The organism is Brevibacillus sp. HB1.1 (assembly GCF_013332445.1).
Classification (GTDB): Bacteria; Bacillota; Bacilli; order Brevibacillales; family Brevibacillaceae; genus Brevibacillus; species Brevibacillus porteri.
The window spans coordinates 57,672-115,342 of record NZ_JABMIV010000008.1; the positions used below are offsets into that span (position 1 = coordinate 57,672).

Consider the following 57,671-nt stretch of genomic DNA (forward strand, 5'->3'; position numbering starts at 1 on the left):
ATTGAGCCAATAGGTTTTATTATGTTTGCTCTCGAAGCCCGGTTTTGCAAAATTGCTGATTTCATACTGCGTGTACCCGTGACGCTCCATCTCTTCTATTAATACCATGTACATCTCAAGCTCTGTCTCTTCCGATGGCAACGGCAGCTGATCCTTCTGGTAGAGCGTATGGAACAACGTGTTCTCCTCCACCTTGAGACTGTACGCGGAGAAATGGGTGGTACCTAGCCCAAACGCCTTGTCCAACGTCTGGCGGAAAATGTCTAGTGTCTGATCCGGCAATCCAAACATCAGGTCGATGCTAAAGTTGTCGAAGCCTACTTTTTTCGCATTATCGATACTGCGGTATACGGCTTCCTGGTCATGGATTCGTCCCAATCGTTTTAAGAGCGCGTCGTCAAAGGACTGCACACCAAAACTCAGACGATTGACACCCAGCTCTCGCATGATCCGCAGCTTTTCCATGTCTGTCGTTCCCGGATTCGCTTCCATCGAAAACTCGATATCATCCGCCCAGTACTTGCCCAATTGCTTTTGTACGATTTCCAAAAACGCGCGCATTTGGGCATGATCGAGAAACGTAGGCGTCCCTCCGCCGACAAAAATCGTTTTCACCTGCTCGATCGGTTGCTGGCTAAAGGTAAGCTCCATCTCGCTTTTCAATGCGTCTAAATAATCCCAAATGAGCTGCGGATTGTTCGTCACAAATGAGTTGAAGTCACAGTAGTAGCATTTATTTGTACAAAAGGGAATGTGAATGTAAACCGATTGTGGCATCATGTCCCTTTCCCTCCTTTTATAATTGAGTTGTTCAAAAGACAACTTTTTGACAACCTCTTTAATGGAAAAGACCTGACACAAGGTCAGGCCTACTTCTTATCATCCATGCGTAAAACAGCCATATACGCCTTTGATTGACCTCGTTATTTTATTGTAACACAGTAAATGAGAGAATCGACTGCAAACATTGATACAACAAGCATTTGTAACAGCTTGATTATCATAGTGTATTTTTCAATATCGAGTCAAACATGACTTTTATACTCCTAAAAGTAGTCGTTATTCAGTGGAGAGATTTACGTAAAAAGCCGGTTGTTCAAATTCGTGAATGAAACGTTTCATTTCGAATAGACATGTTAGAGTTGTTACTTGTTTTTGAGGAGGATTATGAAATGACTGATCTCTATTCCCGTATTTCTCAAAATGATGCTGCTGTTCTTCTGATTGATCATCAAACCGGCCTTATTTCTGGACTTGTACGTGATTACGGGGTTGATGAATTCAAGAACAATGTCATGGCTCTAGCTAAGACCGCGAAATTTTTCAATTTGCCTGTCATTCTTACCACAAGCTTCGAGAGTGGTCCAAACGGTCCATTAATCAGGGAACTTGTCGAACTCTTTCCAGAAGCTCCCAAGATTGCTCGTCCAGGACAGATCAATGCGTGGGATAATGAGGATTTTGTAAAAGCAATCCAGGCAACCGGCAAGAAGCAACTTATCATTGCCGGTGTGGTTACCGATGTCTGCGTAAGTTTCCCTGCACTTTCCGCTCTTCATGCGGGGTATGAAGCATTCGTTGTCACCGACGCTTCTGGCACTTTCAGCAAACAGGTAGCGGAGGCCTCGTTAATGCGAATGGCACACGCTGGCGTGCAACTCATGAACTGGTTTAGTGTAGCGTGCGAGTTACAACGGGATTGGCGCAACGACGTCGAAGGTTTTGGTGCTTTACTAGCCGATAACCTTCCCGGCTATCAACATGTAATCGAAAGTTATCGAGCGCAGAACGAACTTGTCAAATAGAACCCACTTGGGGTACCTCCATATTGTTGGCGGTGCCCCTTACTATTACTTGCTTCCCTAATCATTTGAATAATGTCTCCTCCATTACTCGATACTACAAACAAGTAAAGGAGGTAGTTCTGATTGTCACCAACCAATAACGATTCCCAAGCAAAATCTAATTGTCCACCAGATTGTAACTTACCAAATCCCGAATTTCCGCCATCGAGTGAAGTCCCACATCCACCAACTCCTTGGCCACCACACAGCCTCGATCCCCATCCCCCAACTTCTGTACCACTCCCCCCAATCAATCCACACCCACCAGCGATACCACCTGTAACTAATCATCCCCAACCACCACATCCTTGGTGACCACTCGATCCTCCCCAGGGTCGAGTTTTCCTGTCACCAGAACGGAATCTGCCAAAAAGAAAGACGACAGAAGCAGATTTGAAAATTCTGCGTATGTCGTCGCATTCTACATCCCATTTCATGCCGTTAGCCTTCGGGTAAATTATGTATGAAGGTAAATAAATCCCCCACCATTTCGCCAATTTGGTGGCAGTACGGTGGGGGGAGAGTGCTACTTCTTATCATCCATGCGCAATACAGCCATAAACGCCTCTTGTGGTACCTCTACGGAACCGACAGACTTCATGCGCTTCTTTCCTTCTTTTTGCTTTTCGAGCAGTTTGCGCTTACGTGAGATATCCCCACCGTAACATTTGGCAAGAACGTTTTTACGCAACGCACTGATCGTTTCACGAGCTACAACCTTGTGCCCGATCGTCGCTTGAATCGGCACCTCGAATTGCTGGCGAGGAATCAATTCCTTCAGCTTTTCGCAGATGACCTTACCGCGAGCATAGGCTGTATCTTTGTGTACGATAAACGACAGAGCATCCACCACTTCGCTGTTGAGGAGAATATCCATTTTCACCAGCTTGGAAGCTTTGTAGCCACCCAGTTCGTAGTCAAAGGACGCATATCCTTTTGTTCCCGACTTCAGCATGTCAAAGAAATCGTAGACGATCTCGGACAATGGCATGTCGTACTTCAGCTGCACGCGATTCTCACCTAAGTACTGCATGTCAAGAAACTCACCGCGCTTACCTTGGCACAGCTGCATAACATCGCCGACGTATTCTTTTGGCACCATGACCGTCGCAGTAACGTAAGGCTCCTCGACCATTTCGATCTTTTGCGCTTCCGGCATTTTAGACGGGTTGTCGATTTCGAATACTTCGCCGTTCGTTTTGGTAATGCGATAAATAACGCTCGGCGCGGTAGTAATCAAGTTAATGTTGAATTCCCGTTCGATCCGCTCCTGGATGATCTCCATGTGCAGAAGTCCCAAGAAACCACAACGGAAACCAAAGCCAAGTGCTTGGGAAGTCTCCGGTTCAAACTGCAGAGACGCATCGTTGAGCTGGAGCTTTTCCAACGCATCACGCAGATCGTTGTACTCGTTTGTTTCGATTGGGTACAGACCGCAGAATACCATCGGGTTAATCTTGCGGTAGCCAGGTAGCGGTTCAGGTGCAGGGCGATTCGCATCGGTAATGGTATCCCCCACACTGGTGTCTCCCACCGTTTTAATGGAAGCTGCTACGTAACCTACGTCTCCAACCGTTAACTCTTCAACTTGTGTTTGGCGTGGTGTAGAGGTACCGATTTCTGTTACCTCAAACGACTTGCCTGTTGCCATCATCTTGATTTTCATACCCTTTTTCAAGGTCCCGTTGATGACACGGATAGAGGCAATAACGCCACGATACGCATCAAAATAGGAGTCAAAAATCAAAGCTTGCAGAGGTGCATCTGGATCTCCCTCTGGAGCCGGTACTTTTTGCACAACCGCTTCCAGCACTTCTTTAATCCCGATACCTGCTTTGGCAGATGTCAGAACCGCATCACTGGCATCTAGACCAATTACGTCTTCAACCTCTTGCTTCACGCGCTCAGGCTCTGCGCTCGGCAGGTCGATTTTGTTGATAACCGGAATGATCTCCAGGTCGCTGTCCAACGCCAAATAGACGTTTGCCAATGTCTGGGCTTCGATCCCTTGTGCCGCATCCACGACGAGAATAGCCCCTTCACAAGCAGCCAAACTGCGGGATACTTCATACGTAAAGTCGACGTGTCCAGGGGTGTCAATCAGGTGGAGAATGTATTCCTCACCGTCATCTGCTTTATAGTTCAAACGCACGGCATTGAGCTTAATCGTAATCCCGCGCTCTTTTTCCAGCTCCATCGTGTCAAGAAACTGGGCTTCCATCTCACGTGCAGTCAAAGCACCGGTCAGCTCCAAAATACGGTCTGCCAGCGTCGACTTTCCATGGTCAATGTGGGCGATGATGGAAAAATTTCGTATCCTTTTTTGTCTTTCACGACGATCCATGTGTTGTTCGTTCCCTCCCACGCGAATCCATTCAAACGTTCAGATTGCGCCTCACAAAAAATACACTAACAGTAATTATAACAAACCGATGATATAAAGAGCAACCAAAGAGAATCGGGCATTTGCCTCCTTTTTCTCGTATCCAAACTTTTCCTGTGCTAAAGTGGTAAATAGCATGGAGTGATCCGCTGCATGAGCATGGAGCTGCGAAGCGCCTGGCCGCTACACGTACAAAAGTTGCGGAAGCATTTAACGATTCCTTAGGCGATACCGCCGCCGTGAACACAACGAAAGAAACGGAGAATGATCAAAGTGAACAGCGTTGACTCTTGCTTGCATTGCTTGACGATAGCAGATATTCCCGGTCTCATTGCCTTATCTGATTCCGTAGGCTGGGATTACGACGAACCTGAAATTCACACAATTCTGTCTATCGGCACCGTATTCGGTCACAAAGACGCGAGTGGCACCCTACTTTCATGTGCGGCTATCATCCCGTACGATGACAAGCTTGCGAGCATCGGTATGGTGATCGTCCATCCCTCGTCACAAGGCAAAGGATTTGGCCGCCAGCTCATGCAGGCGTGCATGACGTCTGTTTCTACCGATACAACGATCATGCTCATTGCAACTCCAGAAGGAGAGCCATTGTACAAAAATCTCAGGTTCCAGACAGTAGATCGTATTCGAAAGTTCATAGCTGAACGCTTTGTGCCTGAAGCACCTCTGCAAAACGAAGCCAGTGACGAATTCGAAATGGTACCTATGGAGTTGGACGATTTCTCGAGTGTGGTTGAATTGGACAAAGCAGCACTGGGTAGCAGACGCACTCATTTTCTCGAGACACGCATGAGACAAGCCACTACCTGTCTGGTAGTCAAAAATCGCTCCAGCAAAATCATCGGGTATGGCTTCGCCGTCCAAGGCCCAGTCAACCTTATCGCGGGGCCGATCGTCGCAGAAAATGCCATCATGGCTGAACACATCCTGTACAAGCTGACACAAAATCATACCGGACGTGTGCGGATAGACGTACCAGATGAGCAAACAGCATTTCACACTTATTTGGAGCAAAACGGCTTCATACAGGTTTCTCATCCCCCAGTGATGGTTGCGAATACTGATAGTCTGCCACGCCGGGCTGGGACGTATTGGGCGATAGGTGCTCAAATATACGGATAAACATGAACAGCGAAAAACGGACCTTCTTTTAGGCAAAGGTCCGTTTTGTCATTCTTACTTTGTTTTTGATCGATTGTGAACTTGCTCTAGCACTTTAGGTGGAAACAGTTTTTGCAGACTGCCCTGGTAGTTGCTGCCGTCTTCGGGCATTTGGAAGTCAGTCACCCGATAATCATTTCCATTGTATACGATTTGAAAGGCCATCGGTGCACTGAGCGCAGAAGAATTGCTACCCGTTATTTTCACCCAAGCGTATACCGTTCGCTTCGCAGCATCTGGCGCTTCCACACCGAGGAGCTCGACGTTAATCTCGCGATGTTTTCCCAGCCACACCAGCTCATCACTTTCCGTCTCCAAATACTGCTGAATGATAGGTCCAACCAATTGACGGTTCGCAGGTGCTATCCCTTTTTTCACCTCGACAAAAACTTGTCCGAGATGTTTGCCTCCCGATCTTATTTCCAACTTCCATTTTCCCGGTTCAGGTAACACGATCCCTGATGGAAAATGACCATCTGCATCGTATAACGGGTCCATAACCTCGTAGCTACCCAATGACAGACGGGTCCCATCGGTGTTGTAAGCAGCGATCTCTACTTTTTGTGCATAGTCCCCATTCAACAGCCATATCACGCGCTGCGTCTGCCCTTCGTAGAAACCGTCCTGATCTGTCATGATGCGGACAGGATTTTCTCCCAAATAAGAAAAGGACTGATTGTCGTAAGTGGAAGACAAAGAAGGCGACAACTTCCACAAATCCGCTTCGACGATTTGGCCCCCTGGCAACAAGGAGGGTACTTGTGCCTCTTGTTGTGAAGGTCTCTCCTCATGCTGTGCAGATTGTCTCTCCTCCTGAATGGGGTGCCCGAACCACAATAGCAAGCCCATCGTCAGAACAACGCCGGACAAGGCTAGCTTCCTCCAGCCAGTCATCCACCCAGTTCTGTGCCTCACCCTCTGCCGCACTCGCTCTTCCATCGATGCAGTGAACTGTACATCACAAAAAATGGTCTGATCTGCCCGTTCCTTTAAGTCCGTGAGCCATCGGTTTTCGTCCATTCCCAGTCCCTCCCCTCTCCCATACTCTGCCGTAGCTGCTGTCTGGCCCTATGCAACCGAGTTCTGACTGTTCCTTCCGTTACTCCTAGCACCTCAGCCACCTCTCCGATGGATAAATCCGCATAGTAATGAAGGGCAATCACTTGGCGATAGAGCGGAGGAAGCTGCAACACTTCCGCTACGAGCTGGTCCCTCTCGGCTTGATCGAGCACAAGACTTTCTGTAGAAAGCTCCCCATCCTGTCTAATCCACGAGCAGGGAAGGATATGGCGAAACGACCAAGAACGCAAATAACCTTTGCATTCATTAACCGCGATTCGATACAACCACGTGTGCACACTGCTCTCCTGCCGAAAGCAGGGAAGATGCCGATACACCTTAACGAATACATCTTGGGTAATATCCTCTGCCAAACTACGATCTTTGACCAGAAAAGTGACGAGTCGAAGCACGCGGGTCCCATATTCCCTCATGATTTGTTCAAACGCAGCAGCAGTCGTTGGCTGCAATTTTTTCAAGGGCGTGACCTCCTTCACTCGCATTCACTGGTTAGATGCAGCAGCAGACGTTTTGTTACAAAGTGGAGGAAGATATTTTTTTCGCCAAAATCGTCCAGCGAGTAGCTCCACCCGGTGTCCCTACAGATTCAGCGAATGGATACCCTCCATGCTGCCAACGATCCATATCATAACCCTCGTCCGCTTGACTCGGATCGAAGTCTTGCTTGTGGAATACATTCTCTTTGCTATAAGTGACGTGAAAGCCTGATCCTTCCAATAACAGTTCAAGCTCTGTAGGCAAAAGCAGTGCCATCTCGCGCTCTACACGATACCTCGGCTGCTCGATCTGATCAAGAAAAGTCTCATAAGTAAGCGTGTAGCGGAACTTTTGATCCAAGAGTGAGGTTTCCCCCTCCACCTTTTGATACACCATTCGGTCCGGGAAAACGAATTTGCGTTGCATCGTTGTCCATTGATTTTTTACTGGCGGCAAGAGTAAGTCAATTGCCACTGTTCCGTCCTCCGTTATGTAATCGAGGATGACCGAAAGCAATTGACGTTGTTTGTCTCTACAGGTGGCCTGCTGAAAAATCCCTTCTGGAAGAAGCACATGCGTAAATTTCCGTTCAAGCTCCAGCCCCCACATATTTTGTTCGACCAGCTCCAGCAGATCTTCTTTCCCTTTTAACATGCGCCGTTTCTTTTTTGCAGCCATCTCTAGCATATCCGGGCTCCAATCGATCCCGCAGACTGACAAGCCATTCCGTGCCAGTTCAATGGCAATTCTCCCTGTTCCAACCCCCAGCTCCAGTACGGAGACTGGTGATTGCTCCGCTTCCCGCACCAACCAGTTTCGATAAAAAGCGATGCTAGCCTTCCCCGCAAACTGATCGTAATACGTAGCTTCTACGTTCGTGTACTTCGTTTCAGGAAGCGGCAAGTGCCGACCTTCCTCGTCCATCCCACAGTCGGTACACACAGAACCTGCTAAATGAGGAAAAGGCACCCCGGGCGGGACGCCATTTTTCGTATCACCTAACCACTCGTCGTAACGGAACTTGCATATTCTACAACTGTAAACTGTCATATTGCTTTAGATACCTCCTGAAGATTGCTTACTTCCCCCAGAACGCAAGAGAGGGAGCTTGATATGGCTCGGATACCGGCTGTCATGGTAGACACGTTGCACGGCGATGAGAGTCTCCGTTTCCGTTGCCAGATCATTGCCTGTATTCGGGTTGGGGAACGAGAAGTTCTCAGCGCCAGAAGTAACCGAGACGCGAATGCGGTGACCTTTTCGGAAAACATTGGCGATCTTGGTCATGCGAATTTCATAGCACTCGATTTGTCCGGGAACAAGTAGCTCAGGCTCTTGGAATGAGTGACGGTAGCGTGCGCAAATAATCCCGTCTGATAGACGAATCGAATTGCCTTCCTCATCTACATCACACAGCCGGACCAGCCAATCTGTATCACGCGCTGAGCTGGATGCATAGATAACAGCCGAGATTTCTCCCGCGATAACGACTTCCTCTTCCAATGGCTCTGATGTGTAGACAAGGACATCTGCCCGCTCTTCCACATCCCGATAGTTTTCCGGAACGCTGTTTTCATTCTCGGACAAATCCAGCAGATACGGTGCTGCGTCTAGCGGATTATAGCTGTATGTATCCACCGCCTGTTCACCTGGGATAGACAGAGTCAGTGTTCCATCTCCGCCACTCGTATTGGCGTTTCCCCCACTGCTTAGATACAGATTCGAAAGCGTCGTCTCCGCTGGCGGCCAAGTCTGCGAGGTCTTCCATTCGTTTTCTCCCACCATGTAGTACTCAACACGTGGCTCTTGATCAACGCCATTTTCTACTCCTTTTAAATAGCGGTCAAACCAGCGGAGCTGTGTCACATCCAGATCGTAGCGGATTGCGTTGTTTCCAAAGGGCACATGATGGATTTCTCGCGTCGTATTCGCCTTGTGATACCACGGCCCCAAGATGAGTCTGGCGTGCTCTGGCACATTTCGCGAGATAACCTCCCACGATTCGCTCGTCCCCATCCCGTTGTCGTCATACCAGCCTGATACAAGGGTAGCAGGCACCTTTACCTGATCCGCATGCCGTTTCCAGTCTGACATCGCCCAGAATTCGTCTCCGTCCTGATGTTCCATCCATTTTGTCCAAAACGGAATTTCTTTTCCCAGCACTTTTTGCGGGATTTCCTTGATCGGGCGCACCTTGATGACCTCACTCCAGTCATCTCGGGATAGAGCCGCGACATTTCGCCGCTTCTCTGCCATCATGAAAATCCATGACAGACCACCAAGAATCGTTCCCCCTTTTCGTGGGATGTCCACGTAAGGCGTCCCTACTGTCACGTAGCTAAAAATCGCCTTCAGATGCGGATTGCCGCTAGCGGCCGCAGCCCACTGCACATAGCCCACATACGAGCCGCCGAGCATCCCGATGTTGCCATCCGACCACTCCTGACTCGCGATCCAGTTGAGGCTGTCGTCTCCATCATTGCGCTCGTGAACGAGTGGAATCCACTCTCCCTCGGAATCTTCACGCCCGCGCGTATCCTGAACAACCAGCGCATATCCGCGAGCTACAAAGGGTAAACGGCGAAAAATGCCATCCATTCGTCCATAGGGAGTGCGCATGAAAATCGTTGGAACTCGCTGTCCTTCCGTCAAACCTGCGGGCAGCCAAACCTCGGTCGCCAGACGAATGCCATCTCTCATCTCTACATCATGCCTACCCAAATGATGTACACCGTAGTTAACTTCGGACAACTGAGGGTCCTGCCACATCGTGAGCGGCGTCAAATCCTCCCACCCTGTTTTAGCCAATACAGCGCTATCGCCACGACCTGTCAGCACAAAAGCGATGACTTCGTTCTCACAAATGATCAAGTCAATTGGCTGCGCTGCTTCGCGCACCGCCCATATCCACGCTTGCTTTTGCCCTGCAGGACCTGTACCTTCGATGGACAGGTGACGTTGGTAGTGCCCTCCACTTTCCGGAAACACGACTTGATCGCTCTCCCAGTCGATTTGCTCCCATTCGAGCAGCTTTTGTGCCAGGGTGAGGAGAGGCAACTCGTAGGCTGCTTCCCCTTCAGCCAGTTGTGCAAACAGACCTTTAGCCGCACCACCTGTATCCCAACCTGTGCCCCGATACCAAACTTCCCCATCCTCAAAGCGTATATCAGCTACCTTGATGCCAGATTGATAATAGCCAAAAGAAGCTCGTTTATGCCCAGTCTGTGCCATCCGCCATTCCTCCTGTTATCTGATCTACTTCCACACTTCCTGATACACTCTGAGGAAATTACCACCCAAGATTCCTTCGATTTCTGCATCCGTGTACCCTCGCTTCATTAGCTCACGCGTAATTTCCGGAAGTGACGCATGGCCTTTTACTACATCAAATGGCATCTCTTTGGTTTTGGCAATCTTGTCCAAGGGCAAATATTTCGTCAAATCATCGCACAGGTCAAGGCCTATACCGATGTACCTTGCTCCAACAAGCTTTTTCATATAGTCAACATGATCAATCAGTCTCTCAATAGTTGCGTCAGCGCTGTTAGCCGCTGCAAACATGCTAAACGCATTCAGCCCGACAAGTCCGTCCTTTTCCGCAATCGCTTTGATTTGCTCATCTGTCAGATTGCGCATTGTCGGCACGACTGTTCGGCTGTTGGAATGAGATGCAATCACGGGCTTTTCAGCAATTTCCATCACGTCCCAGAACCCTTCGTCATTCAAATGGCTCACATCGATGACGATGCCCAGCTTTTCCGCTTCCTCGATGAGACGCACACCGAAATCGGTGATGCCCCCTTTTTTTCCTTCGCGAACCGGTGCAAAAAAGCTGCCGTCCCCAACGAAGTTGCGCCGACTCCAGACCAGCCCCATCATCCGTACTCCGAGCTCATAAAAGACACGCAAGAGACTCAGGTCGTTATGCAGTGGCTCTGCCCCTTCCAACGACAGAATGAACGATACTTTTTGCTCCGCTCTTGCCCGCTGCAAATCATCCAGATTTTTCGCGATGACGATGTGCTCGGGAGACTCTGCCGCTTCTGCATGCATAGCGCTGATCTGGTTGAGTGCCTTGCGCAGACTCATCTCCGGTACAAACGCATCCTCTACGAACACTGCTGCTACGATGGAATGCACGCCACCCTGCTGGAACCGTGGCAAATACTCTGTCTCGATCATTTTGGTTCGACCGTATCCACGCTGAATCTCCACATCCATCAGCAGATCAAAATGCCCATCTAGAACGTGAACACCGTCATGAAATTTGCGCGCCTGTTCTCTCGTTACTTCCGTCATACGGGTCATCTCCCATCTTGTTCTATGGATTTTTCTTATCGAGATAGTTGTAAACCGTGAATTTGGATATATCCAACAAATCCGCGACGTATTGCACGGCTCCTTTGATCAAAAAGAGACCCATTTCATCCAACTGGTGGATAAATTGAATCTTCTCTTCTTTTTGCATCAGGGCGATTGGTTTGCCTGTTCGTTTCAGGCAATCGTCTATCATTTGCTCCATTAAAGTCCCGACAGTCGGGGCGAAGTTCTCTTCCGCTTTTTCTGACTCACGCTTGTCTTGGATCACCATCATCGATTCGATGAATGATTGCGCCATTACGAGATGAGTGATATCAAGATTGATGCACAGACTGCCAATGACTTCTCCTTGCTCATCCTTGATGTAAATGGAGCTCGATTTGATCTGTTTGCCTTTGATGGTGTCGTTGCGGTAGTTGAGGTCAAAAGCTTCTTCACTGACCTTCGCCGTACGTAAAGCTTGCAGTGCCAAATTCGTTACCGGCGAACCAATTTGCCTGCCACTGACATGGCCGTTGGAAATGGCAATGATCGATGAGGAAATATCGCCTGTCAGATCATGTAATACCACTTCACAATGCTCGCCAAATGTCCGTGCCAGTCCCTCTACTACCGGAATGTAGCTTGCTAATATCGGATGTACGTTTTTCATATTACCCCTCGTTCACTTCCACAATCATCTCAATTTCGATCGGATTGTTAAACGGAAGAACAGATGTCCCAGCTGCCGCTCTCGCATGCTTACCCGCTTCACCAAAAATTTCGATGAGGAAATCAGAAGCTCCATTAACCACCCGCGGCTGCTCGTAGAAATCAGGGGCGCTGCTGACGAGTGCGAACAGCTTGACAATCCGTGTGATTCGATCCAAATCACCAATCTCGCTTTTCAAAATGGCTAGCAGATTCAGAACCGTGACCTTTGCAGCCTCGTAGCCCTGCTCGATCGTCACATCCGATCCGAGCCTGCCTAGATATATCGGGTTTCCATTTACATAGCACCCAGCACCGGATGTATAAATGACATTGCCAGTCTGTACACATGACACATAGTTCGCCATGGTTGGAGGAACTGGCGGCAACTCATACCCTAACTCTTTTAAACGCTGCTCTACTTTGGACATAAGACCATCACCTCGTCATCAATTTCATCCCTTTCTTTAACCATACTATTCTGTAAATTCTTCTTCAACAATTTTTTGTATGATAAAAAATTTATTTGAAATCCATATACTGTAGCCTTAACAAAAAAGGACGCCGACTAGGCATCCCCTTATGAAAATCACAGAAAACTCAACTCCGCCCCTATCCGTTGGCTCCACTCATTACCTTCTGGATAGATGGTTTCACACGGATCGCTTCCGAGTAGAAATACACATGTCTTTTGCCTGTAATGGGATGGGTCGTCACTTCTGTCTCTACGCCGAAAACATTCCGAATCAGCTGGGGTGTCAAGACTTCCTCCGGCGTCCCTGAGGTAACGATTTCCCCCTCACAGATCACGTACAGACGATCACAGTACATCGCTGCGATATTGAGATCATGCAACGAAGACAAGACCGTAATTCCCAGCGTTTTGACCAGATCCATGACCTGCAATTGGTATCGAACATCCAAATGATTCGTCGGTTCATCAAGGACAAGAAACTCAGCTTGCTGCACCAACGCTCTGGCAATCAGCACCCGCTGCTTCTCCCCACCCGATAAACTGAAAAAGCTGCGATCGGCATATGTATGCATCCCTACCCGCTGTAGCGCATCTTCACAAATTCGAGCGTCTTCTGCGTTATCGGACTGAAACAGCCGTTTATGCGGAGCACGTCCCATATTCACGATTTCGGTTACCGAAAAATCGAATTCAACAGAGGACTCCTGCCGTACTGCCGCCATTCGCTGAGCGTTTTGACGTGAGGTTAACTTATACACGTCGTCGCCATCAAGCGAGATCCATCCCGAACGCGGCTTCAATACGCGATAAATGCTTTTTAGCAATGTGGACTTCCCACTGCCATTCGGCCCGATCAGCCCCACAAACTCTCCAGAGCGCACCTCCAGACTGACGTTGCGAAGGATTTCCTTTTTCTCCAGTTCGACCGATATATTCTCCACCAACAAATTCATCGTTCGCTACCTCCAAAGGAATAAGAACTCCGCAACATCAACCAGATAAAGAATGGACCTCCACACAGCGCTGTCAAAATACCAATTGGCAGCTCTTCCGGTGCAAATGCGAGCCTGGCGACTACATCAACCCAGATTAGAAATATCGCGCCAAATAAAGCGCTGACAGGAAGAACACGTCTGTGATCTGATCCGACCATCACACGGACGATGTGGGGCATCATTAATCCGACAAAACCGATTGATCCCGCGATGGACACGATTACCCCCGTGAGAAGTGCCGTGATCACCAGGAGAAGCTTGCGGAATTGTACCGTATTAACCCCCAATGTCCCCGCTGACTCCTCGCCCATCAGCATCGCATTCAACGAGCGGTATTGGGCCATTAAGACGATGAGACAGATGACGACAATCAATGTAGGAATAGTCAGGTACTCCCATTTCCCGCCAGCCAGACTTCCACTTAACCAAAACAGGACCGTCCCAATTCCATGCTCATTCGGCGCTGAAAAGACAAGGAGACTGGTAATGGCAGACAAGATCGCAGATATCGCAATTCCAGCCATGAGCAGGCGTACTGTGGAGTTTTGTCCTCCGATACGGGATAGCGTAAAAATGAGAATGATTGACACAAGGGAGCCTGTAAAAGCGCCAAAGGATAGCGCATACTGCCCGTACATGCTGAATGCTCCGAATATAATGACCGAGGTAGCTCCAACCGAAGCACCTGAAGATACACCTAACACATACGGGTCAGCCAGGGAGTTGCGAACCAACGACTGGATCGCTACTCCCACGACAGACAGACCTGCGCCGACGATCGCCCCCAAGAGTACACGCGGAAAGCGAATATCCCAAATAATCGTTTGCTCCCCTTTGGACCAATCCACCTCAATCCATTGGGTCAATATCGGAATTTTTGATAAGGCGATTTTCCATACCGTTGTCGGCTTAATCTCCACTGATCCCAAGGTAACTGCGAACGTAATCGAGAGGAAGAGTCCGACCAGTAGAGTAATGATGATATAAGGTAACTTGATCTGTTGCAGTGTTATTCCCTCCCTTAAAAGGGGTGTACTCTATTTGAATTTATCCGGGTAGAGTCCTTCCGCCAAAATTTTTAGCGCAATCGGTGCTCGAACGCCTTCAGAAGCCGCGGACAATGGCAATACCATTAGTCGTTGATTTTTAATCGCCGGGATATCCGCCAGTTCTTTTTTGGTCAAAAGGAAATTGCGTTTTTGCTCAACGGTTCTATCACCGTAGTCTACGATAATAATCACGTCAGGATTGCGACTCACTACTTGTTCCCAACTGACCTCTGCCCAACCCTTTTGAATGTCATCAAAAATGTTCTTACCACCAGCAGTCTTGATTAAGGACGTCATGTAGTTGTTGGCTGCTGTGAATGGTTTATCTTCTCCGTTGTCGTACACGAATACTTTAAGCGGCTCGTCCACTTTGCCAATTTTACTAATCGTTTGATCCAATTCACTCTTCATTTTATTAATCAAATCATTGGCTTTGTCTTCCACACGGAAAATGCGTCCAATATTCGTAATGTCTGCAAACACATCGTCGATTGTCGGGCCAGGCATGCTAGAAGACGCTTGCAGATACGATTTGATGCCGACCTTTTCCAAATCCTGCATCGATCCTACACCCTTTTCGCCGAAGCCGCTTTTCCATCCGGCGTACACGAAGTCTGGGTTCGCTGCCAGCAGCACTTCTTTCGTAGGATACTTGTCAGACAGTACCGGAATCTTGTCGTAATCTGCTTTTAACTCTGGAAGGATTTTATCGTCTAGGTATGCAGTTCCGACCATTTTATCAGCCAGGCCCAATGCCAGCATGATTTCGGTAACGTGTTGGTTCAAAGTCACTGCACGCTCAGGTGCTGTTGGATAGGTCATTTCGATGCCATTATTGGTTAGTGTTACAGGCTTGCTCTCTGCTGCTGGTGCAGCCGTTTGTTCGGTTTTGGCTGGAGCCTGTGTTGTCGTAGTGGAGCCGCATGCCGAAACCAAAAGCATGGCAGCTGTCATGATACCGAAAGCTAGTCCTTTCATTACTGTATGTGGTTTGTTTGTCTTCAACATCTGTAATCCCCTTCTCTGTATGTATATGATGAGTTGAACGAAATCCTCCACAAAAAAAGCACCCCCCATTTCAATCGGGAGGTGCATGACAAACGTAGATATAGCTATAAGCAGGCACAAAGGCGCCGTTTCATAGGCTGTTTCCACATCTGCCCCATCCTCGTGGGTCGATTGTATATGATCGCATGGCAGGTCTCCTGGCTTACGAATCAACACACCCAGCTACCTTCCCATTTTTTGTCTCGCAAAAAACAGTGGCTATTCGCTAGTTGCTCCTCGTTACAGTGGCGGGACCGCGCCGGTTTCTCACCGGACTTCCCTTTTAAGCTGACGGCATATGCCATCTAGCACCATTCGATACGTATTCAATTTTTACGATTTATTCATTCATTGATAGTAGTCAGTTTTTTCGGGAACTGCGTGAGAATTTCAACGCCCGTTTCCGTAACCAATACATCGTCTTCAATCCGCACTCCGCCTACACCTGGCAGATAGATGCCTGGCTCGATCGTAAAGACCATCCCTGGACGAAGCACTTCTTGGTTCTGGCTGTGAACAGATGGATATTCATGTACATCCATCCCAAGTCCATGCCCAAGACGGTGCATGAAGTATTCTCCGTAGCCTTTTGCGGTGATGACATCGCGAGCGGTTTTATCCAAATGCGCAAAAGTCACACCCGGACGAATCTCAGCAATGGCCGCTTCGTTGGCAGCCAATACTGTCTCGTAAATTTCTTGAAGCTGAGCACTGATCTCGCCTACAGCAAAGGTACGGGTAATATCGGATACATATCCGTTGGCTGCTACCCCGATATCAAACAAAAGCAAGTCGCCTTCTTGCACCTGGCGCGTTCCTGGTTTCCCGTGTGGCAGTGCCGACTTCTCCCCTGCCAATACCATGGATGTAAAGGACGGACCTTCGGCACCCAAGCGCTTCATCTGGAATTCCAGCTCAGCTACGATTTCTGTCTCGGTCATGCCTGTCTTGACTTTTTTCAGGGTCTCCCGCAAGGACTCCTCGACCAACTGAACAGCGTGCTTCAAACGCTCCACTTCATCCGCCGATTTGATCAAACGCATTTCACGCAGTGGCTCTTCCACATCCACATAGCTCGACGCCAGAACAACTTGTCCAAGTGCTTCATAGCGCTCGACAGTCATATGACTTTTTTCAATACCGAGCTTCGTCAAGTTCGCTGGCAACACTTGCTTGAGGATTTCATAGGGGTTTTGGATATCCGTATGTGTATGGATATCTTGAACGAACGAAGCCTCTGCGGCTGCCTCACGATCAAGAGCAGGTACAATCAAAGAAGGTTTTCCCTCAGCAGGAATAACGAGACCCATAAAACGTTCATGCGGGTCTGTAAAAAATCCGGTCAAATAGTAAACGTGCTTAGGGGAGGTAATCAACACCGCGTTCAGCTCTTGCTCTGTCAAAAACGTGTGGAGCTTCGAAATGCGCTCTTGAAACAACTTCTTCACCCTGCTTTCACCAATTATTCTATTGCGAGAATACCACTTCCCCATCAAAAAAAGAAGAGTTCAAATGAAAAATCTACTTCATATCGGACAACCTAAGGGTGGGGTGAAAATGAAAATGGAACAAATACTCGTCCATCAGGATGGCAAGCAGTTTGCTTTTCACATATCGGGAAAAGGCCAGCCGTTATTGTGTATCCATGCGCCATGCATCGGCTCTATCAATTTTGTTTATCAGCAAACACTCGCAGATACATATCAGATCATTGTCCCTGATTTGCCCGGACATGGCGACAGTTCACCGATGGAGAAGCCCTTTTCCATTGGGGAGCTGGCAGAACAGCTCCATAAGCTTGTCCAGTCACTCGGCATTGAACGTCCCTTTATTTTGGGGTACTCCCAAGGTGTTTCCATCGCCCTTGAATATTGTCTTCGCTATTCGGATGCTGTAAAAGGCGCCATACTCGTGAGCGGCTTTTCCGAAGTGAATGACCTGTATTTACATGGACGATTTTGGATGGCACAGGCAATGTCGATGCTTCACGGAGTCCCTCTTCTTGCCCGTTCGATTGCTTCCTCACATGTCGCTGACCCAGAAATGCGTGAAAAATGGACGGTACAGGCCTCCAAAACAGATCCCACTAGCCTGAAATACCTTTACGCTGCCGGACATCGTTATCATTGTACGGAGCGTCTGGGCAACATCCAGCTTCCGATTTTACTTGCCTATGGCAAACAAGATCAACGGATGCACCATTATGCGCAGATGCTTACCATGAAATTGCCAAAAGCAAAACTCGAGATGATCCCTAACGTGAAGCATCAAGTCATCACGAAAGCTGCTCCTGCTTTCAATCAGTTGTGCCGCACCTTCATGGAAGAAGCATAAAAAAAGAAAAGACAGAAGGACGGGTACCTCCAGCCCCTTCTGTCTTTTTGCGTTTTGACTAGCTCTTCATACGCGGGTCGAGTGCATCGCGCAAGCCGTCCCCGATTAAGTTAAAGCCGAGAACTGTCAGCATGATAGAGAGCCCCGGAAAAATAACAGTCCATGGTGCTTTCTGAATGTACTGACGTGAATCAGCGAGCATTTTTCCCCATTCTGGTTCTGGCGCTTGTGCTCCCAGTCCGAGAAAGCCAAGTGCAGCTGCTTCGATAATCGCTGTTGCGATCCCCATCGTCCCGGTCACAATGATTGGTGCGAGGCTGTTCGGCAAAATATGCTGCATGATAATCCGGGAATTTTTCATCCCAATTGCCCGTGCGGCCATAACGAATTCTTCTTCCTTCAAGCTCAATACGCGGGCGCGTACTAACCGTCCAAATGTCGGAATGTTAATAATCGCAATCGCAATCAAGGCGTTTTGCAAGGAAGGACCCAAGATGGCAACAACAGCGATTGCCAACAGAATACTAGGAAAGGCAAGCATAATATCAAAGATACGCGAAATAATCGTATCGATCCATCTGCCATAGTATCCTGCCAAAAGACCGAGCAAGGTCCCTGCGAGAACGGAGCCAATGACAGAGAACGTCCCTACCCACAAAGAGATTTGTGCCCCATAAATCACGCGACTAAATACATCGCGACCATTGTAATCTGTTCCAAACCAATGCTCTTCGGAAGGTGGCTTGTTTTTCATCACGAGCTTGCCTTCATCGTACGGATACGGAGCAATCCATGGAGCTAAAACCGCCACAACAATGAAAAACAAAATAATCCCGAAGCCCACCAACGCGAGCTTGTTTTTTCGTAGCGTTCTCCATGCATCCTTCCAAGGAGAGACGACTTCTTCTTGCTTCACTTTTAAAGGTACTACATGTGCTTGTGGTTGTAATTGTGGTTGTGCCATGTCTCTTCGTCCCTCCTTAGCGATATTTGATGCGTGGATCGATATAGGCGTACAGAAGGTCGACCAAGAGGTTGATCAGGACGAAAATCGTCGCGATCACAAGGATACCGGATTGGATAACCGGATAGTCACGGTTTCCAATGGCGGTCACAATATAACGACCGACACCTGGCCATCCGAAGATCGTTTCTGTCAAAACAGCTCCACCCAACAGCAACCCTGTTTGTAAACCAATTACCGTCAAGACAGGGATCATCGCATTCTTCAGTGCATGCTTGTACACCACCCAAAACTGTGCTAGCCCTTTTGCACGAGCGGTTCTGACATAGTCGGCACGCATGACTTCCAACATGCTCGATCGAGTAATACGCGCAATGATCGCCATCGGGATCGTACCTAACGCGATTCCTGGCAGGATCAAATGCTTGATGACTTCCCACAGCTGATCCCAACTTCCAGCGATCATCGTATCCAGTATATAAAAGTGCGTAATGGCCTCTACGGGATTACGCGAATCGTCGCGACCAACTGATGGCAGCCATTTCAGTTCTTGGGCAAACACCCACTGCTCCATCAAACCTAGCCAAAAAATTGGCATGGATACACCAACCAAGGCGATCAACATCGCACAGTAGTCAAACCAGGAGTTTTGCTTCCACGCAGAAAGAATTCCTGCATTTACACCGATAAACACAGCAATCAGCATACTCACAATCGTAAGTTCAGTCGTCGCCGCCAAATAAGGCAAGATTTCATCTGAAATCGGCGCATTCGTTTGTAACGATTCCCCAAGATTTCCGCTCAAAATATCTTTCATATAATCGAAATACTGTATGTACCACGGATTATTCAATCCCAATGCCTCTCGTATGTCTGCAATCGCTTGTGGTGTTGCCTTTTCTCCCAAAATCGTCAAAGCCGGATCACCAGGGATGGCACGAATAATGGAAAAAACGATGATTGACATGCCCACTAAGACAGGAATGAGCATTAAAATTCTTCGAATGCTGTAAGCTAGCAATGCCATCTCCTCGCCTTCCTGCATAAAATAATCGCCAAGTAATGAAAGAAGGGTAAGAAGAGGTATGCACTCCTCTTACCCTTTTACGATGAACCAGCTTACTTGAAATCTACTTTTTCCAAACTTTCAGACCCTTTTGGATGCGGGCTGTAGTCTATGATATTCGCTTTTCCAGCCAATGCTGGTGTAGAGTGTGCCAGCGGAACCATTGGCACGTCCTTGAAGATGATCTCTTGTACTTGTTTGTACAGTTTATCGCGCTCCGCCTGGTCTGGAGTGGACTGTGCTTTCATCATCAATTGATGTGCTTCTTCGTTTGCCCAGCGTGTATAGTTGTTGCTGCCGATGTTGTTTTTGTCGAGCAACACAGCCAGGAAGTTGTCAGGGTCGCCATTGTCACCTGTCCAACCAAGCATGAACATTTCTTGCTCACCCAAGCGAGTTTTTTCCAAATACGTTGCCCATTCCATCGTCACGATCTCAGCATCAACCCCGATTTTCTTCAGGTCTTGCTGGATTGCCTCTGCAATCTTCACACCTTCAGGCATGTATGGACGCGGTACTGGCATTGCCCAGAACTTGATTTTGAAACCGTTTGGATGTCCTGCTTCTGCAAGCAATTGTTTTGCTTTATCGAGGTTGAACTCACGATCTTTAATATCGTTGTTATGTCCCCACATGGTCTTTGGCATTGGGTTGACTGCTGGTTCTCCAACGCCATCGAAGAAGGCCGTTACGATTTCAGGCTTGTTAATTGCATAAGCAATTGCTTCACGAACTTTTGGATTGTCGAGTGGCTTCTTCTCTACGTTAAAGCCAATGTAACCAATGTTATTAGTAGGACGGAGGAATAGTTGCAGGTCTTTGTTGTCTTTTACTGCTGGGATATCATCTGTGTTTAGACCATCCATCAAATCGATCTCACCTGATGCCAAAGCAGTCAGACGCGCCGTATTTTCTGGAATGACCTTGAATACCAATTTATCCAATTTCGGGAACCCTTTGTTCCAGTAATCAGGGTTTTTCTCGAGAGTGATGGTGTCGTTACGTTTCCACTCAACGAATTTGAATGGTCCTGTACCAATTGGGTGCTCATTGAACTTTTTAACATCTTTTTTCAATGCTTCAGGCGAACCGATTGCAAAAGGAGACATAGCCAGGTTAGCAAGGAATGGAGCGAGTGGACGAGTCAGTGTGAATTTTACAGTCGTTGGATCTACTGCTTCCACGGATTTGATTACGTGATTCGCATCGCCTTTGTAGCCACCAAACTGGCTAATGTAATACTCGAAGCCCTCTGGCGAATGCTGTGGATGGCTCTTGTCGCTCCAGCGCTCAAAGTTGTATTTGACCGCCTCTGCATTGAAATCAGTACCGTCGTGGAACTTCACGCCAGATTTCAGTGTCAGCGTATAAACAAGACCATCAGGAGATACTTCCCACTTGTCAGCCAACGATGGAGCGAGCTCTGTTGAGCCGTCAGCAAAACCGATCAAAGTATCCATGATGTTCTCTGTTACTTTGAAGGTCTCACCATCTGTTTGTCCGATTGGGTCAAGCCCCTTTGTGTCTGCACCGCGACCGACGATTAATTGCTTCGGTCCAGTTTTTGCAGGCTCAGTTGCAGGTGCCGGAGTTTCTGTCTTTGGTTGTTCTGCCGGCGCTTGTGTCGTTGGAGTGCTAGCGCATCCAGCAATCAGCATGACCAGCGCCACTAGGCTGGTCATGGTTGCGGAGAGAACTCTCTTCTTCATGAAAACATCCCCCTTTTTCTAAATAATGTTCGCATGTTCCTTTTTGGTAGATGGTCGATACAATACCTATTGCTTTGCATCCCCCCTTTACAAGACTTCCTATTCGGCAGACAGACTCCCTTTTGTCGATTAGGACTTGTATAAGTGACAAGCAACAAAGTGTCCGTCGCCTGCGTCCATAAATTCTGGTCGCACAGTACGGCACTCCTCTGTTACATGGGGACACCTCGTATGGAATGTACAGCCACTTGGAGGTTTTGCAGGGCTCGGCACATCTCCCTGGAGGATGACTCTTTCTCGTACAGCATCAGGGTCTGGCGATGGTACCGCCGACAGCAATGCTTTCGTATAGGGATGAAGCGGATTGGAATACAATTGGCTGCTCGTCGTCAGCTCGACAATTCTGCCAAGGTACATCACGCCTACCCGATCACTGATGTGACGCACTACACTCAAATCATGGGCAATGAACAAGTATGTAAGGCCGAATTCGCGTTGCAAATCCTGCATGAGATTGAGCACCTGCGACTGAATGGACACGTCCAGTGCAGACACGGGCTCATCCGCAACGATCAATTTGGGCTTGAGCATCAGCGCTCTCGCAATACCGATCCGCTGCCTCTGTCCTCCGCTGAATTGATGCGGATAACGGCTCGCATGATAGCTGCTCAGACCAACGATCTCCAGCATTTCCTGCACGCGCTTTTTTCGCTCTGCCGAAGAACCCAAACCATGTACAATCAAGGGCTCTTCCAAAATTTTCTCAATATTATGTCTAGGGTTGAGTGAAGCAAACGGGTCCTGAAAGACAATTTGCATGTCACGTCTCATCTTTCTCATCGCATCTGTGGAAAGCGACATGACATTGGTCCCGTCAAAAGTGATTTCACCGGAGGTCGGTTCAATCAGTCGCAGCAAGGAACGTCCCGTCGTGGACTTTCCACAGCCACTCTCACCTACCAGCCCCAAAGTTTCTCCACTCTTAACGGTAAACGATACATCGTCTACCGCCTTTACTACACCTACTTCCCCTCCAAGAACACCGCCTGTGATTGGGTAGTATTTTTTCAAGTTTTTTACGATCAGAAGATCTTCTGCCACCTGCATGCTCCTCTCGGGTTATTCGGTCAGCCAGCAGCGGGAAAGGTGATTGTCCCCTACCACTTTTAATTCTGGCATCTCACTGCGGCATCGGTCTGATACTTTATCGCATCTAGGTGCAAAACGGCATCCGACAGTAAGCGAACCCGGAATCGGGACGTTGCCTGGAATCGAATAGAGACGCTCCTGTGATCCTTCTAGCTTCGGCAACGAATTCAACAAGCCGATCGTATAAGGATGCTTCGGATTTTTTAAGATCGTACGAACGTCGCCTTGTTCAATCACGTTTCCTGCGTACATCACCACGACGCGGTGACACATTTCCGCAACGACCCCAAGATCGTGGGTAATGAGGAGAATGGCTGTGTCTGCTTCCCGGTTGAGTTGGCGCATCAGGTCCAAAATCTGCGCTTGAATCGTCACGTCGAGAGCGGTAGTAGGCTCGTCTGCAATCAAAAGCTCAGGATTGCAAGCCATTGCCATCGCAATCATGACACGCTGCCGCATGCCCCCGGAAAGCTGGTGCGGGTATTCATCGACGATGGCTTCTGCTCGAGGAATTCCGACTTTTTTCAACATCTCAATGGCACGTGCTCTTGCGCCCTTTTTGCTCGCCTTCGTATGTAATCGGACTGATTCTCCTATCTGGTCTCCAATCGTAAACACCGGATTTAACGACGTCATCGGCTCCTGAAAGATCATCGCAATTTCATTTCCGCGGATGTCTCTCATTCGCTTTTCGTCGACAGATACGAGGTCCTCCCCCTTGAATTTAATCGAGCCTCCCACGATTCTCCCTGGGGGATTGGGTACTAGCTTCATAACGGAAAGGGAGGTAACGCTCTTTCCGCAGCCGGATTCGCCTACGATACCGACTACTTCTCCTTTTTGTACCGTGATCGTCACGCCATCAACGGCAGGGATTTGGCCGCGGTCCGTGAAAAAGTGCGTTTGCAGGTTTTCGATTTGTAGGACAGGATGTGACACGTGGCTCACCTCTCTCACCGATATATACTTCCAAAATAGACCTATCAGTAGACATTATGCCATTTATTCAATTTTTTCGCAACACAATAAATTCAAACTATTATCTCTTTACTGATTAAAAAGAATATTTCACTTGCGTTTTAAAATTATGTAAAAGAATTTCATGATAGCCCTTTCATTGTTGATGTAGCCTCACTTGCACTGTTTTAGCAGATCGAATGAAGCATCTGTGGTCGCATGCAAAAGACCCGCCTGTACGGGTCTTTTGTCACTGGGGCTTTCTGCACCCCTTCTTTTTGCGCATAAACCATTTTCACGGTTCAAAAAAACTCCCTACCCAATCGACAAAACTCTGCGCCCCACTTTTAATGCTTCCACCCAAAGTCAAACCGATCCGACTGACGTAGTTGACCATTTCCTTCGGGTTGGCGGTCTGAACCTGCTTGCCCATTACCGCGATCTCCACTTGCCCTTGATCCACTTTTTTGATGGAAAAGGTTTGAGCCTGCCCCTCAGGCACTCCACTTACCTTGGATATTCCACGCTCAGCCGTTTGCAATCCCAAAACTACCCCGACCAGCAAGATGATTAACAGTCCAGTCAGCTTCATCGTCACGTTCATGCCCGTCACCTCTTTGCAGGCTCGTCAGAAACTGTTTTGCCTACTTTTTCAGCTTGCTGATAATAGGCTGCGAAAACATCAGCCAATGCTTCTGCCGTATTCATGCTTTCCTGCACGCTGTTTTCCGTACCACCTATTTCTATTAACAGACTTCCCGGGGAGAGGGACTGATTATACTCGCCATGATCCGTTTTTGCGCCTTTTTCCATCACGCCACGCGAAAGCTCTGGGTACATTTTTTCCATCAACTCATGAAGCTCCGTTGCAAACGCCTCATTTTTCTCGTAGCTTTTGTTTCTTTTCCCGATGACGAACAATACTCTTCCATACGTTTTTCCTTTGATCGTGACCGTTGTACGCTCTCGTGGCGCTGTGTCTCGATGCAGATCGAAAAAGTAGTACAGCTCCTTGTTTTTCACCGTTGCTGATTTGACTACTTGCAAAGATTCCGCGTAGGAGAAGGAGTAGTGCATTTTTTTGTTCAACAGCTGCTGATAGATGTCGTCGGTGCTCACGTCCGAACCAATTCCTCTGTCATTCAACGCTTCTGATAAATACTTGCTGATTAACGATATATTTCTCGTAGGATGATCGACGGAGGTTCCCACTGGCTTCGTCTCACTGAACCACGATTCCCGATTGTGCGAGTTGTAGACGTAAACGATTTTTTTGCCGTTCGTGATGGAATTGGGCACAGGAACTGGCTTCGTTTCGCCTGACTTCGTGGTATCCTCCGGCTTTGGCTCTACGATCGGAACTACTTGCGATTGATCCTCTACCTGTCTCGGATGAGCGGGGTACTCCAAATAAAAATCTGCGAGAGAAGCTCCTTTTCCCTGCACGACAAACCTGGCATCCTCTGTCGTTACCATCCCAGGGAGCTCCCTGCCTAGTAAGCTACGCAAGTCTCCTGGCTGTATATTGGTTGCCAAGCGAAAGAGAAAACCCGTTACGCTATTCGTGCGATCATCAGCCTGTGCTTGCACCGTTTCGGACAAAACCGGAATTTCCTGCCCCATCCACCCCAAAATCGCCAGACTGGAAATATGAGAAGCGGCCTGTTGAATGGCGGAGGAAGAAATTGCGATTCGGTTCCCGCCGAGCGAAAGCACTCCTGTCATGACAAACAGGAAGGCGGTTATAAATGAAAGAACAACGAATTGGCGTTGAATGAGGGTCGCCATCTGTCTCACTCCTCTAGCTGTAGCATGTTTGCACGTCGGGAGAACTTCCCCTCGTGCTTGTCTATGCTTTAGCTTATGAGGCTCATAGAGACGATAGAACCCTTTTCTAGCTTTTCTCTCTCACTCTAGCTTTTTACGACTTAGTGGGTATACGAGCCGCTATTTTCTTCATTCACTGCACTGTGCAAGGCGCGATTCAGACCTGTTGCGATCACATTCGCCACGCCTTCAATAAAATCGTCCACTTCTTTTGGGGTGACGACCAGATCCTGTCCCAGCGGTCGGAGGACCTCATGAATCAGTTGTCGTTTCTCTTCTTCCGGCAGTGAACCTACCAAACCCATGAATGTCTTACGTGATTCCATGTCGGGCAAGTCCTCTTCCGTATACGGTTCCTTACGCTCTGGCAGCGTGCTCATTGCCAGTTTGTTAAACGCCCGCTTGCTCTCCACCATCGATTGTCCAAAATGCCCCATCAAGTACGTAATTGCATCATTTACAATCGTGGAGGCAAAAACGACCGTAGGGACTCCTATCGCAATCACAGGTACACCAAGCGTAGTCTGATCAATCGCTTTGCGCTTGTTTCCGACCCCTGAACCGGGATGAATCCCAGTATCCGATATTTGAATCGTCGTGTTGACCCGGTGCAGAGCGCGGGACGCAAGAGCATCGATACAGATGACAAAATCGGGTTTGCTTTTTTCCACGACACCAAAAATAATCTCACTCGTTTCTATACCCGTAATCCCAAGGACACCCGGTGATAGCGCACTGACTTCCCGATACCCTTCTCCAACGGTTTCAGGCGCCAGCGTGTACAGATGACGTGTAATCAACAAATTTTCCACAACCATCGGCCCCAGCGCATCCGGGGTCACATTCCAGTTGCCGAGACCAACCACGAGAGCCTTTTTGTCCTCAGTGATTCCCAGTTGTTTGAGAAACATGGCAAATTCGACGGAGAATCGCTTGGTCACCTGCTCTTCGATCGAGGTATCATTATCCCGCAGCTTTGGCACTTCAATCGTAAGGTAATGCCCCGGAAGCTTGCCGATTTCCTTCCCCGCTCCCTCTGTTTCCACATGTAATCTCGTTACTTTCACATTGGGCTCGCTGTCATCAGCTTGCAGCCAAACGCCCTCAATATCGCTCTGGTTTTGTTGCTGGGCAAGCTCGTGGGCCTCCACTGCAAGATCCGTACGAATGGAATAACCAGACAAATCAATGTTATGTGCCATGTTCATCAGCTCCTTTGATCCGAAGTGAATAAAGTACTGACCATTTTGTTCCTGCTACTAGCTTGCTTGAATCCTTCATTTTTATTCCGAATCCTTTCTTGCAAATGGGTTCGCCCCATGCTAGAATTACTTTGTTGTATGACTGTATGTCTATGGTCGTCTAAGGAGGTGACACACATGCCAAATATTAAATCCGCGATTAAACGCACCAAAACAATCGAAAAGCGTCGCGCACACCGTGCTTCTCAAAAGTCTGATCTGCGTACTTCCATCAAGAGCTTTGAGAAAGCTGTCGCTGCTTCCGATGTAGCATTGGCGAAATCTACTCTTCTGGTGGCTGTGAAAAAGCTGGACAAGGCCGCTTCGAAAGGTCTCATTCATAAAAACGCAGCAAACCGTCAAAAGTCTCGTTTGATGAAAAAGCTTAACGTTCTGAGCGCTCCTGTAGCGTAAGAGACCAAGCGCAAAAAAACCCCGTGAACATCTTGTTCTAGGGGTTTTTTTACTGTAATAAACGTCATGACCGTTTTGTTCGTTCGTCATGTGCACGTGCAATGAATAATTCGAGGGCGAGACGTTTGTCTACCTGCCCTGACTTCATCCGAAAATCTTCTTCCGCCAGAATGCCCAGTAGTTTTTTCAACGACTCCTCAGAAAAATGACGTGCTTGCTCCATTGCTTTTTTCACCGCGTAAGGATGCATCTTAATCATACCTGCCATCTGTTGCTGCGAATAACCACGCGGCGCCAATTGCTTGACATGCAACAGCATGCGGAACTGCCTCGCCAAGAGAGCCAGCAGCTTAATCGGCTCCTCTCCTGTTTTCATGCAGTCGTACATCATCCTGAGTGCCTTGTCCAATCTCCCCGAAGCGACCTGCTCAATTAGCGCAAATACATCCTGCTCCAGCGTACGTGCTCCAAGCAGCTCGATGACGTCGTCCGTGATGCTTTCACCCACCCCGACAAACAGAGCCATCTTTTCGATTTCCTTGTCCAGAAGACGCAACTCGGCTCCTACTCGCTCCACAAGCCTCATGGCTTGCTGACGATCGATTTTCGCCTGGTATTTACCCGCATGCCGCTCTACCCAGCCGTACAAATCTCCGTCTTTTAACAACGGAAAGGGGATCACTTTCGCTTTTTGCTGCAGCGTCTTGACCAGCTTTTTTCGTTCATCGAGCTTGTCAGCTTCCGTATGTAAAATAAGTGTGGTGTAGGGAGGCGGATTTTGCAAATAATCGAGCAAAGCATCCGGGTCGCTTTCTACCTTAGTCGAAGGCTTACTTCCTGTTAAAAAGTAGGCTTGTCTGGCAATCACCAATCGATGCTCGCCCATAAACGGCAAGGTTTCCGCATCCTGTAGAATTTCACTCAATCCTATTTCAGTACAATCATACACACTCATATTCAAATCCGTAAATTCTGGATCAATCATTTCTTTACGAGCCAACGCCAAAAAATCTTCGGCCAGAAAAGACTCCGGCCCGTATAAGACGTAGATCGGCGAGAATTGTTTTTGCCGTATTTCGCGAATAGCCGATAGGAGTGGCATACGTTTTCTCCCCTTTCCTTCTTCTTACCTGCGTTATTATAGCACATGTTGCTCAGAACAAAGCGAAAAAAAACCGCCACCAGTGAATCGGTAGCGGTTTTTTCATCCGTTGGCACCTCTATGTAAACGTTTAGGGAAAAGCCCCGGGATTCCTCCTCCCCAAACGGTAAGCAGGGGGTGCTTGATAATGTACTATACGCAAAATCCTCGCAAGCGGTGCCGGTCCATACGTGGAAAAAAGTTAGTCATTATCATCTTTATCTTTTTTCTTCTCTTTATTTTTTCCCTTGTTTTTCTCCTCTTGCTTGTCCCCACCGTCGTCCTTATCGTCATTAGCAGGTTCTTTGTCTTCTCTGTCCTGATTCTCCTCCAGTCCGATCGGCCATACCGGTGGCTTATCATCTGTTATTACTGGCGTTGGAGGTACAGGCTTCTTTTGTGGTGGTGGCGGCGTTTTCGTTTTCTTCGGTGGCGATGTTTGCTTTTTCTCGGTCTTTGCCGGTGGCCTTTTACTCTTCGTCTGAGTAGTTGCTCCACTTGACTTTTTTGCCTTGTCCGTTTCCTCTTTTGAATTCGATGGTATTGGATTATTGCTTGGAGGAGTCGGATCATCTGGCCCAGGGGTTTTGGGTTGTTCCACGACCGCTGGCGTCATGTCCGTTCCGTTCTGGAACGAATCGACTTCTTGCTTCTTACCATCACCGCCCGAAAACAGCATGCCAACCAATAAGCTAGCAGCGACAGCCGTACTACCAAGACTGGCCATCCACACTTTCATCCGCTTCCACTTTTTTGATTCCGGCAGCGAAGACGACTCACGCTTAACTTCCAGAGTGGGCAGGATTTCCTCGTTCATCGTAGATGTCACCGCAGCAGGCTTTGCAGCGGCTGATTCCAGCTTGGGCAGGATAGAATCTACGATGCTGAACGGAGGTACGACAGGGGGCAGATGTTCCAATTGTTGTGACACATCTTTCAAACGGTTGTACATAAGCTGCAGATCAACATCTTTCTGAATCAAACGATGGAGCAATTGCTGCTCTGACTCCACCAGATCTCGATCCAGATCCCGCTGCATGAGTTCAAAAATCTCTTCGTTGGTCATCAACCGATCCCCCCTTTCTGGTAGTCGTACAACAGCTCCTGTAACTGTTGCCTAGCCCGAAATAAATACGACTTTACCGTGTTAAGCGGCAAATCTAGTGCCTCCGCTATTTCTTGATAGGACAAATCCTCTAGATAGCGGAGTACTACAACCATCCGGTATTGCTTTGGCAATCTTCCGATGGCTTCCTGGATGTCATTCGACAGCCCGGTGAGAAGGATTTCTTCTTCTACGTTGTTACGATCAGGAATGATCAACTCGTGCTCGTCAATTGAGACCGTTTCCTTCTTCGCGCGAAATTTATCCATACAGACGTTGCTGACAATGCGTTGTACCCAGGTTGAGAACTTTGCTTTTTCCTGATAGGTGTCCAACTTTCGATAAATACGAATGAGGACTTCCTGGGAGGCATCTAGCGCGTCTTGTTCGTTCCCTAGAATGTAATAAGCGCTTCGGTAAACGGAGGTCTCAATAGATCGAAGCAGTTCGACTAGCGCGTCATGATCCCCGGATTGCGCCATCCTGATCAACTCTGCTTCATGCATATTCTCTTCTCCCCCCTACAGACGGTTCGCTCATTGAAAAAGTTGCAAACAGTTTATGTATCCAATATTTGGGTCTGCCAATATAATCCCGTAGGTGTAATAACCAGCGTAATCGCTCCATGAGCATCAGTCCTGTACACGGCGGAACCCGATTTTTTTAAGCGATGCAGTACTTCGGACGATGGATGCCCGTACCGATTTTTCACCCCGGCAGAGATTACAGCAACTTTTGGTGCTGTGACTGCAAGGAGCTCTTCGGTGCTCGAGGTATTGCTTCCATGGTGGGCTACTTTCAAAACATCCACAGAAGTCAAACCGTTTTGAACAAGCTGGCTTTCCCCATCCTTTTCAATGTCACCCGTAAACAATACAGTCTTGTTATAAGCAGTCAGCTGGAGTACTACGGATGCATCATTTCCTGAGAAGGTCGATTCCCCCGGGTGCAGCCACTTCCACTCGATTCCCGGCCCATCTGACCAAGATTGACCCGGGAGCCCAGTTACAATCGGAACCCCTTCTTGTTGAAAAAGCTGGACAATCTCGCCCTCCAATTTGGAAGGTGCTGTCCCATTCACCAATACCTCTCCAAAAGAAAAATGAGGAATAAGCGACTTTACTCCCCCGATGTGATCCAGGTCACCATGCGTCATGACGACGCGGTCGATTTTCTCGATTCCTCTGGCCATCAGAAACGGCAGAACGACGTCTTTCCCCACCTCAAATGGGTCACGCTTTTCCATCCATGGTTCAGCAGCTGGGAACCGCATTGTCCCACCTGCATCCATTAAGTATACCTTCTGATCACCAATTTCGACAACGATGGAATCCCCTTGTCCGACATCAAGGAAGGTAATTCGCACTTCTTCGACTCCTGAAAACGGCTGTCTAGCTGCTACAATAAACATGAGAAATATAACGAAAGTAAGCATTATATCACGCTTTCGATGATAGCCCAACTTCCATGAAATGGGCAGAACACCCAAAAAGCAGGTATACAAAACAAGCCACCACCACGAAGGATGCGGCCAATATGTGAAAGGGAGCCTCATTTTTTCGATAGCAAACAGCGGGAGATGAATCCATTTCAGCATAGCCGTTGATACCCAAACAGGGATCACGGCCAAAAACGGATGGACGAAATCGAGGACAACCGCGATATACCCGAACGGTAGTGCTATAGCCGAGAGAATCGGTGTCACTACCAAATTGACCAGCCAAGACACTGGTGAAAACAAATGAAAATGATAGATGAGAAACGGGAAAGAAACGAGCTGGGCTGACAAAGTAACCGACACAAGTGTACGAATCCAGACGGGTACCCGCACAAACACACGCAAGCTGTATGGCACAAAAATAATCAGACCAAGTGTCACCGCAAAGGAAAGCTGAAAACCGACATGCCACAGCTGATACGGATTCAACACCAGCATCAGAATGAGTGCACCTGCCCAGACGTCCTTGCCGTCCAACCTCTTTCCAAATACTTGACAGAGAAGACCCACACTCCCCATCAGTCCAGATCGGATCGCGGACGCGCTGGCTCCCACCAGAAGCACATATCCGATCAAAAACAAAATCGTTACGACAAATGCGAGTCTGCGTCTGATTCCAATCCGTTCCAAACACCACATAAACATGGAGCTAACCAACGTCACATGCAAACCGGAAATCGCGAGGATATGACTTAAGCCCAAATTCGAATACATCGCCGCAAGCTCAAGGTTCACCTCTTGTCCAAGACCAAGCAGCAGCGACTTCATGTAACCCGCTGTTTCTGGATCAGTAAATAATGATTCAATTCTCTTTGCACCCGAGTCCTGCCACTCTTGAAAGCTTGCCGACACGGAAAAAGCAGGTATCACATCAATCGCTTGATAGCTTGTTTCTCCTGTAACATGGACGCCTTGCCAATACAAGTAGCTGGCGTAGTCGAAGGCATGAGGATTACGCGTAGGAGCTGGTAGGGATAATCGGATCGGAGCCACGATAACACTGCCACGTCTCCACTGCTCTATTTGTGTTGCTTCCTGGAAAGAAGCAAGTTTAACACGAAGCGCGATTTTTTCGAGAGACCGATGCACGTTCTGATCAGGTTGATTTTCACCCCAGGATGTTATCGTGACAAAAAATCGTGCTACATCCCCGTCCCGTCTCACAGGTGAATCAATGACACCTTCTATCCAGATGCTCTGCTCCCTTTCTGCCAATGGTTTCACTTCAGAGCTGTGGAGAATCTCGTACCCACAAAAAAAGAGACCTGCTAGAATAATAATCAGTGAGTAGCATGCAACGAATTTGCGGTATGGTAACGGGATACATGCAACGATTGCCCATGATACGCCTGCAGCCAACAGCAGCCAAGCAGGATGTAAATAGGCGGACAAAATGAGGCCGATCATCATCGCTAGGCTTGCTATCCATATTGACACTGCAATTCCCCCGTCCTGTTCTTTCATGAACCGTTTTGTCGAACGAATCATGGTCTCCTAAGGGAGTATATCTAACCGAATGGGGACAAAAATAGAAAAGACGAAAGGCTAATTCCCTTGTAGAATCAGCGTTTTCGAGGTCAATTACTGGCACTCATAAGAGATTGCGCTGATGGTCGATACATGATAGAGTTAGCAGGAGCAATCCAGTGAGAGGAAGAGTCATTTCTTATGTGCGGAATCGTATCACTCTATAACAAGCGGCAAAAGCCTGTTCAACAAGAAGCGATTAGTGCAATGACGGGTGTCATCCTGCACCGTGGTCCAGATGACGATGGTTTTCACCTTGAAGACAACATCGCCCTGGGCTTTCGTCGTTTAAGCATCATTGACGTGGAAGGCGGACATCAACCGCTGTTTAACGAAACACGTGACATCTGGATTATTGGTAACGGTGAAGTCTACAATTACAAAGAGTTACAACAATGGTTAAAGGACATCGGTCACGTTTTCCATACCGATTCTGATATTGAAACCATCCTCCACCTTTATGAAGAGGTAGGAACAGATGCACCTAAGCATTTGCGCGGGATGTTTGGCTTTACGATCTACGACTCCCGTAAAAAACGTCTGTTTGGGGCACGCGACCATTTTGGAATCAAGCCTCTCTACTATGTCGAGACAAATGATTCGATCGGGGTTGCCAGCGAGATTAAAAGCTTGCTGGAGCTGCCAGGATTCAATCGCGAAGTGAATCCAACCGCTTTTTATCACTATTTGACGTTCCAATATGTACCCGATCCTGACACGATGTTTGCTGGCATTTACCGTATACCGCCTGCTCATTCGTTTGTGATTGAAAACGACCAGATCAAGCTGGAAAGGTACTGGGATGTAGAATTCAAGCCAGATGAAAGCAAGCCGTTCTCTTATTTTGTTGAGGGTACGCGCAGTGTCATGCTCGAATCTGTCGACAAACACCGGATTAGCGAAGTTTCTCGTGGAGCCTTCTTGTCTAGTGGTGTTGACTCTAGCAGTATCGTTGGGATGTTGCGTACATTCGAGCCAGTCAAATCTTTTTCTGTCGGCTCAGATATTCCTGGTTACAGCGAGCTCGATTATGCGAAGCGAACCGCCGCATATTTGGGATCGGAGCATTTCGAGCGCGTGATAAACGCCAAGCAGTACATGGATGAATTGCCGCGACTTATCTGGCATCAGGACGAACCAGTAGCGGACCCCTCTGCCATCCTGCTCTATTTTGTAGCGCAGATGGCGAGTGAACACGTAACCGTCGTATTGTCCGGTGAAGGTGCAGATGAATTTTTTGGCGGATACAATATTTACAGAGAGCCTCATTCTCTCAAAATGTTTTCCGGGATGCCTGGCTGGATGCGCCATTCCATCGGATATATGGCAGAACGCCTCCCCGATCAGGTAAAAGGGAAAAACTTCCTCATCCGCGGATCGAAAACAGTTGAGCAACGCTTCTTCGGAAACGCACTGATTTTCAGCGAAGAGATGAAAAAGCGTGTCGTCATGGAAGATATCACCCGTTCGGAATCGTATGTATCTCCTTTCACCATCACAGAAGAGATTTACAAACGCGCTTCCGAATATGACGATGTGACCAAGATGCAATACTTGGACATTCACACTTGGCTCAGAGGCAACATTTTGATGAAGGCCGACAAGATGACGATGGCCAATTCTTTGGAGTTACGAGTACCTTTCATTGATCTTAAGGTATTTGAATTCGCCGCTACCATTCCAACGAAGTACAAAATTGCCAACGGCACGACCAAGCACGTGCTTCGTGAAGCGATGAAAGACTTCCTGCCACCTGAGATCCAAACGAGAAAGAAGCTGGGCTTCCCTGTTCCGACTCGTCACTGGCTCAAAAACGAATTTTACAAATGGGCAAAAGAGATCATTTTTGAATCCAAGGTGGATAATTTGATCAATAAGGCCTATGTGCTGTACTTGCTCGATGAACACCGCGAAGGAAATGCGGATTACAGTCGCAAAATCTGGACGATCCTGGTCTTCATGTTGTGGCATCAAATCTTCATTGAGCAAAAGCACAATTTTGAGCCTTTTGTCAGCCCAAATGTAGACCTTCGCCGCAAAAAAAATTCGCTGCAGCATATCGGCTAACAGTGACAACGCAATAAATAGATTTGCAGACCCTCTCTTACTTTTCGTAGCATCGTTGATAGAGAACAAGTTCACTCTATGAACGTATCGCTATGTGAAGGACGGGAGGGTTTTTGTTATGGTGCTGGAGTGGTGGGAGCGTTATCGTCGTATCATCTTGCTGACTGCGGCTGTTCTGTTTGTCGGTTGTAGCTATTGGATCTATCAATGCGACCAATCACATAAGACTGACGAACTACCGTTGCATTCTCCTGCTTATGCAGCATCGAATCTTGAAACAAAAGAACTGACAGATGATTCAGCAGCTGCTCAACCTGCCAAATCTGTAAAAGCGACACCGGAAAAAGATAAGGATAAGGAACCACTCCTCTCTCCTCTCTATGTCGATGTGAAAGGACAAGTGAAAAATCCTGGATTATACCAATTCGAACCAGGTACGCGTGTCGCAAATGCCATCGAGAAAGCAGGAGGAGCACTTCCTGATGCTGACCTTGTCCAGATCAACTTGGCAGCGCCGCTCACAGATGGAGCTGCTCTTGTCATCCCGGCTAAAGGGGCCACCGCGCCAGTCTCCGCATCCATTGGCCTTGTACAATCTGCTTCCAGCGTATCCACCACTGGTGCCTCCTCAGCCATTAATCTCAACATGGCAACTGTCGAAGAGCTCATGAGTCTTCCCGGGATTGGAGAAGCTCGTGCCAAGGCAATCGTGGAGTACCGGACAAAACAAGGGCCATTTCGTTCAGCGGATGACCTGAAACAGATTGAGGGAATTGGCGAGAAGATGTTTGCACGGATAAAAGATCGGCTGGTGGTAAAATGAGTGCTCAGCATCCGGTCATGATCATAGGCACTCCTACATAGAATGGGAAAAGAATATCGGAGGGAGGTATGCCCATGAATAGAATTGGGTTCATTGGTACGGGCAGCATGGGCAGTATCTTGATTGAATCATTGCTGTCAGCCAAGGCGCTGACTCCTGGTCATGTCATTATCAGCAACAGAACCCTTTCGAAGGCGCAGCAACTGGCAGAAAAACATCTCGGGCTCATTGTCGCGCACAGCAATGCCGATTTGGTCAAAGAAGCTACAACGATTGTGCTGTGCGTCAAGCCACTGGAATATAGCGTGATGCTCGAACAAATTGCTCCTGCCTTAACGCCAGACCACCTATTGATTACGATCACCAGTCCGATCAAGCTTGCGGATTTGGAGACTCAAGTTCCATGTGCGGTTGCCAGAGTCGTTCCTTCTATCACAAATGCCGTAATGAGTGGTGTCAGCTTATGTGAATTTGGATCACGAATCCAAGAGGAACAACGTCATTTTATACGAAGTCTGTTTGCCCACATTAGCTCCCCTATTGAGATTTCGGAGCCTTTTTTACGAATTACTTCTGACATTGTGAGTTGTGGGCCAGCTTTTATCAGCTATATTTTGCAGCAAATGATTCAAGAAGCTGTTGAAGAAACTGGCATTTCCGAAGAAGCTGCTACCTACATGACCACGCAAATGCTAATTGGGATCGCAGATCTTTTACGAGAAGAAGCGTTCACCCTTCCTACTCTGCAAAAGAGGGTCTGCGTGCCCGGTGGAATTACTGGGGAAGGTCTGATTCCTTTGCAAAACGGTATTCCCGGTCTTTTCGCCCAAGTATTTCGTCGTACACAAGCAAAGTTTGCCGAGGACCAGGAACTGGTTGCACGAAATTTGAGCAATCAGCCACATTAGCGCAAGGCGAAGAAGCGTTGATTTACGAAAAAAGGAGTGGATACCTGTCACTCACAGGCTCCACTCCTCTTCTTATTTCTTGCCGTCCTTTTCTTAACGAACGACGATATTCACCAGTTTGCCTTGAACAGCGATGACTTTGACGATCGTTTTTCCTTCGATCAGTTCTTTAATCATCTCATTGTTTTTCGCCATCTCTTCCATCTGTTCTTGCGTCGAATCAGAAGCGATGAGCAGCTTCTCTTTGTTTTTGCCGTTAATTTGCAGGACGATTTCTACCTCGTCTTCAACCAGCTTCGCTTCGTCATACGTAGGCCATGCTTCGTATGCCAGGCTCTCGCTGTGGCCCAGTTTTTCCCACAGCTCTTCACCCAAGTGCGGAGCGATTGGAGACAGCATTTTTACCAAGTCCTCCATGAATTTCTTCGGCAGAACTTCTGCTTTATACGCTTCGTTAACGAATACCATCAACTGAGAGATACCCGTATTGAAACGCAGGCCTTCGTAGTCTTCTGTTACTTTTTTCACCGTTTGGTGGTACACGCGCTCCATGCCAGCCACGTTGGAGGTTTCCACGATTTTTCCGTTCAGCTCACCGTTGTCACCTACAAACAGACGATATACGCGATCCAGGAAGCGGCGTGCGCCATCCAAGCCTTTTGTCGACCAAGCGATCGAAGCATCCAGTGGTCCCATGAACATTTCGTACATGCGCAGTGTGTCGGCACCATGGCTGTCGATGATATCGTCTGGGTTTACGACGTTACCTTTGGACTTACTCATTTTCTCGTTGTTTTCACCCAGGATCATTCCTTGGTTAAACAGCTTTTGGAATGGTTCCTTGGTTGGTACGACACCGATATCGTACAGGAACTTGTGCCAGAAGCGAGCGTAGAGCAAGTGCAGCACCGCATGCTCGGCACCGCCAATGTAAATGTCGATTGGCAGCCATTCTTTCAGTTTGTCTGGATCAGCCATTGCCTTATCGTTGTGCGGATCGATGAAGCGCAGGAAGTACCAGCAACTACCCGCCCATTGTGGCATGGTGTTTGTCTCACGGCGTGCTTTCATACCTGTTTCCGGATCGACGGTGTTTACCCACTCCGAGATGTTTGCCAATGGCGATTCACCTGTACCGGATGGTTTGATTTCTTTTGTTTTTGGCAATACGATTGGCAGTTCGGATTCTGGAACGACTTTCATCGTGCCGTCTTCCAAATGGAGAATCGGAATTGGCTCACCCCAGTAGCGTTGACGGCTGAACAGCCAGTCGCGCAGACGGAATGTTACTTTGCGATTTCCTTTGCCTTCCGCTTCCAGCCACTCGATCATTTTGGTGATCGCCTGTTCTTTGTTCAAGCCATCGAGCATACCGGAGTTGATGTGCTCTCCATCACCTGCATACGCTTCTTTGGAGATATCTCCGCCAGCGATTACTTGTTTGATTGGCAGATCGAATGTTTTTGCGAACTCATAGTCGCGTTCATCATGCGCTGGAACCGCCATGATGGAGCCTGTTCCATAGCTGATCAGCACGTAATCTGCAATCCAGATTGGCAGACGTTCGCCGTTAACCGGGTTGATCGCATATGCTCCGGTAAATACTCCTGTCTTTTCTTTCGCCAGATCAGTACGCTCCAGATCGCTCTTGTGCTTCGCTTGATCCAGGTACGCTTCCACTGCTTCTTTTTGAGCTGGTACGGTAATTTGCTCAACCAGCTTGTGCTCAGGAGCCAATACCGCGTAAGTTGCTCCGTAGAGAGTGTCTGGACGAGTTGTAAAGACGGTAAAGGATTCGTCATGACCTTCGATACCAAAGGTTACTTCTGCCCCTTCAGAACGACCGATCCAGTTGCGTTGCATTTCCTTGATGCTCTCTGGCCAATCCAGTTCATCCAGATCAGCCAAGAGTCTTTCCGCATACGCAGTAATTTTCAAGACCCATTGCTTCATTGGGCGGCGTTCTACTGGGTGTCCGCCACGCTCACTTTTTCCGTCAATGACTTCTTCGTTCGCCAAAACCGTTCCCAAAGCAGGGCACCAGTTTACAGCTACCTCGTCAATATAAGCCAAGCCGTGCTCATACAGCTTCGTAAAAATCCATTGTGTCCACTTGTAGTAATTCGGATCGGTCGTATTGATTTCGCGATCCCAGTCGTAGGAAAATCCGAGTGACTTAATTTGGCGACGGAAGGTGTTGATATTGTGCTCGGTAAATTCCGCCGGATCGTTTCCTGTATCGAGAGCGTATTGCTCCGCTGGCAAACCAAACGCATCCCAGCCCATTGGATGGAGAACGTTATATCCTTGCATCCGCTTCATGCGGGATAAAATATCAGTAGCCGTATAGCCTTCCGGATGTCCTACGTGCAGGCCAGCTCCAGATGGATATGGGAACATGTCGAGTGCGTAAAACTTTTTCTTGCCCTCATCCTCGGAGGTTTTGAAGGTCTTGTTCTGCTCCCAATATTGCTGCCACTTCTTTTCGACATTTTGATGACTGAATACCATGGTAAAGCACTCCCATCTTAAAATAGGTGAAAATAATAAAGAAAACCTCACATCCCAGATCGCTGTTGCGAAAGGGACGAGAGGTTATTTAACATTCCCGCGGTACCACCCAGATTGGCAAATGACAAGCATTCACCCACTTGTTTCATCCGTAACGGGGATAAGCCGCTCACCCTTACGCAGTCATTGCTTGAATGACCTTGGGGGCAAGTGCTGGGAGGTGAGTTCAGATAGATTCGGGTTGACTTGCACCATCCGTCAACTCTCTGTGAATGCTCGAATCCTATGCCTACTATTCCTCTTAAACGCGTCGAAATCTGTAGTTATAACGCCATTATAGTCAATCCGAACCAATCATGTCAAACTTTTCGGCTTGCGGGCTGAAAAAAATAGGCGCTCACTCGTTTCTTGTGGCGGCATATCCGAGTAATCAGCGGTGATGACAATGTCTGTGAAGCCGGCATCTGTCAGCCAGCGCATCAGTTGGACAGGCTGGTAAGCCCGTTGCCAATGCTCTTCTTCCATCCGCTCGTACAATCCGTTTGGCTGACGAATGAAAAACGTTAACTGATGCTCTACCTCCAGTCGCAGCGGGTCGCAAAAACATTGCCAAATGTACGAAACTTCATCTTCTACATGTGTGAATGTCTCGTCTCCGAAAATGTGCAGCATCTTGTACGGACTGTGCACATCAAACAGAAAGCTCCCACCGGGCGCGAGATGAGCGAAAACGCGCTTGAACGTTTCCTGCACATCCTCTTCCTCTGTAAGATAACTCAATGAATCACACAAGGAGATGACCGCATCCGCTTCGGGCAAGGACAGCTCGCGCATATCCTGCTCCACCCACGCTACATCCACTTGTTCCTGCCTCATTTTGTCATAGGCGATCGCAAGCATTTCTGTTGAGAGATCCACGCCCGTAACACGGTATCCACGCTTGGCGAGTGGGATCGCAATCGTGCCAGTCCCACAGCCAAGATCAATGACCCGCACAGGCTTCTCTCCCTTTGTCCAATGACGCTCGACCCAATCGAGCCACTGGTCATACGGAGTATCCGCCATCAGCCTGTCATATACTGCGGCCATATGTGCGTATGCCATCTGTCCTTACCCTTGCACGCTGAAGGAAACTTCCTCTGCGTCCTTCCACAGGCGCTCCAGATTGTAAAACTCGCGATCTTCGCGATGGAAAACGTGAATAACGATATCGCCCAGATCAACCAGTACCCAGCGACCTTCATCTGCTCCCTCGATACCGCGGACGTCAAAGCCGTTTTTGTGGGCTTGATCACGGATTTCGCGAACAATTGCCTGTACTTGACGCTCGTTGTTTCCGTGGCAAATCATGAAATAGTCTGCGATCACGGACAGCTTTCTAATATCGAGCACCTTCAAGTTCTCTGCTTTCTTGTCCTCTGCTGCCTTCACTACCAACTGTGCCAAATCTTCTACTGTTTTAACCATCAAAACCCTCCTTCTCTCCCTTTGCGGGAAACCAAATCGTTATATGCGGTCAATGTCAACGGGAAAACCGTCTTTTGCTTCTCTATCAAAAATTGAATCGTGCCTCCCAAGGCGAGTGCCAGGGCGGCATCCAAATCATGCATGGCTTTGCCGCGAATAAAATCGACACCCGGGTAAACCCGGTTTGGTTCTATATAGTCTGCCACACAGACGACTTTTTCTAACAGGGACATGCCAGCCCGACCCGTTGTATGGTAGCGAACAGCTTGTAAAATATCTGCATCCGTCACACCTAGATCAGTCTGGATCACAATAGCTGCTGCAAAGGCATGCCACAGCTCTTTTTCCCCTTCCAAAAGCTCTGTAGGCATATCGTGGCGAACGAGAATCTCGAACATTTTTTCCACAGGCCAGCACTTACAGTAATCGTGCAACAGTCCAGCAAGCTCGGCTTTGTCAGGATCAGCCCCGAATCTCTCTGCCAGCTCGCGAGCTGACGCAGCCACCCCAAGCGTGTGCATGTAGCGTTTTTCATGCATTTGTTGCCGTACGCGAACGAGAAGCTCTTCCCGATTATCCAAAAGTCTCATAGATTCGGTTCTCCTTTATATAGCGCTCCACGGCATCAGGTACAAGATAACGGATGCTTTTCCTGGCAGCTGCCTTCTCGCGAATCATCGTGGAGGAAATGTCCCAAACAGGCATCTCCACAAATGTGACATCCTCGCTCGATTCTTGATCTAGTTCGGTTCCAGGCCTCGCTAGACCTATAAAGCGTACCATATGAATCAGCTCTTGGTACTGGTACCATTTGGGCAAGATTTTTACCATATCTCCTCCCATGATAAAAGAAAAACGGCAATCTGGGAACTGCCTGATGAGCTGAATCATCGTGTCATAGGTGTACGATGGACCTTCTCTTGCGAACTCCACATCTGTTACACGAAACACCTCGTGATCAGACACGGCGAGCTGAACCATTTGCAAGCGGTGATTTGCCAGCGTCAGACTCTCTCTCTTTTTGTGCGGTGGAACGTGTGTAGGCATAAACCAGACTTCATCCAGGCCCGCTTGCTCTCTGGCTTGTTCAGCCGCCAGCAAGTGCCCGCAATGAATCGGGTCAAACGTTCCTCCCATGATCCCTACTTGCTTGATTGGCTGTCTCATTGCATGCAGATCACTTATGGCAGCTTGATCGTCTTGTTCTCCCGGGACTCTTTGTACAAGACAACCGTATGGCCGATCAACTGCACGAGCTCTGCTCCAGCACCTGCTGCCAGATCTTCTGCCACTTGATGTTTATCGTCGTTATTGTTTTGCAAAATCGCTACCTTGATCAATTCACGTACTTCCAACGCTTCTTTGATCTGAGTGATCATATTCTCGTTTACGCCGCCTTTTCCTACTTGGAAAATCGGGGTGAGATGATGTGCTTCTGCGCGCAAAAAGCGCTTTTGCTTGCCGGTCAACATCGGCAATGCCTCCTTTTTCATCCTGCAAAATCAGGTTGTTTTCTTTAATTGTTGCAAGACGACCTCACGCATAACCCCAGTTGGTGCTCGTTCGCCCGTCCACAGCTCAAAAGCCAGTGCACCTTGATTCACGAACATGCCGATTCCGGAATGAACAGTGGCACCGATGGCACGCGCTTCTTTGAGCAGACGCGTTTCGAGAGGGTTATAAATCAGATCGCTAACGGTTAAACCAGAATGAAGCCATTCTGCTGGCACAGGTGTCTCCTGTACGTTTGGCAGCATTCCGATCGATGTCGTATTGATCAACAGCGAAGAGTCTGCGATGGCAGCTGCCCCTTCGCCCTGTTCTACGATTTTCGTAGGTACAATCGTCCCGACATGCTCAGCCAATACCGCAGCTCTTTCCCGGGAACGATTGATGATGCGAATTTCCTTGACTCCTTGTTCAGCCAAGGTAAACGCCACTGCACGCGCTGCGCCTCCAGCCCCTACCATGGTTACCACTTGCTTTTCAAGAACGATTCCCGTCTCTTCCACAAGCGAACGAACATAGCCCATACCATCTGTGTTGTAGCCAATCAAGCGTCCATCACGAGAAACGACGGTATTGACGGCGCCGATTCGTTTGGCGAGCGGATCGATTTCATCCAGCATCGGCATGATAGCAACCTTGTGGGGGATCGTGACGTTAATCCCTTTCAAGCCTAACGCGCGAATACCCGCGACTGCATCTTCCAGATTTTCCGGTTCAACATCGAACGCAGCATAGGCAAACCCCAACCCGGTCTCTGAAAAAGCTGTATTGTGCATCATCGGTGATTGCGAGTGGGAAACTGGATGTCCAAACAGGCCAACCAGTTGTGTTTTGCTTGTAATCATGGAGCTTTTCCTCCCCGGACGTCTCTCTATAGCATATGGCAAGGGGCAAGGCTAACTCGACTTTTCTTGCTTAAGCTAGATCAGCCCTTTGCGCATCCCAACACTTACGCCTTTAGGTGCATGCACGACAACACTTGCTTCGTGTTTTCCTTGGATGCTGACCCAGCCCAAACCGGAAATTACGATGTCGGTCGTCGTGGTGGACTTGTTGATTTTAAAGGTGTGCTTCACAAATGGTGGAAGTGCTTTCGCAGCTTCCTCCCCTGTTGGCGGTACCAGCAAGGTTCCATGGTGCTTTTGCATCACCTCGTCTGCTTTCTCCAGCTTCGTCCGGTGGATGTACAGGTCGTTGTCGACATAGACGATCAACGGCTGTCTCTCTCCACGTGCGAAGTCGATACGGGCTAGACCACCCAAAAAGAGTGATTGTCCAGCATCGAGCTGATACACCTTGGAGTTAATCCGGCTGGTCGGGGTAATTTTTCGCAGATCAGTCGGGGGTACCATATGTCCAATCTGGTCGCGATTAATGATTCCCGGTGTATCAAAAATGGAACGGCCATCCTCGAGCGGAATCTCGATTTTGTCCAGCGTCGTACCTGGGAACGGCGAAGTCGTAATCTCCAGCTCAGCCGCACCGTAGTCATGCAAGATGCGGTTGATCATGGTCGACTTTCCTACGTTGGTTACACCGACGATGTAAACATCTCGACCTTTGCGCAGCTCTCCAATGCGATTCAACAGTTCATCGATATGAAGCCCTTTTTGCGCGCTGATAAGTACGACATCCTCTGGGCGCAGTCCGCGTTCTTTTGCTTCGTGCTGCATCCAGTTACGCACGCGGTTCAGGTTGATGTTTCTCGGCAGCAGATCGACCTTGTTACCCACGAGCAAAATCGGATTTTTCCCGACAAAGCGTGGTAAACCCTTGAGCCAGGAGCCTTGGAAGTCAAAAATATCGACTACCATTACGACAAGAGACTCCGTAGAACCGATGCCATCCAAAATCTTGAGGAAATCGTCATCGCCCATTCCTACGGGAGCTACTTCATTATAATGCTTGATGCGATAACAACGCTGGCAAATGACTACCTTTCTGCCAAGCGCGGATTCAGGTGCATAGCCAGGCTTTTTTGCATCTGCTGTCTGAATGGCAATCCCACATCCAGCACAAGAGCCATGCATTTGTTCCGTCATGCTTTTCTCCTCCACGAAACCATTCCTTTCCTCTCCATCCAAATAAGGGCCACACGCTCCATCTGACGATTAAAGCGCGTCCAAAAACCATCCGTCTGGGCCACAGGAACAACCAGGATCGTATGAAATCCTAATCGATTCCCTCCCAGCACATCGGTAAACAATTGATCGCCAATGACAACAGTCTCAGCGATGGTTACATTCATCTGCCGCACTGCCTGCAAAAAGGCACGGTTTGTCGGCTTTTTGGCCGCATAAATAAACCCGAGATCTAATGGGGCACAGAAGCGGTCTACACGCTCCTTGTTGTTGTTGGAGACAACAGTGACCTGTATGCCTGCCTCATGCATGCGAGCAAGCCAGTTGATGACCTCCTCGGTTGCATGTGGCCTGTCCCATTCCACCAAGGTATTATCCAAGTCTGTAATCACCGCACGGATGTTATTTCGTTTCAATTGATCTATGTCAATGTGATGGATTGATTCGACGAACTGACTAGGCATCAGCTTCTCTAAAAACACGGGGCACCTCCAAATGATGTGAAGCAATCAACCGCGATTTCGGCACCTACTATACCATAATCGACCACTTGGTTGCAAAACAAAAAGCATGATCACTGCTTGCATTGCTCTGTCATCCTGTGTAAAATGACGTTACTGAGGAAACTGTTTTTGTTTTTTTGGTTTTCTGTTAGGTTGTTTTGACTGGGGGTCGATTGCAATTAAAAACCGGATCATGAAAGGTTTTATTGAAGAGATTCGCGATAAAGGCATGAAATTTTCCATGGATGATTTGGCGAAGCGGCTCGGGATCAGCAAACGCACGTTATACGAGCACTTCTCATCTAAGGTAGAAATTCTGGAAACAATCATTCAGCAGTCCTTTGAAGAGGGCGATGAAAAAACACAGCAAATTCTCGCAGATGACAGTCTCTCTCTTATCCATAAAATCAAAGGCGTCATGATGGTTTTACCGACACACTATGAATTTTATGATTTGCGCATCCTCGAACAGATGAAGCGATATTATCCTGAGCAATATGCCCAAGTCGAGGCTTCTCTATCCGAGGATTGGCAGACGCTTCGCGTCCTTCTCGAGCAAGCAATTCGAGAAGGACTCATCGTCAATATGGACGTCACGCTCATGCTGAAGGTCATTGTCGATGCCCTGAATTCTACACTCGACCAACGTTTTTACATGAAAAACCAGATTACAGTTACAGAGGCGCTTTCCGCTATTGTAGATGTCCTCTTGTTTGGATTGGTACCAGCGAATAAAAGGTAACAAATGGCTCGTGGTCATTCCACTAACTTTGGTAGGCCACGATATCGTTTTTCGCAAGAAAACCGATAAAACAAAAATAGTTTTTATAGTTAAGAGGTGTTCCATCATGTCCATCTTTACAAAAATGACCAAACAACAACGAATAGGACTTTTGTTTGTTATCCTGATCCTTTTCATCGATATGCTATTGTACAGCTTGTTGATTCCGATTGTTCCTTATTTTACGGAAGCGCTGCAGCCTTCCTCCACCATGATGGGCGTGCTGTTTAGCAGCTATGCCATAGCGATGCTCATTGCCACCCCTCTTTTCGGGCCGATATCCGATCGGATCGGCAGACGGACCATGCTTTTGATCGGCTTGTTCGGTCTCGCCGCTTCCACGTTATTGTTTGCTTTCTCTGAGACAATGGCCATGTTGATTACCGCTCGTTTTGTTCAAGGTATAGCTGCTGCGGCTACATGGCCAACTGCCCTTGCCCTCTTGGCGGATTTGTTCCCATCCAAAATGCGCGGAACTGTAATGGGAATTGCATTGACGGCGATTTCGACCGGTACATTGCTTGGAGCGCCGATTGGCGGATGGTTGTTTGAAATCAGTGACCATCGCATGCCTTTCTTGGCAGCAGCAGCCTTTACCGTGATCAACATTGTGCTGGTTTACTTGTTCTTGAAGGAAGACACGACGAGAATTGTCAGTGAAAAGCTTCATGTCGGTGGATTCATTCGCAATCCGCAAGTCATCTTTATTGCTGGAATCGTCCTGTTGGCTGAGATTTCCCTTTGTTTGCTTGAACCGACGTTGCCCGTATTTTTTACAGAGAAACTCAGCATGACGCCGACAACGATTGGTCTTTTGTTTGGGGTCATGACACTCGCATACGGACTGATCGCCCCAGTTGCCGGCTCTCTTTCCAGCCGCATGAATCCGTATAAGCTCATGTTTGTCGGAATCATTACGCTGGCTGTGTTTCTGCCATTTTTGGCGTGGGCGGACTCCCTCTGGCAGGCAATGCTGGCAATGGCATTGGTCGGGGCTAGTATTGGCTTTACCTTATCGCCTACCTTGGCTACGCTGGGGGCCATCATTGACCAAGGGGGAAGCGGCGCATACGGCACGGCATACTCTCTCTTTAATATGTTTCACGGAATCGGAATGGTTGCAGGCCCACTGGCTGGGGGAATTTTGACGGATTTACTGCCAGTATCCTCTGCCCTCCTGATCATGGCAGCATCCATCCTTGGCTTCGGCATTTTACTTTTTGTCCAATTAAAAGCAAGCAAATCCGCCCGTTTCATCACCAATGAAAGCGAGATGAAATTTTGAGCTTGTCTATTCGTGAAATTACGAAAGAAAATTGGCGCCAAATAGCCTGCTTGACTGTAACGGAAGGTCAACACTCCTTTATCGAGAGCAACGCTTTTTCCATCGCCCAATCAGGTTTTGAACCGGAATGGATATCATGCGGTCTGTATGACAAGGACATCGCTATCGGTTATGCCATGCATGGAATCGAAGGAGAGAATGGCCGAATTTGGCTGGATCGCTTTATGATTGATGGTAGCCATCAGGGTAAGGGGTACGCCAAAAGGTTCCTGCGCATGCTCGTTGAAGAAATGTGCAGACGCTACAGCTGTACGCGCATTTACTTGAGTATTCATCCTGAAAACGAGTTCGCTCGCAAGCTGTATGAGGCGATCGGCTTTTCCTCAAATGGCGAAATGGATGGTCCGGAGGAAGTGATGGTCCTCGACCTGACACATGAATAGAAAAGGCACCCCCTCTGTCGAAACTGACGTAGGGGGTGCCTCTTTTTGTCGCTATCGTTGCCTTTTACGCGCTTCCATCAGTCGCTTGACCTTCTCTGTCGGAGTCCAGCATTGGAATCGATAGTCCGGACGTGTCTCGTAGGTTAGACGAGAACATCGATAGCTGACTCCTCCCGTCCCTTTCTCCACGCGAAAATGAATACAGGTCGCACAGCAATGAAAGGCATTCTCTGTCTCCACGGCTCTCCCTCCCTTACTTCCCCAGCTTCCACGAAAACATTGAGAGCTGTTCGTACCGCTCCCCTTGCTGCTCGGCAAAATTCGAAAAGCCAACGCCCACCAATCGAACGCCCGCTGTATAGTCAAAGGCGTCGAGTAGATCGTCCAACAAATCCTGCCAATTGGCCCCGGCTACAGCCTTGAGCTGCTTGGTCCGCTGGGTAAAGTCCGCGTACTTAATTTTGAGCGTTATCGTCTGAGGCTCGACCCCTTCCTCGCGGATGTCCTCTTCGACCTCACGCAAAAGGGAGGTGGCAATCGGAGCAATCGCATCCCTGTCAAACAAATCAAAGGGCAGTGTCGTTTCGCGGCTCGATGATTTCGGCGCGCGGTCCATTTCGATTTCGCGATTGTCTTCTCCTCTCGCCCGGTAATAGAGGGAACGACCGAACTTCCCAAATAAGGTAGTAGCCTCATCGAGCGTAAGTCGCCAAAAATCCTCTACCGTCTCAATCCCCTTTTTCGCGAGCAGCTCCTGCGACTTTTTGCCGACTCCATGCAAGGTGCCAATTGGCAACGACCGCAGTACATCCAAAGCCTGCTCAGGTCGAATGATTACAAAGGCATCCGGCTTTTTCAAGTCACTGGCAATCTTAGCCAACGACATATTGTAGGAAAGTCCAATGCTGCAAGTAAGTCCGGTCTCCCGTTTGATTCGCCTCTTGATATCGCGGGCGATGGGCACCGCATTCTCATAGTGGGACACATCTAAATAAGCCTCGTCTAGACCCACTGTTTGATAACGCTCTGTATAAGAAGTAAATATCTGTCTGACTTCAGCAGATTTTTCGATATAACGGCTATAGCGGACAGGCAAATAAAAGCCTTGCGGACATTTTTTCCTCGCCATGGCGACAGGCATTGCGGAGCGAACACCGAACTTTCGAGCTTCGTAGCTGCAAGTCGATACGACACCGCGATTGCCAGTTCCCCCGACAATGACTGGCTTGCCCCGCAATTCGGGGCGATCTAACTGCTCTACACTCGCGAAAAATGCGTCAATATCCAAGTGAAGAATTTTTTTCATAGGGATACCCACCAAACATACATTCTCATTTCTATTATCCCTGTTTTGCTCCATTGACGCAAGCGAGAACGTTCTAGGCTTGGCTTTCGATTACCTGTAGCAGCTCAGACACCGGCGGATTGCCTTTTTTGGCGTAGATGATATTTCCGTTTTTGCCTATGATGTACACGATGCGTTGCTGGAAAAACAATCCGAGAACCTTTCCGACATCATATGCTTTTCGAATCGATTCGTCTTCATCCACGATTAATGGAAATTCATAGCGGAACTTATCAGCAAACGAGCGTTTCTTGTTCATGCCACCTGGATTGACGCCAAAAACAACGGTGTTTGCTCGCTCGATTGTCGTGTAATGCTCCTGAACTGCACATAGCTGTTTCGTACAAATCGGGGTATCATCTCCCGGATAGAAGATGAGGACGATATTTTCTTTGCCGATGTGTGCTGTAAGATCAATGGTTCCTTTTGTGCTCGTCGCCGTAAAGACGGGAGCCGAGTCTCCAACCTTTAACATTTCTCTCACCTCTAGGCCCAGTATATCAATATGTACAGCTCAACAGCCAGAGCAAAGAGCTCCAGCTGTTAGGTGATTCCACTCTTCCATTTTTTCGCCTGCTTTTAATCGCTCTGTACTGCCTCCGCTTGCCAGCCTTCTAGCCAGACCGACAAACTATGGAGTTGAAGTGGCAAGGAACATGGTTGAAACGCCCTTTTTCACTAGATTAGAAAGCCCTCCTGCATGCAAAAAACCGCTCTGGGCAACCCCAGAACGGTTTCTCTCATTTCTATTCTATTTAGTCGCTTGCAGCTTCAACTGCTTTACCCGGGCAACAAATGCCTCGGCAATCTTCAACATGTCGTCGTCGTGTGCCCACATCCGTTCTGGATGCCACTGTACACCTACATGTAGCCCGTCGAGGCTTTCCATCGCCTCAATCACACCATCAGCCGCGCATCCTGTGACTTTGAAGCCCGGTGCTATGTCTTTGACTGCTTGGTGGTGAGAAGTGTTCACGAGCACCTCTGTCTTTCCGAGGGCATCCGCTACAAAGCCAGGTTGCAGCGTAATCTTATGCGCCCCGTATTGCCGTGAACCCTTCTGCGCATGCTGTAATGCTCCTGGTACTTGACTCGGGATATCTTGAATGAGGGTGCCGCCACACGCCACATTCAAAATTTGCATCCCGCGACAAATGCCCAGGATTGGCTTTTTCAGCTCCAGCGCAATCTTGATAATCTCAAGCTCTGTGATGTCTCTTTCGTAATTGATATCGCCCAGCCCTTGCAGCGGGTCTTCGCCGTACAAATGCGGCGACGGATCTTCACCACCGGACAAAATCAAGCCGTCCAGGGATTCGATCATCTCACGAAACGGAGCTTCCTGAATCGTCAGCAGTGGCAAGATCAGTGGAGTACCGCCACTGCGCGCAATTCCGTTCACATAGCCTGAACCTACATAGAAAAACTGGTCGAGATCGTTCTTCGGAAAATACATTTTCGTACATGCCACACCAATGATCGGACGCACGCCAGTCACTCCTTCATAGACTCATGATTACTTTTGATTGGAAGCGTACTTGAAGTCGATGAACCCGAGTGCATCTACCACCACATCTTTTACGCTATCCTGCTTCACCCACGCATAGGTGAAATAGTAGATTGGCAACGCAGGCATTTCATCCATGACGATTTGTTCAGCTTTCTTGAGGATTTCCTTACGCTTCGCTACATCCCCTTCTTTGGCAGATTGCGCGAGCAAATCGAGGAATTCCTTGTTTTCCCATTTGGATGTATTCAGTCCACCCTTGAAGACTTCCAGGAAGTTAATCGGATCGTTGAAATCGCCAATCCAGCTACCACGACCGATTGTGAAGTTTCCTTGCTTCATGTCCTCGCGGTGAACCTTGTTCTCTTTGTTAACCAGTTTGACTTCGATGCCAAATGCTTTGCGCCATTGATCCTGAATGACTGTCGCAATACGTGAATTGACCTCTGACGTATTGTATGCAATCGTGATCGGTGGCAACTCTTTGATCCCCGCTTCTTGCATGCCTTCTGCCAAGAGCTTCTCCGCGGTCTCTACATTGCCGTCTTTGATGTAGCCCTCTGGTGTAAGTGCCATGGTTGGCGGGAGAATCCCCGTCGCTGGCGTGCTCTTGTATGGTACGACATTATCGGAGATTTCCTGACGATTGACTGCCGTAGCAAACGCCTGACGAATCTTTTTGTTATCAAACGGCTTTTGCGTCGTATTGAAAATGTACCAGTACGTACCTGCTGTCGCTTGAGCTTGCATCTTTCCGGATTCTTTCAGAGCATCCAGCGCATCCAGTGGCAAATCGCCCAATGGTGAGCCTGCCCAATCCAGGTCACCTTTTTCAAACATCGACAGCTCCGTATTGGCATCCTCGATCATGTTCAAGGTCAGCGTGGACAATTTGACAGCGTCCTTATCCCAGTAAGAATCGCTCTTCTCGAATTCGATCTTTGATTTGTGCTCCCAATTTTTCAAGGTGAATGGCCCGTTTGTCATGTACGTCTCTGGCTTAGAAGCCCACTCTTTGTTGCCCTCAACCGCTTTTTTGTTAACCGGGAAATAGGTGACAGATGCAACCAGTTCCGGGAAAAACGGTGCAGGGTTTTCCAGTGTAACAACCAATGTCTTGTCGTCGGTTGCCTTCACGCCGACATCTTCGGCTTTTGCCTTGTTGGCGTTAAAGGCTTGCCCATTTTTCAAATAGTACATCTGGTACGCGTAACCGGATGCGGTTTTCGGGTCAAGAACCCGTTTCCATGCGTACTCGAAGTCATGAGCGGTAACCGGATCTCCATTGGTCCATTTGGACTCCCGCAGATGAAAGGTGTACGTGAGACCATCAGCGGAAACCTCGTACTTCTCTGCGACCGCCTCTTTCAGCTCGCCTTTTTCATTCAAGCGCAGGAGGCCATCAAATGCTGCACGGGCAACAGACATCGAAGGGATATCTTCTGCCAGTCCAGGGTCGATCGTGCTTGGCTCACCAGAATTCAGGTTGACCTGCATTGTTTGAGGGGCGCTACTCTGCTCCTGCTTTGCACCTGTCGTCTCCCCCGTGGTGCTTGCTTGCGGTGTTCCACAACCAGCGAACGCTAAACTGGTTAACAGAACAGCACAAAATGATAGTTTCTTCCACTTTTGCAACAGCAAAACCCCCATCTTAGGAATAATTCTTCTTGATTGTTAGGAGCATGACTAAATAATATTATCTTGAGAAAATTTTGTCTACATCGAAACAAAAGGAGATGGGTCTACATGTTATCCAGTCTTTTTGCCCAAATATCCAGCCTGATTAAGGACGCAGGAGGGGAATGGGGAATCTTTTTCGAAGATTTACAAACCGGTGAAACCTTATCCATCAACGAAGTTCAACGCTTTTATGCAGCCAGTGTGATCAAAGTCCCGATCATGACAGCTGTTTTTGCAGAGGCGTACGCAGGCAAGTTTGCCTTAGAGGACAAAATCAAGCTGCGTGCAGAGGATCTCGTTGGCGGTGCAGGTGTTCTTCAGCATATGACTCCCGGCACTGAATTTACGATTCGCGATTTGGTTACCCTGATGATCATCCAAAGCGACAATACAGCGACGAACATAATGATTGATCTCGTCGGAACAGAGAGCATTCGCAACGCGATGCAGAAAACAGAAATGACAAACAGTCACTTCTACAATAAGCTCATGGTCATCCCAGCCGAATTAGAAGGATACAATGAGGTGACGGCAAAAGACATGGGAAGCCACCTCCGATACTTGGCAACAGGAAAAGTGATCTCCTACGACAGCTGTTTGAAAATGGTCGCCATCTTGAAGACTCAGCAGCACCGTGACCGCATCCCCTTCCTTTTGCCTGACCCAGACGGTGATGTGATCGGGATGATTCCGAAATGGGAATTCGCCAACAAGACTGGCTCTGTGACCAAAATCACGCATGATGTCGGCATCCTCTACATCGGTTCTCATGCTGTCACCTTGTCCATTTTAAACAAGGGACTCGAGCAAAAGGATGCTGCCGACGTCATGGCGCAAATCGGCAATCTCGTTTATCACGTATATAGTCAGAAAGCATAATCCATGTGGCCTGCCATCTCCATTGGCGGGCTTTTTTCTATGTAACTTTGCATGAGAAAAAACAAGCAGGCATTCCTTTCTTCAAGGAACACCCGCTCGTCATCGACTTATTCTTTTTCCAAAATCAGCTTGGCAACGTTCATCGCGCTAGAGAAAGACAGCTCAGACAGCTGACCTTGTCCTTCACACCAGTCACCCGCGAAGAACAGGTTGCGGTAATCTGGCATGAAGATCGGCATTGGCTTCTGATTCATGGTCCACTTGATCTCCTGTACGACTGCACGAGCAGAAACACGCGGCACAACCAGTTGCTCACGCCAGCCTGGGAAATGCTTGTCATACAGGTTTTCAATCTCTTGTTTGCGGATTTCGGCCGCTTCCTTGTTCCCTACTTCATCCTGACGCATGTAAGCAGTCGCCTGCAGCAGCTGTCCGCCTTCAGGTACACAAGTACGGTCATAATACGAAATATCGGTAATGAAAATATTGTTTGCTTTTTCGTAGATGTAAGAGTACGGTACGTCAATTCGCTCTTTCAAGCCAATGTCATACACCATAACAACCGTTGGCTCGTATTCAGCATGCTGTGCAACCGCATGCTCCAGGCGCGTCTCCGCAAAGACCTTCGCCATCTCCTTCGGCGGAATACAGCAAATAAATTCATCCGCCGTAAATTCGCCCTCCGGTGTCACCACTCCAACCACACGATCATTCTCTACTTGGAACTTCTCTACTTTGGTTTTGATCAGAATCGTACCTTGATTTGCTTCAATGATACGTACGAATTCATTGATCAACGCTTGCCAACCACCACCGATATACGCTACCGGTTTATTCGTTGTAAACAAACGACTGTAGTACGCAAAGAATACATCAGAAGGAATCTTTTCAGGCTCACGTGTGAAGAAGTTAGAAGATGCAAGCGTCAACATCATTTCTCGCACTTCTTCGTTGACTTGCTTTTTCTCCATCCACTTTTGAATCGACATATGTGGATGGCCTTTCTCCATTTTTAGCATCGTTTTCAAAATCTCAAACGTGAACAATACTTTGTCCATGCCTTTTAAGAGCTTCGTTTGGAAAAGTCCTTGTACATTCGCCGGAACTGCAGTCAGATCGCTACCAATATCGTACTTGGCTTTCGTCGGATTGAAATCCTGCCAATCGATGTTCAGACCCAATTCTTTTTCAAACGTTCTCAAAACGGAGCTGTCGCGAGCATAAATGGCGTGGGCACCGAAGTTGAAGTTAAATCCTTTGATCTTCAGTGTAACGGCACGTCCACCCAATTGACCGCGTTCCAAAACTGCAACTTTTTTGCCTTTCGACGACAGGTAGGCGGCACTGGAAAGACCAGCAAGTCCCCCACCTACAATAACAACGTCATAGTGATTGGTTGTCATACACAATCTCCCCTACGCACTAGCGATGTTGAATACATAAGCTAAACCCTATCCTAGTCTAAGGGATGGATAAGGTGGAAGTCAACTATTATTGGACTGTGTCTATTTTTATACTGACTTATACCAATATTTACCTAATGAACCAACTTGTTTACCGCTCTTCTTGAAGCAGTATGCCCCGCTATTCGCCGTATATCCAGCCAATGAAGACACGAAAAAAAAGCCCTCTATAGCAGTTATCTGCTTGATAGAGGGCTCTTGCGTCATTGCAAGCAGCGAATTAATCGTTTCGGCGAGTCATTTGCTGCCAAACGGTACCGCTAGCCGCCTCGCCGCTTTCAATGCGCTGCACGGCCATTTGGACTTGCAAGCTGACCTCGAACTCGGGATCATTCTGTGCAGCACGCAAAGCGTCCAAGGCGGTTTCATCCCCCACCTCAAACAAGTAGCGAGCAGCGCGCCAGCGTACCAGCTTGTTTTTATCCTTCAACGCTTCACACATCGGTAGAATCGCGCGCGTGTCGCCTAAGTCAGACAAGGTATCGCCCGCTGTGCGTCGTACAGAGACGGAATCATCGCGGAGCGCTTCAAACAACAGCGGGAAAACATCATCGCCGCCGATCATGCCCAGATATACAACCGCCAGCCTGCGAATCGACGGTTTGCCATCACAAAGCGCTTTTTCCAAAACAGGCAAATCCTCTTCGGTAGGCTCCATTCGATCCAGCACTTCATATCTTTTTTGCCAATCCGGATCATCGAGCATCTCCAGCGTAACGACTTTCTTTTCACGCACGACTGGCTCTGGGGTTTCCCCGGGACCAAGCGCCATGGCCTGTTCCACGATTTCTTCTACACGACTCTCCGGATAGGAGGCATCGACTTCCAATGCGACCTCTTCACCAATCTCACGCAAATCGCCGTAACGCACGCCATGCTCGACCCATTTTCGCTCCATGATAAGGTTGGGCGACGCAGAGCCTGCACGCACGGCTGCCTGTCCAAAACGCTCTGGCAGGGCTGCACGAATCTGTTCTGTTCCCATGGTCACCTTGACCTGCATCGGTACACCGCGGAACATTTGAACGTACACTTGCGCCTCTCCAAATGCCCCCGCTTCCTCCGCAGACATGTCAGAAACAGCCGCTCCTCCACCTGCTTGCAAAACCTCGCGCGCGACTGTCAAAATACGCTGCCAGTCTGCATTAGATTTTCGCTCCAGCGCGAGAAAATCTGCCGTATGAAAAATGGAGGTAACCCCTTCGATCTCCAAGAGCTTGTTCATGAGTTCTGGTGCTTTACTCGCATCTTTCTTTGTATAGACATGTTGGACCCCATCCGGCAAACGCTCGTCTACATTCAGCTTCATGACGTTTGGACTCGGCGTCGGTTCGATGGACAACAATTTCATATTGAGTCACTCCTTTTTACAGCACACTTGCTTTCTCTTCTATCGTAGCATGTATCCTGATACGTTTTCCAACCCGAGAGATAGGGAAAAGCAGTTTGCCCACTACAACGCCAGCTTGTAGTAATCATTGGCCGACTTTACGAAAAAGCCGCATGATTCATACAGTCCCAAAGCATTGCTGTTTTCACAGGCTACCTCCAGTGATACGTTCTGGTATCCTTCTTTCCCCAGCATCTCGATCGTTTGTGCCAATGCCTGGCGTCCATATCCTTTCCCTTGGTAATCCGGGTGGACACAAAATCCATAAATAAACGCCTTGCCCTCATCCTTGTTCACGCTTATTTTGCCAATGGCCTTATCATCGACAATCATCAAATGTGTGGTGGCCTTGGGATCACCCGCCATGTTTTCGGCCATTTCCCTCGCGCGTTCTTCCTCCATTTGAAAACTATGGACGTTCAGCCAAATCAACGTTTCGTAGTCACTGGCGATCTCCGGTCGAAGCAGCACCTTTCCAGAAACCGTTGCTCTTTGCTTCTCTCCCAAATCCATCCAATATTCCGAGAATTGATATTCCCCACCGATTCGCTCCATATATGACTTACCATTTTCTGATTCTCGCTGAACGATAAACAACTGCGCCGGAATGCCTCTTCGTCTGCATGCATCTGCGGCTTGTGCTTGCAACGCTGTGAATATGCCTTTTCTTCTGTAGGCTGGGTGGACCATGCCGCTCACTTCTGCCTCACCGCCATGAAACACGTAGAGCCCCAGAAAGCCAACCAGCTTTCCATCTGCATAATATACAAAATCTTCTTCATGCTCTCCCGAACGCTTTTCCAGCATACTCGGGTTTACTTTGAGATCAATCCCATCCTGCTCATTGCAAATCCCAACCAATTCTTTAATTTGTGCCAGTTCCTCTGAGGTGAGTGTTTTTCTTGCCGTGATCGTATACGTCATAGCGTAAGCACCCTTTCTATGATTAGAAGTATCGGCGTTGCATTTCAGCGACCATATCTTCCAAATTATTGGCGACCTGCGGAATAGAATAGCCTACGTAAAGAGGCGAGGTAACAAACCGGGGAACCACTTTGGCGATCAGCTTTTCTCCCCAATGGTAGAAGAAAAAATTGTAGCTTTGGTTGCGCGGATTGACATGAGTCAGTATCCAATGTGCTAAAATTTGTAAGTAGTCTGCCATTTTCGGCAATCGATCAAAGTCCGATAGAATGACGTTGTATTCAAAAAAACCTGCACGGGGATGCGTAGACAGATTGCATTCAATCCCTGCCTCTTGATCGATAGTCATGCCATTAAAATCACTGTCTTTTACCTGATCCAGATAGTTATAGTCATTTAATCCGACGATCTGCATGTGCGGATGACGGATGCTCCCCCCAGAATACGAGCCGTGGTTTTTGAAAAACAGAACAGAACGATAAGAGTTACTTTGCTCCATTTCCAGCCACTTCTCTACCCCGAATGCCAGCAATGCTCGTACATGCTCTTTGGAATAGACAGACCAATCCCCTTGGCATTCATCCGTCTCAATCAAAACAGTCTGATGTGTCTCCTCCAGAACAGGGAATTTGTTCATGAGCCAAATCATGGAGCCCCGCTGCTCCAAAACGTCTGTGAGACTGTTTCGATCACAAAAAGGACAGGCCGTTTCTGTGTTGTTTACACTCACTGGCTTTTTTCTGCCTATTTGCATGTTAAAGTGCAAGTGCGTCTGCTTCATTCCCATGTCCCTCCAGTTTCTGCTACTTCCACTTTACACGCATTTCCTGGGAAAATCATGACGTTTTTTGCCCAGACGACACTTTTGAAACCACAATTGGACTGCCTATTTTTCAATGTCTGTGGCGTTTGTTTCTTTTTTTATCTCAAATGTTTTACATACAATGGAAAGCAGTGAAACCTGGAAAGGTGTTGGAATTGGATGGAAAAATCATTTTATTATCCTGTTAGCTGGAGCGAGGCCCAACATTACAAAACGTTGCTTGATCAAGAAGGAGTCCCTTATGAAATTCAATCCCCGCTCGATTTGCCTGTCTTGGAAGAAGGTAAGCTGGCCATCGTCTTTCCTTCCATTCCTTTACGGATGTACGTCTGGGTGCGAACCTTGTTCTATCGTGACGGCCTTCGCTATCCGGATACGTTTTCGTTAGATTTCAAACTACATTAATCATGAGAGGAAAGGGACCGGTATCGTCGGTTTTCATAACATAGTAAGAGCGGCATTTCGTATCGTTTGTGGGGGAGGTGAAGAAGCTGACGTCCTACAACATCCGTATCTCGATTGCAAAGCTACGTCTCGATCTGTTCGATGGGAACCGACTCATCCGTTCTTATCCTGTTGCCTTGGGCAAAATTGCCACATCGACGCCACGAGGGGATTTTACCATCATCAGCAAAGTCCCCTATCCGAATTCCTATCCGGGAGGTCCTCTGAGTGTATTCGGAACCATCTGGATGGGACTAAGTAAGCCACACTACGGCATTCACGGCACGAACGATCCTTCCTCAATCGGCAAGTATGTATCTCACGGCTGTATTCGCATGTACAATGAGGACGTGAATGCTCTGGC

The 57,671-nt window shown here is 48.3% G+C and carries 57 protein-coding genes, 1 riboswitch and 1 other annotated feature (2 of these 59 cut by a window edge); of the genes, 13 read left to right on the top strand and 44 right to left on the bottom strand.

Annotated elements, in window-relative coordinates:
- Nucleotides 1-780 carry the 5' portion of a radical SAM family heme chaperone HemW gene (gene hemW / locus HPY27_RS19930; RefSeq protein WP_017247714.1) on the bottom strand. Its footprint begins 363 nt before the window's first position, so the window shows 780 of its 1,143 coding nt (coding positions 1-780); its start codon is at nt 778-780; its stop codon lies off the left edge, out of view.
- Between the two features lie 392 nt (nt 781-1,172).
- On the opposite strand from hemW, the gene ycaC reads away from it, so the two are divergent.
- Entirely contained in the window at nt 1,173-1,805 is a 633-nt protein-coding gene (ycaC, locus tag HPY27_RS19935) for an isochorismate family cysteine hydrolase YcaC (protein WP_174225791.1), read from the top strand.
- Between the two features lie 157 nt (nt 1,806-1,962).
- Here the strand turns inward: ycaC and HPY27_RS30395 are convergent, their stop codons facing one another.
- Both HPY27_RS30395 and lepA read right to left on the bottom strand, forming a co-directional pair.
- The gene (locus HPY27_RS30395; protein ID WP_256436654.1) at nt 1,963-2,085 is read right to left on the bottom strand and encodes a hypothetical protein; all 123 of its coding nucleotides are present in this window, start codon (nt 2,083-2,085) and stop codon (nt 1,963-1,965) included.
- Nucleotides 2,086-2,370: 285 nt separating this feature from the next.
- Nucleotides 2,371-4,188 (bottom strand): translation elongation factor 4, encoded by a 1,818-nt coding sequence (gene lepA, locus HPY27_RS19940; RefSeq protein WP_017247703.1) that lies wholly within the window; start codon nt 4,186-4,188, stop codon nt 2,371-2,373.
- A 303-nt stretch (nt 4,189-4,491) separates the two neighbouring features.
- Between lepA and HPY27_RS19945 the strand changes: the two genes are divergently transcribed.
- Entirely contained in the window at nt 4,492-5,370 is an 879-nt protein-coding gene (locus HPY27_RS19945) for a GNAT family N-acetyltransferase (protein ID WP_174225792.1), read from the top strand.
- 54 nt (nt 5,371-5,424) lie between these two features.
- Here HPY27_RS19945 and HPY27_RS19950 read toward each other — a convergent pair whose 3' ends face one another.
- The 11 genes from HPY27_RS19950 to HPY27_RS20000 form a co-directional block, all read right to left on the bottom strand.
- The gene (locus tag HPY27_RS19950) at nt 5,425-6,429 is read right to left on the bottom strand and encodes a hypothetical protein (protein WP_017247701.1); all 1,005 of its coding nucleotides are present in this window, start codon (nt 6,427-6,429) and stop codon (nt 5,425-5,427) included.
- Nucleotides 6,399-6,947 (bottom strand): sigma-70 family RNA polymerase sigma factor, encoded by a 549-nt coding sequence (locus tag HPY27_RS19955; RefSeq protein ID WP_174225793.1) that lies wholly within the window; start codon nt 6,945-6,947, stop codon nt 6,399-6,401. Before HPY27_RS19955 ends, HPY27_RS19950 begins: the two co-directional genes overlap by 31 nt.
- A 55-nt stretch (nt 6,948-7,002) precedes the next feature.
- On the bottom strand, nt 7,003-8,016 hold the full coding sequence (locus HPY27_RS19960) for a methyltransferase domain-containing protein (RefSeq protein ID WP_017247699.1): 1,014 nt from the start codon (nt 8,014-8,016) through the stop codon (nt 7,003-7,005).
- A gap of 6 nt (nt 8,017-8,022) precedes the next feature.
- Entirely contained in the window at nt 8,023-10,197 is a 2,175-nt protein-coding gene (locus HPY27_RS19965; protein WP_174225794.1) for a CocE/NonD family hydrolase, read from the bottom strand.
- A 24-nt stretch (nt 10,198-10,221) separates the two neighbouring features.
- Complete coding sequence (locus HPY27_RS19970) at nt 10,222-11,265, bottom strand: dipeptidase (RefSeq protein WP_017247697.1); 1,044 nt, start codon at nt 11,263-11,265, stop codon at nt 10,222-10,224.
- 22 nt (nt 11,266-11,287) lie between these two features.
- A complete protein-coding gene (locus HPY27_RS19975) occupies nt 11,288-11,938 on the bottom strand; it encodes a helix-turn-helix transcriptional regulator (RefSeq protein ID WP_174225795.1) in 651 nt (216 codons plus the stop codon).
- A gap of 1 nt (nt 11,939) precedes the next feature.
- Nucleotides 11,940-12,407, bottom strand: a complete 468-nt coding sequence (locus tag HPY27_RS19980; protein WP_017247695.1) for a RidA family protein — start codon at nt 12,405-12,407, stop codon at nt 11,940-11,942.
- 181 nt (nt 12,408-12,588) lie between these two features.
- Nucleotides 12,589-13,404: a heme ABC transporter ATP-binding protein gene (locus HPY27_RS19985; protein WP_173622510.1), complete on the bottom strand. Its 816-nt coding sequence runs from the start codon at nt 13,402-13,404 to the stop codon at nt 12,589-12,591.
- Nucleotides 13,401-14,459 (bottom strand): FecCD family ABC transporter permease, encoded by a 1,059-nt coding sequence (locus HPY27_RS19990; RefSeq protein ID WP_371814349.1) that lies wholly within the window; start codon nt 14,457-14,459, stop codon nt 13,401-13,403. The genes HPY27_RS19985 and HPY27_RS19990 overlap by 4 nt, the downstream gene beginning before the upstream one ends.
- A 24-nt stretch (nt 14,460-14,483) precedes the next feature.
- Nucleotides 14,484-15,503 (bottom strand): ABC transporter substrate-binding protein, encoded by a 1,020-nt coding sequence (locus tag HPY27_RS19995; RefSeq protein ID WP_173622509.1) that lies wholly within the window; start codon nt 15,501-15,503, stop codon nt 14,484-14,486.
- A gap of 170 nt (nt 15,504-15,673) precedes the next feature.
- Nucleotides 15,674-15,873, bottom strand: a riboswitch (cobalamin riboswitch).
- A gap of 13 nt (nt 15,874-15,886) precedes the next feature.
- A complete protein-coding gene (locus tag HPY27_RS20000) occupies nt 15,887-16,981 on the bottom strand; it encodes a M24 family metallopeptidase (protein WP_173622549.1) in 1,095 nt (364 codons plus the stop codon).
- A 118-nt stretch (nt 16,982-17,099) separates the two neighbouring features.
- Between HPY27_RS20000 and HPY27_RS20005 the strand changes: the two genes are divergently transcribed.
- Entirely contained in the window at nt 17,100-17,876 is a 777-nt protein-coding gene (locus HPY27_RS20005) for an alpha/beta fold hydrolase (protein WP_371814345.1), read from the top strand.
- A gap of 58 nt (nt 17,877-17,934) precedes the next feature.
- Here HPY27_RS20005 and HPY27_RS20010 read toward each other — a convergent pair whose 3' ends face one another.
- From HPY27_RS20010 to gpr, 8 genes are all read right to left on the bottom strand, one after another.
- Nucleotides 17,935-18,840: an ABC transporter permease gene (locus HPY27_RS20010; RefSeq protein ID WP_017247689.1), complete on the bottom strand. Its 906-nt coding sequence runs from the start codon at nt 18,838-18,840 to the stop codon at nt 17,935-17,937.
- A 16-nt stretch (nt 18,841-18,856) separates the two neighbouring features.
- Complete coding sequence (locus HPY27_RS20015; protein WP_017247688.1) at nt 18,857-19,867, bottom strand: ABC transporter permease; 1,011 nt, start codon at nt 19,865-19,867, stop codon at nt 18,857-18,859.
- 92 nt (nt 19,868-19,959) lie between these two features.
- A complete protein-coding gene (locus HPY27_RS20020) occupies nt 19,960-21,615 on the bottom strand; it encodes an ABC transporter substrate-binding protein (RefSeq protein ID WP_174225796.1) in 1,656 nt (551 codons plus the stop codon).
- A 129-nt stretch (nt 21,616-21,744) separates the two neighbouring features.
- Nucleotides 21,745-22,716: an ABC transporter ATP-binding protein gene (locus HPY27_RS20025; RefSeq protein WP_069850335.1), complete on the bottom strand. Its 972-nt coding sequence runs from the start codon at nt 22,714-22,716 to the stop codon at nt 21,745-21,747.
- Nucleotides 22,717-22,734: 18 nt separating this feature from the next.
- The gene (locus HPY27_RS20030; RefSeq protein WP_174225797.1) at nt 22,735-23,703 is read right to left on the bottom strand and encodes an ABC transporter ATP-binding protein; all 969 of its coding nucleotides are present in this window, start codon (nt 23,701-23,703) and stop codon (nt 22,735-22,737) included.
- Between the two features lie 313 nt (nt 23,704-24,016).
- Nucleotides 24,017-24,325, bottom strand: coding sequence for a YqxA family protein (locus tag HPY27_RS20035; RefSeq protein ID WP_007727739.1), 309 nt, complete (start codon nt 24,323-24,325; stop codon nt 24,017-24,019).
- Between the two features lie 5 nt (nt 24,326-24,330).
- Entirely contained in the window at nt 24,331-25,509 is a 1,179-nt protein-coding gene (spoIIP, locus tag HPY27_RS20040; protein ID WP_017247684.1) for a stage II sporulation protein P, read from the bottom strand.
- A 140-nt stretch (nt 25,510-25,649) separates the two neighbouring features.
- Nucleotides 25,650-26,750: a GPR endopeptidase gene (gpr, locus tag HPY27_RS20045; RefSeq protein ID WP_174225798.1), complete on the bottom strand. Its 1,101-nt coding sequence runs from the start codon at nt 26,748-26,750 to the stop codon at nt 25,650-25,652.
- A gap of 177 nt (nt 26,751-26,927) precedes the next feature.
- Between gpr and rpsT the strand changes: the two genes are divergently transcribed.
- Complete coding sequence (rpsT, locus tag HPY27_RS20050) at nt 26,928-27,203, top strand: 30S ribosomal protein S20 (protein ID WP_005833151.1); 276 nt, start codon at nt 26,928-26,930, stop codon at nt 27,201-27,203.
- A 64-nt stretch (nt 27,204-27,267) separates the two neighbouring features.
- Here rpsT and holA read toward each other — a convergent pair whose 3' ends face one another.
- From holA to HPY27_RS20070, 4 genes are all read right to left on the bottom strand, one after another.
- Entirely contained in the window at nt 27,268-28,305 is a 1,038-nt protein-coding gene (gene holA / locus HPY27_RS20055; RefSeq protein WP_017247682.1) for a DNA polymerase III subunit delta, read from the bottom strand.
- 241 nt (nt 28,306-28,546) lie between these two features.
- On the bottom strand, nt 28,547-29,410 hold the full coding sequence (locus HPY27_RS20060) for a hypothetical protein (RefSeq protein ID WP_173622504.1): 864 nt from the start codon (nt 29,408-29,410) through the stop codon (nt 28,547-28,549).
- Complete coding sequence (locus tag HPY27_RS20065) at nt 29,410-29,955, bottom strand: RNA polymerase sigma factor (protein WP_012685711.1); 546 nt, start codon at nt 29,953-29,955, stop codon at nt 29,410-29,412. The genes HPY27_RS20060 and HPY27_RS20065 overlap by 1 nt, the downstream gene beginning before the upstream one ends.
- 53 nt (nt 29,956-30,008) lie before the next feature.
- A complete protein-coding gene (locus tag HPY27_RS20070) occupies nt 30,009-32,411 on the bottom strand; it encodes a DNA internalization-related competence protein ComEC/Rec2 (RefSeq protein ID WP_174225877.1) in 2,403 nt (800 codons plus the stop codon).
- A gap of 204 nt (nt 32,412-32,615) precedes the next feature.
- On the opposite strand from HPY27_RS20070, the gene asnB reads away from it, so the two are divergent.
- The 3 genes from asnB (at nt 32,616) to comER (ending at nt 36,272) form a co-directional block, all read left to right on the top strand.
- Nucleotides 32,616-34,541, top strand: coding sequence for an asparagine synthase (glutamine-hydrolyzing) (gene asnB, locus HPY27_RS20075; protein WP_173622503.1), 1,926 nt, complete (start codon nt 32,616-32,618; stop codon nt 34,539-34,541).
- Between the two features lie 118 nt (nt 34,542-34,659).
- Nucleotides 34,660-35,364 (top strand): helix-hairpin-helix domain-containing protein, encoded by a 705-nt coding sequence (locus HPY27_RS20080; protein ID WP_174225799.1) that lies wholly within the window; start codon nt 34,660-34,662, stop codon nt 35,362-35,364.
- Between the two features lie 74 nt (nt 35,365-35,438).
- Nucleotides 35,439-36,272 carry a late competence protein ComER gene (comER, locus tag HPY27_RS20085; RefSeq protein ID WP_174225800.1) on the top strand — a complete coding sequence of 278 codons (834 nt, stop codon included), beginning with the start codon at nt 35,439-35,441 and terminating at the stop codon, nt 36,270-36,272.
- Between the two features lie 93 nt (nt 36,273-36,365).
- Here comER and leuS read toward each other — a convergent pair whose 3' ends face one another.
- From leuS to HPY27_RS20130, 9 genes are all read right to left on the bottom strand, one after another.
- Nucleotides 36,366-38,783 carry a leucine--tRNA ligase gene (leuS, locus tag HPY27_RS20090; RefSeq protein ID WP_174225801.1) on the bottom strand — a complete coding sequence of 806 codons (2,418 nt, stop codon included), beginning with the start codon at nt 38,781-38,783 and terminating at the stop codon, nt 36,366-36,368.
- A gap of 69 nt (nt 38,784-38,852) precedes the next feature.
- Nucleotides 38,853-39,098: a binding site (T-box leader), on the bottom strand.
- A 39-nt stretch (nt 39,099-39,137) separates the two neighbouring features.
- Nucleotides 39,138-39,887, bottom strand: coding sequence for a class I SAM-dependent DNA methyltransferase (locus HPY27_RS20095; protein WP_174225802.1), 750 nt, complete (start codon nt 39,885-39,887; stop codon nt 39,138-39,140).
- A 6-nt stretch (nt 39,888-39,893) separates the two neighbouring features.
- Entirely contained in the window at nt 39,894-40,250 is a 357-nt protein-coding gene (gene rsfS, locus HPY27_RS20100; protein ID WP_017247674.1) for a ribosome silencing factor, read from the bottom strand.
- On the bottom strand, nt 40,250-40,840 hold the full coding sequence (yqeK, locus tag HPY27_RS20105) for a bis(5'-nucleosyl)-tetraphosphatase (symmetrical) YqeK (RefSeq protein WP_174225803.1): 591 nt from the start codon (nt 40,838-40,840) through the stop codon (nt 40,250-40,252). Before yqeK ends, rsfS begins: the two co-directional genes overlap by 1 nt.
- Nucleotides 40,824-41,417, bottom strand: a complete 594-nt coding sequence (locus HPY27_RS20110) for a nicotinate-nucleotide adenylyltransferase (protein ID WP_017247672.1) — start codon at nt 41,415-41,417, stop codon at nt 40,824-40,826. The genes yqeK and HPY27_RS20110 overlap by 17 nt, the downstream gene beginning before the upstream one ends.
- A 14-nt stretch (nt 41,418-41,431) precedes the next feature.
- On the bottom strand, nt 41,432-41,722 hold the full coding sequence (gene yhbY, locus HPY27_RS20115) for a ribosome assembly RNA-binding protein YhbY (RefSeq protein ID WP_007727776.1): 291 nt from the start codon (nt 41,720-41,722) through the stop codon (nt 41,432-41,434).
- Nucleotides 41,723-41,752: 30 nt separating this feature from the next.
- Nucleotides 41,753-42,604: a shikimate dehydrogenase gene (locus tag HPY27_RS20120; RefSeq protein ID WP_069850353.1), complete on the bottom strand. Its 852-nt coding sequence runs from the start codon at nt 42,602-42,604 to the stop codon at nt 41,753-41,755.
- 75 nt (nt 42,605-42,679) lie between these two features.
- Nucleotides 42,680-43,801: a ribosome biogenesis GTPase YqeH gene (yqeH, locus tag HPY27_RS20125; RefSeq protein WP_174225804.1), complete on the bottom strand. Its 1,122-nt coding sequence runs from the start codon at nt 43,799-43,801 to the stop codon at nt 42,680-42,682.
- Entirely contained in the window at nt 43,798-44,322 is a 525-nt protein-coding gene (locus HPY27_RS20130; RefSeq protein WP_017247669.1) for a YqeG family HAD IIIA-type phosphatase, read from the bottom strand. The genes yqeH and HPY27_RS20130 overlap by 4 nt, the downstream gene beginning before the upstream one ends.
- A 214-nt stretch (nt 44,323-44,536) precedes the next feature.
- On the opposite strand from HPY27_RS20130, the gene HPY27_RS20135 reads away from it, so the two are divergent.
- The 3 genes from HPY27_RS20135 (at nt 44,537) to HPY27_RS20145 (ending at nt 46,852) form a co-directional block, all read left to right on the top strand.
- Nucleotides 44,537-45,085, top strand: a complete 549-nt coding sequence (locus HPY27_RS20135; protein WP_017247668.1) for a TetR/AcrR family transcriptional regulator — start codon at nt 44,537-44,539, stop codon at nt 45,083-45,085.
- 106 nt (nt 45,086-45,191) lie between these two features.
- Nucleotides 45,192-46,409, top strand: coding sequence for an MFS transporter (locus HPY27_RS20140; protein ID WP_174225805.1), 1,218 nt, complete (start codon nt 45,192-45,194; stop codon nt 46,407-46,409).
- On the top strand, nt 46,406-46,852 hold the full coding sequence (locus HPY27_RS20145; RefSeq protein ID WP_174225806.1) for a GNAT family N-acetyltransferase: 447 nt from the start codon (nt 46,406-46,408) through the stop codon (nt 46,850-46,852). The genes HPY27_RS20140 and HPY27_RS20145 overlap by 4 nt, the downstream gene beginning before the upstream one ends.
- A gap of 51 nt (nt 46,853-46,903) precedes the next feature.
- Here the strand turns inward: HPY27_RS20145 and HPY27_RS20150 are convergent, their stop codons facing one another.
- The 5 genes from HPY27_RS20150 to HPY27_RS20170 all read right to left on the bottom strand — a co-directional run bounded on the left by HPY27_RS20150 (nt 46,904) and on the right by HPY27_RS20170 (nt 51,339).
- The gene (locus tag HPY27_RS20150; RefSeq protein ID WP_173622497.1) at nt 46,904-47,092 is read right to left on the bottom strand and encodes a hypothetical protein; all 189 of its coding nucleotides are present in this window, start codon (nt 47,090-47,092) and stop codon (nt 46,904-46,906) included.
- 13 nt (nt 47,093-47,105) lie between these two features.
- Nucleotides 47,106-48,158 (bottom strand): DNA polymerase IV, encoded by a 1,053-nt coding sequence (locus HPY27_RS20155; protein WP_017247664.1) that lies wholly within the window; start codon nt 48,156-48,158, stop codon nt 47,106-47,108.
- 73 nt (nt 48,159-48,231) lie between these two features.
- Complete coding sequence (locus HPY27_RS20160; RefSeq protein ID WP_069850362.1) at nt 48,232-48,672, bottom strand: peroxiredoxin; 441 nt, start codon at nt 48,670-48,672, stop codon at nt 48,232-48,234.
- A 276-nt stretch (nt 48,673-48,948) separates the two neighbouring features.
- Nucleotides 48,949-49,686, bottom strand: a complete 738-nt coding sequence (locus HPY27_RS20165) for a gamma-glutamyl-gamma-aminobutyrate hydrolase family protein (RefSeq protein WP_026042981.1) — start codon at nt 49,684-49,686, stop codon at nt 48,949-48,951.
- A gap of 27 nt (nt 49,687-49,713) precedes the next feature.
- A complete protein-coding gene (locus tag HPY27_RS20170) occupies nt 49,714-51,339 on the bottom strand; it encodes a peptide ABC transporter substrate-binding protein (protein ID WP_174225807.1) in 1,626 nt (541 codons plus the stop codon).
- A gap of 111 nt (nt 51,340-51,450) precedes the next feature.
- Here HPY27_RS20170 and HPY27_RS20175 point away from each other — a divergent pair, with 111 nt between their 5' ends.
- Nucleotides 51,451-52,263, top strand: a complete 813-nt coding sequence (locus HPY27_RS20175) for a serine hydrolase (protein ID WP_173622494.1) — start codon at nt 51,451-51,453, stop codon at nt 52,261-52,263.
- A 107-nt stretch (nt 52,264-52,370) separates the two neighbouring features.
- Here the strand turns inward: HPY27_RS20175 and HPY27_RS20180 are convergent, their stop codons facing one another.
- The 4 genes from HPY27_RS20180 to HPY27_RS20195 form a co-directional block, all read right to left on the bottom strand.
- Nucleotides 52,371-53,666, bottom strand: a complete 1,296-nt coding sequence (locus HPY27_RS20180; protein ID WP_017247658.1) for a phytoene desaturase family protein — start codon at nt 53,664-53,666, stop codon at nt 52,371-52,373.
- Between the two features lie 280 nt (nt 53,667-53,946).
- On the bottom strand, nt 53,947-55,077 hold the full coding sequence (locus tag HPY27_RS20185) for a virulence factor (RefSeq protein ID WP_174225808.1): 1,131 nt from the start codon (nt 55,075-55,077) through the stop codon (nt 53,947-53,949).
- Nucleotides 55,078-55,179: 102 nt separating this feature from the next.
- Nucleotides 55,180-56,040: a GNAT family N-acetyltransferase gene (locus tag HPY27_RS20190; RefSeq protein WP_174225809.1), complete on the bottom strand. Its 861-nt coding sequence runs from the start codon at nt 56,038-56,040 to the stop codon at nt 55,180-55,182.
- A 22-nt stretch (nt 56,041-56,062) separates the two neighbouring features.
- On the bottom strand, nt 56,063-56,821 hold the full coding sequence (locus HPY27_RS20195; protein ID WP_017247655.1) for a DUF4931 domain-containing protein: 759 nt from the start codon (nt 56,819-56,821) through the stop codon (nt 56,063-56,065).
- A gap of 201 nt (nt 56,822-57,022) precedes the next feature.
- On the opposite strand from HPY27_RS20195, the gene HPY27_RS20200 reads away from it, so the two are divergent.
- Nucleotides 57,023-57,268, top strand: coding sequence for a hypothetical protein (locus HPY27_RS20200; protein ID WP_007727802.1), 246 nt, complete (start codon nt 57,023-57,025; stop codon nt 57,266-57,268).
- Between the two features lie 77 nt (nt 57,269-57,345).
- Nucleotides 57,346-57,671, top strand: partial view of a L,D-transpeptidase gene (locus HPY27_RS20205; RefSeq protein ID WP_017247654.1) — the 5' portion only. Its footprint extends 46 nt past the window's final position; only the first 326 of its 372 coding nucleotides appear in the window; the start codon lies at nt 57,346-57,348; its stop codon lies off the right edge, out of view.

What these genes read in the sequence shown, in the direction of transcription:
- ycaC (WP_174225791.1), top strand. Translation starts at nt 1,173, where the DNA reads ATGACTGATCTCTATTCCCGTATTTCTCAAAATGATGCTGCTGTTCTT.
- lepA (WP_017247703.1), bottom strand. Translation starts at nt 4,188, where the DNA reads ATGGATCGTCGTGAAAGACAAAAAAGGATACGAAATTTTTCCATCATC.
- HPY27_RS19945 (WP_174225792.1), top strand. Translation starts at nt 4,492, where the DNA reads ATGATCAAAGTGAACAGCGTTGACTCTTGCTTGCATTGCTTGACGATA.
- HPY27_RS19950 (WP_017247701.1), bottom strand. Translation starts at nt 6,429, where the DNA reads ATGGACGAAAACCGATGGCTCACGGACTTAAAGGAACGGGCAGATCAG.
- HPY27_RS19960 (WP_017247699.1), bottom strand. Translation starts at nt 8,016, where the DNA reads ATGACAGTTTACAGTTGTAGAATATGCAAGTTCCGTTACGACGAGTGG.
- HPY27_RS19965 (WP_174225794.1), bottom strand. Translation starts at nt 10,197, where the DNA reads ATGGCACAGACTGGGCATAAACGAGCTTCTTTTGGCTATTATCAATCT.
- HPY27_RS19970 (WP_017247697.1), bottom strand. Translation starts at nt 11,265, where the DNA reads ATGACGGAAGTAACGAGAGAACAGGCGCGCAAATTTCATGACGGTGTT.
- HPY27_RS19975 (WP_174225795.1), bottom strand. Translation starts at nt 11,938, where the DNA reads ATGAAAAACGTACATCCGATATTAGCAAGCTACATTCCGGTAGTAGAG.
- HPY27_RS19980 (WP_017247695.1), bottom strand. Translation starts at nt 12,407, where the DNA reads ATGTCCAAAGTAGAGCAGCGTTTAAAAGAGTTAGGGTATGAGTTGCCG.
- HPY27_RS19985 (WP_173622510.1), bottom strand. Translation starts at nt 13,404, where the DNA reads ATGAATTTGTTGGTGGAGAATATATCGGTCGAACTGGAGAAAAAGGAA.
- HPY27_RS19995 (WP_173622509.1), bottom strand. Translation starts at nt 15,503, where the DNA reads ATGTTGAAGACAAACAAACCACATACAGTAATGAAAGGACTAGCTTTC.
- HPY27_RS20005 (WP_371814345.1), top strand. Translation starts at nt 17,100, where the DNA reads ATGAAAATGGAACAAATACTCGTCCATCAGGATGGCAAGCAGTTTGCT.
- HPY27_RS20010 (WP_017247689.1), bottom strand. Translation starts at nt 18,840, where the DNA reads ATGGCACAACCACAATTACAACCACAAGCACATGTAGTACCTTTAAAA.
- HPY27_RS20015 (WP_017247688.1), bottom strand. Translation starts at nt 19,867, where the DNA reads ATGGCATTGCTAGCTTACAGCATTCGAAGAATTTTAATGCTCATTCCT.
- HPY27_RS20020 (WP_174225796.1), bottom strand. Translation starts at nt 21,615, where the DNA reads ATGAAGAAGAGAGTTCTCTCCGCAACCATGACCAGCCTAGTGGCGCTG.
- HPY27_RS20035 (WP_007727739.1), bottom strand. Translation starts at nt 24,325, where the DNA reads ATGAACGTGACGATGAAGCTGACTGGACTGTTAATCATCTTGCTGGTC.
- spoIIP (WP_017247684.1), bottom strand. Translation starts at nt 25,509, where the DNA reads ATGGCGACCCTCATTCAACGCCAATTCGTTGTTCTTTCATTTATAACC.
- gpr (WP_174225798.1), bottom strand. Translation starts at nt 26,750, where the DNA reads ATGGCACATAACATTGATTTGTCTGGTTATTCCATTCGTACGGATCTT.
- rpsT (WP_005833151.1), top strand. Translation starts at nt 26,928, where the DNA reads ATGCCAAATATTAAATCCGCGATTAAACGCACCAAAACAATCGAAAAG.
- holA (WP_017247682.1), bottom strand. Translation starts at nt 28,305, where the DNA reads ATGCCACTCCTATCGGCTATTCGCGAAATACGGCAAAAACAATTCTCG.
- HPY27_RS20060 (WP_173622504.1), bottom strand. Translation starts at nt 29,410, where the DNA reads ATGACCAACGAAGAGATTTTTGAACTCATGCAGCGGGATCTGGATCGA.
- HPY27_RS20065 (WP_012685711.1), bottom strand. Translation starts at nt 29,955, where the DNA reads ATGCATGAAGCAGAGTTGATCAGGATGGCGCAATCCGGGGATCATGAC.
- HPY27_RS20070 (WP_174225877.1), bottom strand. Translation starts at nt 32,411, where the DNA reads ATGAAAGAACAGGACGGGGGAATTGCAGTGTCAATATGGATAGCAAGC.
- asnB (WP_173622503.1), top strand. Translation starts at nt 32,616, where the DNA reads ATGTGCGGAATCGTATCACTCTATAACAAGCGGCAAAAGCCTGTTCAA.
- HPY27_RS20080 (WP_174225799.1), top strand. Translation starts at nt 34,660, where the DNA reads ATGGTGCTGGAGTGGTGGGAGCGTTATCGTCGTATCATCTTGCTGACT.
- comER (WP_174225800.1), top strand. Translation starts at nt 35,439, where the DNA reads ATGAATAGAATTGGGTTCATTGGTACGGGCAGCATGGGCAGTATCTTG.
- leuS (WP_174225801.1), bottom strand. Translation starts at nt 38,783, where the DNA reads ATGGTATTCAGTCATCAAAATGTCGAAAAGAAGTGGCAGCAATATTGG.
- HPY27_RS20095 (WP_174225802.1), bottom strand. Translation starts at nt 39,887, where the DNA reads ATGGCATACGCACATATGGCCGCAGTATATGACAGGCTGATGGCGGAT.
- rsfS (WP_017247674.1), bottom strand. Translation starts at nt 40,250, where the DNA reads ATGGTTAAAACAGTAGAAGATTTGGCACAGTTGGTAGTGAAGGCAGCA.
- yqeK (WP_174225803.1), bottom strand. Translation starts at nt 40,840, where the DNA reads ATGAGACTTTTGGATAATCGGGAAGAGCTTCTCGTTCGCGTACGGCAA.
- HPY27_RS20110 (WP_017247672.1), bottom strand. Translation starts at nt 41,417, where the DNA reads ATGAGACAGCCAATCAAGCAAGTAGGGATCATGGGAGGAACGTTTGAC.
- yhbY (WP_007727776.1), bottom strand. Translation starts at nt 41,722, where the DNA reads ATGTTGACCGGCAAGCAAAAGCGCTTTTTGCGCGCAGAAGCACATCAT.
- HPY27_RS20120 (WP_069850353.1), bottom strand. Translation starts at nt 42,604, where the DNA reads ATGATTACAAGCAAAACACAACTGGTTGGCCTGTTTGGACATCCAGTT.
- yqeH (WP_174225804.1), bottom strand. Translation starts at nt 43,801, where the DNA reads ATGACGGAACAAATGCATGGCTCTTGTGCTGGATGTGGGATTGCCATT.
- HPY27_RS20135 (WP_017247668.1), top strand. Translation starts at nt 44,537, where the DNA reads ATGAAAGGTTTTATTGAAGAGATTCGCGATAAAGGCATGAAATTTTCC.
- HPY27_RS20140 (WP_174225805.1), top strand. Translation starts at nt 45,192, where the DNA reads ATGTCCATCTTTACAAAAATGACCAAACAACAACGAATAGGACTTTTG.
- HPY27_RS20155 (WP_017247664.1), bottom strand. Translation starts at nt 48,158, where the DNA reads ATGAAAAAAATTCTTCACTTGGATATTGACGCATTTTTCGCGAGTGTA.
- HPY27_RS20160 (WP_069850362.1), bottom strand. Translation starts at nt 48,672, where the DNA reads ATGTTAAAGGTTGGAGACTCGGCTCCCGTCTTTACGGCGACGAGCACA.
- HPY27_RS20175 (WP_173622494.1), top strand. Translation starts at nt 51,451, where the DNA reads ATGTTATCCAGTCTTTTTGCCCAAATATCCAGCCTGATTAAGGACGCA.
- HPY27_RS20180 (WP_017247658.1), bottom strand. Translation starts at nt 53,666, where the DNA reads ATGACAACCAATCACTATGACGTTGTTATTGTAGGTGGGGGACTTGCT.
- HPY27_RS20185 (WP_174225808.1), bottom strand. Translation starts at nt 55,077, where the DNA reads ATGAAATTGTTGTCCATCGAACCGACGCCGAGTCCAAACGTCATGAAG.
- HPY27_RS20190 (WP_174225809.1), bottom strand. Translation starts at nt 56,040, where the DNA reads ATGACGTATACGATCACGGCAAGAAAAACACTCACCTCAGAGGAACTG.
- HPY27_RS20195 (WP_017247655.1), bottom strand. Translation starts at nt 56,821, where the DNA reads ATGAAGCAGACGCACTTGCACTTTAACATGCAAATAGGCAGAAAAAAG.
- HPY27_RS20200 (WP_007727802.1), top strand. Translation starts at nt 57,023, where the DNA reads ATGGAAAAATCATTTTATTATCCTGTTAGCTGGAGCGAGGCCCAACAT.